The organism is Streptomyces sp. NPDC053079, from assembly GCF_044546695.1.
Classification (GTDB): Bacteria; Actinomycetota; Actinomycetes; order Streptomycetales; family Streptomycetaceae; genus Streptomyces.
Window position 1 is genome coordinate 221,494 of record NZ_JBITZJ010000002.1, and the last position, 56,240, is coordinate 277,733.

The following is a 56,240-nucleotide window of genomic DNA, read 5'->3' on the forward strand; positions in this document are numbered from 1 at the left end:
TACTCCGATGGTCTCTTCCACGTTCAACTCAACTCCCCTTGTCACCAGGGGTTACGGCTCTGGCGCAGGCTTGTGGCAACTGCCGGTCACAGCACGCGGGGCGCACGGATGCATGTACGGGGGCGCAGGCGAGGGTTCGCCGCCGCGAAGGGGTAGCCACCTGGGCGCGGCAGGCCGACCCAGGTCATTGCCGCGATTGATGCCAATACCGGCAAGTCCTGCATTCTCCGGATATCCAGGGGGCAAAGATCACGGGAGAAGGCGTTCACAGCTGTATCGGCACATCCGCGGTGCGCGCAGCTCATCGCGAACGCATAGCAGTCTCAGGGGGTAAAGCATGGCCGCACGGCCACTCGTGGCGCGGCAGCCGAACGAACGGCTGCAAGCGCTGATTCAGGAAGCAGGCTGTTCCAACGCCGGGCTGGCGCGCAGGGTCAACATGTGCGGCGCCGAGCACGGTCTCGACCTGCGGTACGACAAGACGTCCGTGGCCCGCTGGCTGCGCGGCCAGCAGCCCCGGGGCCGGGCCCCGGCCGTCATCGCCGAGGCCCTCGGCCGCAAGCTGGGCCGTTCGGTCACGATCGACGAGATCGGCATGGCCAACGGCAAGAACCTCGCCTCGGGCGTCGGTCTCCAGTTCTCCCCGACGGTCCTCGGCGCCATCGAGCAGGTCTGCGAGCTGTGGCGCAGCGACGTCGGCCGCCGGGACTTCCTCAGCGGTACGTCGGTGGCGTCCTCGGCGCTCGTCGAGCCCAGCCGCGACTGGCTGATCACCGCCGCCGACGCCCAGGTCGCGCGGAGCGCGGGCGCGCGTGTGGGGCCGTCCGACGTCGAGGCCGTGCGCGCCACGACCGAGGCGCTGGTCGAGCTCGACCACCGGTACGGCAGCGGCCATGTGCGGCCGGTCGTCGTCCACTACCTCAACAGCGTCGTCTCCGGGCTGCTGGCCGGCTCGTACAGGGAGGCGGTCGGGCGCGAGCTGTTCGCGGCGGTCGCCCGGCTGACCGAGCTGGCGGGCTACATGGCCGTCGACACCGGGCAGCCCGGCCTCGCCCAGCGCTACTACATCCAGGCCCTGCGGCTGGCGCAGGCCGCCGGGGACCGTGGTTACGGCGGCTACGTCCTGGCCGCCAGCATGAGCCACCTCGCCGCCTCCCTGGGCAACCCCAGGGAGATCGCCCAGCTCGCCAAGGCCGCGCAGGAGGGGGCGCGGGGGCATGTGACGCCCCGGGCGGAGGCGATGTTCTACGCCGCCGAGGCGCGCGGTCACGCGCTGCTGGGCGACGCGCGGTCCTGCCAGACGGTCGCGTCCCGGGCGATCTCCCGGCTCGAGGCCGCCGAGAACGGGCCGGACTCCGGTGACGACCCGCCGTGGATCCGCCACTTCGACCGGGCGTACCTCTCGGACGAACTGGCGCACTGTCACCGCGACCTCGGCCAGGCCGAGCCCGCACGCCGGCACGCGGAGGACGCGCTGACCACGCATCCGACGGGCCGGGTGCGCCGCCGCGCCATCGACCTGCTGCTGCTGGCCACGGCCCACGTCCAGCAGCGCGAGGTGGAGGAGGCCTGCGTCACGGGCACCCGGGCCCTGGAACTCCTGGGCACCCTGCGCTCGAACCGGGGTGCGGAGTACCTGGACGACTTCCGGCAGCGCCTGGAGCCGTACCGGGAGGAGCCGGTGGTGCGGGAATTCGGCGCCCGCCTGGAGCTGCAGGCGGCGTGACGGAGCGGTTCCGGGGCCCGGACCGGCGGCGGCGTGCCGCCGGTCCGGCGCCGGGCGGGCGGGGGACGAAGGGTACGGACGGGGCGAAGCAGCCGCGCATGGCCGACCGCCGGGGCGACCCGGTAGCGTGAGCCGCCGGTTACGTAAGTCCCGTTACAGCCTGAGGAGTCCCCGGTGACGCAGAGCGGACAAGGAAACGAGCCGCAGCCTCCTGCGGCGCCGCCCGCGCCGCCCGTACGGCCCGCTTCCGACGCGAGCGGGTCCTGGGGGCCGGGCGCCCATCGCGCGCCCCTGCCGCCGGAGAACCCGCCGGGCGACTCCGACGCCACCCAGTACCTCCCGCCGCTGCCCGCCGCCCCCATGCCGGGCGCCCCGCTGCCGCCCCCGCCGTACGCCGCGCCGTCCGGATTCGACGCGTCCACGCAGTACTTGCCGCCGGTGAGCGGGGACGGCCCCCCGCCCGGCAGGGACGCGACCGGAATGCGGGAGATACGCGAGATACATGAGATACGCGAGATAAGTGAGGTAAGCGACCAGCCCGGCCCGTACGGGCGCGGCGGCCCCGAATCCGCTGCAGAGGCCACGCAGTTGCTGCCCTCGCAGAGCGGCCCGCCCCGCCCGGGTGACGCCGAGGCGACGGCGTTCCTGCCGCCCCTCGCCGGTCCTGCTGTTTCCGGTGCTCCGGCCCGTACGCCCGACGCCGACGCGACCGCGCTGATCCCGCCGGTCACCGGTGGGGCCGGCGCCCCGCCCGCCTACCTTCCGCCCGCCGCGCCCGCCCGCTCGGCCGACGCCGAGGCGACGGCGTTCCTGCCGCCCCTCGCCGGCCCCGGTGCCGCTCCCGGCGGCCTGGCCCGTACGCCCGACGCCGACGCGACCGCGCTGATGCCCCCGGTCGCCGGGGGCGCGGGCGCTCCGCCCTCGTACCTTCCGTCGACCGCGCCCGCCGAGCCTGCCGCGCCCGCCCGTCCGGCCGACGCCGGGGCCGCCGCGTTCCCGCCGCCCGCCGCCGGTGGGCAGGCCGCCGGGCCCGCGACGCCCTTCTCGGTGATGGCGCCCGCCGGGGACCGGCCGCCGCCCGCCGAGTTCGACACGCTCTTCCGGGCCGCCGCGCCCACGCAGCACCTGCCGCCCGTACCCGCGGCCGACCCCGTCGGTCCGCCCACCGGGGCCCGGCGGCGTGCCAAGCCGCCGCAGGCCGGCCCGGTGCCCCCGCCCGCCTCCTCCGGGGCGCACGGCTTCAACGGGGGCACGGGACAGCCTCCGGTCGCGGGCGGCGGGGCGCAGGGCCCGCGCGGGCGCAAGAAGTCGCCCGCCGTGCTGATCGCGGCCGTCGTCGCGGGCTGTGCCGTCGCCGGGCTCGGCGCCGGTGCGCTGCTCAGCGGCGGGGGAGGCGAGAAGAGCGACCCGCAGAAGGCCGCCGTCGCGAGCCCGGCCCCCTCCGCCGAGCCCAAGGGCGAGGCCACCCCCAGCGCGGCCCCCTCGGCCCCGCCGAAGTCGGCCGACCCGGCGGAGGCGCAGGCCAAGGCGCTGGACGCGCTGCTGAAGGACAGCAACAACAGCCGGGACTCCGTCATCAAGGCGGTGGACTCCACCCGCCAGTGCAAGGACCTCGGCAAGTCCGCCTCCGACCTCACCGCCGCCGCGGGTCAGCGCAATTCCCTGGTGACCCGCCTCGGGCAGACGCCGACGGACAAGCTGCCCAACAGCTCCGAGCTGACGGCGCAGCTGACGAAGGCCTGGCAGTCGTCGGCGTCGGCGGACAGCCACTACGCGGCGTGGGCGCGCCAGGTGGACTCCAAGAAGGGCTGCGTGAAGGGGCACGCCCGCCCGTCGTCCGACAGCGTCGCCGGCGACCGCGCCAGCAACGAGGCGACGGCCGCCAAGAAGAAGGCGGCCGGGCTGTGGAACCCGATCGCGAAGAAGTACGGGCTGACGCAGCACGAGTGGACGCAGCTGTAGGGCGGCGCCCTAGCCCTTGCTCTGCTCCTCCAGGGTCCTGGCCACGTTGACGAAGCCGCCCTTCACGGCGACGAGCCGGCCGTCCCGTACGACCTGGTACGTCACATTGGCGTTGACGACGCGGGGGTAGTCGCGGACGGCCAGCAGGTCCTGGTGCTGCCACCGCAGGGGCGGCGTCAGGCCGCCGGTGTCGACGCGGTGCCCGCCGTCGAGGGCCTGCCGGACGGCGGCGGCAGTGATGTCGTCCGCGTCGAGGGACAGCAGCACCGACCGCAGCACGGTGTAGGCGAGCCAGGTGGTCTGGACGCCGGGGTCGGCGGGGTCGACGCGGTTGTCCCCGAAGGCGTGCTGCGCGATGACCTTGCGCATCGGCTCCCACCGGGCGTCGTCCGCCGCCGGGTACCAGCCGGTGGCGTACGCGCCCTCCAGCGGGCTGCCCGCGCCGCCCGTGCGGTCGACGAGCGACTGCTGGACGCTGCCGAGCACGGCCGCGATCCGCACCCGGGTGCCCGCGGCGTCCTCGCGCAGCCGCCGGAAGGAGTCGAAGAAGGTGCTCGTGCGCTCCCCGAGGGCGGCCGTCACACAGGCGCCGTCGTCCTTGCCGGCGCTCTCCAGGGCGGCGGTGCCGTGCCGCGTGTAGTCGGTCGCGTCCTCGGGCGCCCGGACGTCGGCGGCGGAGGGCCGGCCGCCCGCGGCGAGGCCCGCGTCGAGCAGCGCGGGCAGCTGATCGCCGGCGATGGTGTCCGGCCGCACGAGCGCCACCCGCTTGCACACGCCGGCCAGCTGGCGCCCGTTCCCGGCGAGGAGGGTGGCCTGGCCGCCGTTGACGGGGTACGACAGGGGGCTGCTGAACTCCTCGTTGGTGATGCCGTAGCCGCCGATGAACGGCGTTCCCGACGCCTCGAGCGGCGACAGCATCGAGCGGCTGTGCTGGCTGTAGGAGCCGACGACCGCGACGGCCCCCTCCCGCACCGCGCGCTGGGCGCAGCCCGCGGCCGCCACCGTGTCGTTGCGCTCGTTGCAGGTGAGGACCTTCAGCTCGCGGCCGTGGATGCCGCCGCCCGCGTTGACCCAGCGGGCGAAGGCGGTGGCCATGGCCGGCATGCCGGCCATGTTGGTGGCCCGGGTGCCCTCGGGGGCCCAGGTCATCACCGTGATGGGTCCCCGGGAGTCCCCCCGGGCCCCCGGTAACCCGTCACAGCCGGCGAAGGCCGCCGCTGCGATCGCTGTCGCGCACACCGCGGCCAGGGCGGTGGGCAGGGGCGGGCGGGAGGTCAGGCGGCGCCGTCCGGTCATGGCCCGCAGCCTGCCGCCCGGCAGGGAACAGCCGAGTGATCATGGCGCAACGGCCGGTGACGCGGGGGTGAACAGCGGCCCGTCCCGGGCCGGGCGACGGGGCGGCGGGAGGGGAACGTACGATCGATCCCTGTGCAGGGTTCAGAGAAGTCTTCCCGTCGCGGCCGCCGCTCGACCACCATGGACGGCATGCCGCTCAATGACATGCCGTGGTGGCGCTGGCGTACGAACGTACGCTCCGCGCTGCACATGCTCTCGGACCCGGTCTTCCAGCAGGAGTGCTGGCTGACGGGGCGCGAGGGGTACGGAGACGTGACCGACGCCGTCTACCGCCTGGTCGAGGACACCTGGCTGGACAACTGGTCGGCCGAGAAGTACGTCGGCACGGTCTTCCGGGACTCCGGTGAGGCCGCGCTCGTCGACGTCGCGGTCCTGCGCGTGCTGCGGATCATGCACCAGGTCGGTGCGGACGCCCCGGTCTCGGCCTACCTCGAGCACCACGGCTGGCCGGAGGCGGTCCGGGCCGCGCGCGAGGCGCATGTGCACATGGCGGCGGGCGACGGGGACGACCCGGACGCGCCGCCGCGCTCCCTGGCCGTGCTGGAGCTGGCCACCAGGGTCTGAGGCGGGCGCGGAGCAGGGCCGGTCCGGAGGGGGCCGCGGATATGCGACGCTATTGGGCTATGACCACCGAACAGGCTCAGCAGTACGTCCTCACCCTCTCCTGCCCGGACAAGCAGGGCATCGTGCACGCGGTGTCCAGCTATCTCTTCATGACCGGCTGCAACATCGAGGACAGCCAGCAGTTCGGTGACCGCGACACGGGTCTGTTCTTCATGCGCGTGCACTTCAGCGCCGAGGCGCCGGTGACGGTGGACAAGCTGCGGGCCAGCTTCGCGGCGATCGGCGACTCCTTCCACATGGACTGGCAGATCCACCGGTCCGACGAGAAGATGCGCATCGTCCTGATGGTGTCCAAGTTCGGGCACTGCCTCAACGACCTGCTCTTCCGCTCCCGCATCGGCGCCCTCCCGGTGGAGATCGCGGCGGTCGTCTCCAACCACACGGACTTCGCCGAGCTGGTCGGCTCCTACGGCGTGCCCTTCCACCACATCCCGGTGACGAAGGAGAACAAGCCGGAGGCCGAGGCGCGGCTGCTGGAGCTCGTCCAGGCCGAGAACGTCGAGCTGGTCGTGCTCGCCCGCTACATGCAGGTCCTCTCCGACGACCTGTGCAAGGCGCTCTCCGGGCGGATCATCAACATCCACCACTCCTTCCTGCCGAGCTTCAAGGGCGCGAAGCCCTACCACCAGGCGCACGCGCGCGGTGTGAAGCTGATCGGTGCCACCGCGCACTATGTGACGGCCGACCTCGACGAGGGCCCGATCATCGAGCAGGAGGTCGAGCGCGTCGGTCACGACGTCACGCCCGAGCAGCTCGTGGCCGTGGGCCGCGACGTGGAGTGCCAGGCGCTGGCGCGGGCGGTGAAGTGGCACAGCGAGCACCGCGTGCTGCTCAACGGCTCCCGCACGGTCGTCTTCGCCTAGCGGCCCGCTCCCGCCCGCGAGCCCGGCCCCGGCGGCCGCCCGCCGCCTCAGGGGGCCGGGCCTTCGCCCTGCCCGGGCGCGGGGCGGCTCAGGGGCGCCTCACAGCCGTGACAGCGACGCCGTCGCGTACAGCACGTCCCGCACGGCCTCCGCGTCGCCGAGCGACCCGGCGGCCGCCTCCTCCGGGGAGACGTGACCCGCGGCCAGCCGGCAGAACTCCACGCCATCCAGCGCCACATGCGCCACCTCGCCCTCCGGGGTGCCGAGCGCGCCGGGGGAGTCCAGGGCGATGTACCAGTGGCCGCCGCCCCTGCCCTCGATCTCCAGGTGCAGCGCGCGGCCGGGCGTGCCCGCCGCGACCAGGGTGCGGGCCGGCGGTGCCAGGCCCGCGCGGCGGCGCCCGGCGATGGAGGCCGGCAGCATCCGGGCGGCCAGGTCGATCATGCGGTTCAGGTGCGGCGAGGACGGCGGCTCGTACGGATAGTCGACCGCGTCGGCGATGTCCTCCGCGTGCACCCAGCACTCGAAGGCCCGGTCCAGGAAGGCGTCGCGCAGCGGCAGGCTGAACGGCCCGTACGGCACGGTCAGGTCGGCCACGTCGCCGTCGGCGAACGAGACGGTCCTTATCAGCGAGCGCCCCTGGTCGCGCCAGGCGGCCCGCACCTGCCCGGGGGCCCGGTCGGCGACTCCGGACGCCCAGCACGCCTCCGTGCGCTCGTCCGGCGAGCCGGGGCCGACCGGGTCGGGGAGGCCGAGGGCGCCCGCCACCAGGCCGTCCACGGCCGTGAGGTGGCCGATGACGCCGGCCACGGTCGCGTCGCGCCCGGCGGCGCGCCGCCCGTCGAACCAGGTGAGCCGTACCGGGGCGCGCCAGTCCGCCTCCCCGATGTCGCGCAGCAGCGCGTCCAGCCGGGCGGCCTCCGCCTCGTAGGGCGCGGCCCAGTCGGGGACGGGGATGCGGGCGGGCCGGCGGGTCAGCGCCCCGGCCAGGACGCGCGAGCGCAGCGTGGGGTCGAGGTCGAGGCTGTCCTCGGGGTGCAGCAGCGCGACCGCGTCGCGCAGCCGGACGGCCTCGTCCGCGCAGCCGGCGCAGTCGGTCAGGTGCTCCTCGACGGCGGCGGTCTCCTCGGCCGAGCAGGCGGCCAGCGCCCACGCGCCGAGCAGCGACTTGAGCACGGGGTGGGACCACGTACGGGGCGGGGCCGCGGCACCGGGGACGGGCGGCCGTGCGGGCTCCCCGGCGCCCGCCCGCTGCTGCGGTACGTGCGTCGGCGGGCCTGCGGCGCGGTCCGTGCCGGGCCTGGGTTCCGTGCTCATCGCAGCGCCGCCCCGCCGCCGGGAGGCGAGACGGCCCGGGGCCCCTCATGGGCCGTGGACAGCAGCTGTAAGCCCAGGCGCAGCCGTCGCCGGGCCTCGTCCTCGGTGACCCCCAGCCGGGCGGCCGCCTGGCGGTAGTCGAGCCGCCGGAAGTAGGCGAGGTCCAGGGCGGCGCGCAGGGGTGCGGGCATGGAGGTGACGATGTAGTCCGCGCGGGCGGCGGCGCTCGCCGCGCGCACCTTCGCGTCGATCTCGGCCGCGGGCCGCTCCCCGTCGTCCTCCGTGCGCCGCAGCCGGCTGACGGCGTGGCGGTGCGCGAGGGAGGCGATCCACGAGCGCAGGGAGCCGTCCTTGGGGTCGTAGGCCTCGGGGTGCTCCCAGACGTAGCCGAAGACGTCGCGCGTGACGCGGTCGGCGCCCCGCTCGTCGCCGAGGACCCGGTGGGCGAGGCCGTGGACGAGGGAGGCGAAGCGGTCGTAGAGCTCGCCGAGGGCGGCGGCCTCGCCGTGCGCGAGCCGCTGCTGCATCTTGCGGTCCCACCGGGGTGGTGCGTCGTTCGTCATCCCGCTGCCCCCTCCGTACCGTACTGCTGTACGCCCTGGTGCCGAATGTATCGGCCCGGTACGACAGCGCACGAGCGTTTGACCCCAAACCCGGAAAGGGTGACTTCCGGTTGCACTGCGCATGGTATGGGGACCGTGACTGTGGGTTGATGCCCCGTCAAAGGTAGCGACCGGTCCCGACCGTACCTGCCCGAATGTGCCGATGTGTTATGCGGGTGTGACCGGATCTATGGGGATTAGGGGTTCGGGCTGGGCATAGGCTCAACAGCGGTCGGCTTATGCCAGGCGGTGTTTCACACGGTGATTCATACGGTGTTTCACATGGCGTCCCACGGGGGAAGCGCCAGGCAGCCATACCGCGGAAGGGTCCATTCCAAAGGAAACGACAGACCGAGTGAAGGGGCTCGAGCGCGTGACGTTGAAGGTGTTGGAGCGCGAGCAGGGGGACTGGGCCGTGCTCCAGGTCTGCGGCGAACTTGATCTGGTGACCTCCCCATCGGTCCGGCAGCATGTGCACGACGCTGTGGCGGACGGGCGGCGGAGTCTGGTGCTCGACCTCGGGGAAGTGCGGTTCTGCGACTCCAGCGGGGTGGGGGTGCTGATCGCCGCCCGCCGGCTGATGCGCTCCTGTCAGGGCAGACTGAGGCTGATCCTCCCCGCCCAGGGCGCCGTGGAGGACTCACACGTCAACAGGGTGCTGGCGGCGCTGGGGGTCCGCCGGCTGTTCGAGGTCTACCCGGACCTGGACAGCGCGACCGCGGAGCCGACCACGAACCCGCTCTCGGCCTGAAAGCCCGGCCGGGTCCCGGGCCGCCGCTAGCGCTCCTCGCGGGGGAAGCGCGCCCGTACGACGAACCCGCCCTCCCCGGTGGCCGTCGCCTCCAGCGTTCCGCCGAGGCTCTGCGCCCGCTCGCGCAGCCCGACCAGACCGTGGCCCCCGCCGGGCAGTTCCGGCGCCGGCACGGCCGCGTCCGCCGGACCGTTGCGGATCTCCACCAGCAGCCCCGAGCGCTCGTCCTCGGCGACCCGCACCACCACCTTCGACCCCGGCGCGTGCTTGCGGACGTTGGTGAGCGCCTCCTGCACCGTGCGGAACGCGGCCCGCTCGACGGCCTCCGGGCGCTCGGCCCCGGGGTCGGAGCCGTCCTCGAAGGTGACGTCCAGGGCGCTCAGGTCGATCAGCCGGGGCAGGTCCGACAGCCGCGGCTGGGGGGTGAGTTCCTCGGTGTCGGCGCCGGCCGCCCGCAGGATGCCGACCATGTGCCGCAGCTCGTCCAGGGTCCGCACGGACAGCTCGCGGATCGTACGGGCCCCGTCGCGCGCCTGGACGTCGTCGGTGCTGATCTGCACGGCGCCCGCCTGCAGGCTGATGAGGCTGACCTGGTGGGCGACGACGTCGTGCATCTCGCGGGCGAGCCGGGCTCGTTCGGTGGCCAGGACGCGGTCGGCCAGCAGCCGGTCCTCGCGGGCCCGGGTGCGGGTCAGCTCGTCGAGGCGGGCGGCGAGCTCGCGGCGGGTGCGGGTCAGCAGGCCCAGCGCGATGGGAGTGGCCGCCACGACGAAGGCGTCGACCAGATTGACCGCCGTCTCGCGCCGGTCGGCGAGCATCAGGTCCGAGGCGGGGTACGGCACGAACTGCGCGGCGGCCATCAGCAGCCCGGTGACGGCGAGCAGCCGGCGGGCCGGGCGCCGGGCGGCCACCGTGTACAGGGCGATCATGGGCGCGAGCCAGATGTAGGTCAGATACATGCCCGGCAGGGTGAGCAGGAAGACCGTCGCGGGCAGCCGCTGCCGCCACAACAGCGCCACCGCCGCCAGCAGGGACCACCCGAGGTCGGCGCCGAGGTGGGCGCCGTTGATCAGCAGGGCGTCCCCGGCGGCGAGCAGCGCGGGCCCGGCGACCGGTGTCCAAGTGGGCAGCCAGGGGGGCAGGGAGGCACGCCACAGGCTCATCTGCCGGCGCCTTCCCGGCCCGAGGCCACCAGGCCCGCCCGGTCGGCGACGATCGCGGCCTGGACGCGGTTGACGCCGCCCAGCTTGCCCAGGACGGCGCGCACATGGTCCTTGACGGTGCTGGGCGCCAGCCCCATCCGCTCGGCGATCTGCGGGTTGGCCAGGCCCGCGCCCAGGTGGGCCAGCACCTCGCGCTCGCGCGGGGTGAGCGTCCGTACGGCCGCGGCGGCCGTCGACTCGGCCTCGGCGGCGAGATAGCCGCCGATCACGGCGCGGGTCACGCCAGGGTCGAGGACGGAGCCGCCGCCGGCGAGGGTGCGCACGGAGCGCACCAGCTGGTCGGGGTCGGTGTCCTTGAGGAGGAACCCCGCGGCCCCGGCGCGCAGGGCGGCGGCCAGGTACTCGTCGGCGTCGAAGGTGGTGAGCATGGCGACGGCGGGCGGCCGCGGGTGGGCGCGCAGGGTACGCAGCACGGTCAGGCCGTCGACGTCCGGCATCCGGATGTCCAGGAGCACGACGTCGGGGGCGTGCCGCAGCACGGTGGCCACGGCCTCGCCGCCCCCGCAGTCGGCGACCACGTCGATGTCCGGGGCCGTGCCCAGGATCATGCGCAGCCCGGACCGGACGAGCTGTTCATCGTCCACCACCGCAACACGGATCACCGCCCGCTACCTCTTCTTCCCTTGTCCATGGGGCTCCCGACGGATCCCACCGGCCGGTGCTCCGGCCCCCTCCAGCCTGCCGCACGGGAGGGGAAAAGCGGAGCCCGGCACTCCCCCCGGGGCCGGGGACACCCCCGCCGACCGGCGGGGGTGGGCCGGGACCCACGGCGGATTCCGTCCGGGCGCGCGGACGGGCAGAGTGCTGTCCATGCTGCACCATGCGGGGGCCGGCCCCCGGATTCCGGCCACCGTGTGGCGCGCCCGCGCGCTCGTCGTGGCCGGTGTCTGTACCGCCGCCCTCGCCACCGCGTGCGGACCACGGTCGCAGGCCGCCGCGCCCCCCACAGGCGGCGGCCTGTCCGTGTCCTACCAGGCGGGCGGAGCGGACGAGCGGGCCTTCCTGCGCGAGCGCCGGCTGCCGGAGAAGGTCGCCGAGGACCTGAACAAGTTCGTCCGGCTGCCGGAGCGGGTCGAGATCGTCGGCCGCGTCTGCAAGAAGGACGACACCTCCGAGTACGACCCGGAGACCAGTCGCATAGCGCTCTGCTACGGCTTCGTCCGCGAGGTCCGCTCGATGTTCGAGGCGGACCGGACGTCAGGTGCCGACCGCGATCCCGCGGAGCGGACGGCCGGCGTCATCACCGAGACGCTCTACCACGAGGCCGCCCACGCGCTCATCGACAAGCTGGACCTGCCGTTCACCGGCCACGAGGAGGACGTCGCCGACCAGTTCGCGGCGTACCGCCTGCTGGACCAGGGCAAGGCGGGCCGCGCCGCGCTGCTGGCCGCCGCCGACAACTACGCGCAGTACGCGAGCGGGGCCGACCCCTCCGACGTCGACCCCTCGGACGAACACCCTCCGGACGCGGCCCGCAGCGCCGGCTACCGCTGCTATCTGTACGGCTCGGCGCCGCAGCGCGAACGGGGGGCGGTGTACCGCGCCCTGGTCGACGGCAAGCGCCTGAGCATGCAGCGGGCCGCGCTGTGCGAAGGGGAGTACGACGACTTGCGGCGCGGCTGGAGGCGACTCCTCGCGCCGCACATGACCGACCGCTGACCGGCCCGGGTGAGGGGAGGGCCGGTCGGCGGCGCGGCACCCGGCGGCGTCAGGGGCGCGGCCAGTGGGGCGGGGAGGTGGGCGCCGGGCCCAGCGTCGTCGTGCCGGGCGCGGCCCGGTGCCCCAGACCGGTGCGGTAGGCGTCCAGGGCGGCCTCCGTACGGCCCGTGCGCCGCAGCAGATCGCCCAGCAGGCGGCACAGGTCGGCGAGGTCGCCGGCGGCGCCCGTGCGCTCCAGCAGGGACAGCGCGGCGCAGTAGTGCTCCTCGGCGGCCTCGGTGTCGGCGCGTTCCTCGGCGATGAGCCCCAGCAGCCGGTGCGCGCCGCCCGCGTGGACGGCGCCGCGCTCGGCCCCCAGCGCCGTGGGCGACAGCAGCGGGCGCAGCAGCTCCTCGGCCTCGGCGGCCTTGCCCCTGCGCCGCAGCACGTCCGCCAGCTCCACCTCGACCTGCACGGTGAACAGGGCGGCGCGCTTGGACGCCAGCATGTCGCGGGCGGTGCGCAGCTCGCTCTCGGCCTTGCGCAGATTGCCGTCCTGGGCGTGGACGTAGCCGCGCATCCAGTGGCAGTGGGCGAGCTCGGTGCGTATGTGCAGCTGCTGGTAGAGCTCCTGGGCCTTGGCGAGGGAGGCGTCGGCGTCGGCGATCCGGCCCTCGGCGATGAGGGTGCGGGCCACGCCCCGGTGCATGCCCGCCACCAGCGCGGGGTTGTCCACCTGGGGCGCGAGGGCCAGTGCGAGCTCCGCGGCGTGCGCGGCACGTGCGTGCGCCCCCATGTCCATGTAGGGCGCGATGGAGGCGGTGTACAGGAGCAGCAGGGCGTCGGGGTCGTGCATCCCGGAGGCGTTGAGCTCGTCGACGGCCGTCTCCAGCAGATAGCAGGAGTAGCGTAGTTCGCCCGCCAGCAGGTGGGCGGTGGCCCGCCCGCGCAGGGCGGGCACGCGGCGCGGCAGCGGCTGGCCGGCGAGCAGGGCCTCGGCCTCGGCGAAGTGGTCGCGGGCGTCGGTGAGATCGCCGGTCTCCAGCGCGCAGTCGCCGAGCCCGAGCAGGGCGGTGAAGTGCTCCTGCACGAGCTCCAGGCCCGCGGCCTCGTCGCGCAGGGCGCGGAAGAGCACGGCGGCGTCCTCGGCGTCGCCCGTGGCCAGTGCGCGCCGGGCGTCGGTCAGCCGCATGCGCAGCTCGGTCGCCAGGTGCGGGGGGCGCCCGGTGGCGAGCTCCTCGACGGTGGTGCCCAGCCGCCGCGCGAGGTGGCGCAGGGCGGTCTCGGAGGGGCGGACCTTGCCGGCCTCCAGGGTGGAGACGTACGCGGCGGTGTAGGCGGGTTCGGCCAGTTGCTTCTGGGTGAGTCCCTTTTCGGTGCGCATCCGCAGGACGCGCCGCCCGATGTCGGAGGGTTCGTCCGCCCGTATGCCGTGGGTGCTGTTCTCGGCCACTTCCGCCCCTCGGTACATTGCGCCGTGATTCAAGCCGTGCGTTAAATCTGCTTACGTGAGGATGTAACCGTGCCGAAGACCACCGGGACACGGGGTGCCGGAAATATCACCGTCCGGCAGCCCGGACTGGCCCTCACCGACCACTTCTTCGACGTGCCGCTCGACCATACGTCCCCCGGCGGAGAACACATCCGCCTCTACGCCCGCGAGGTCGTCGCCGCGGACCGCGCGCACGAGGACCTGCCGTGGCTGGTCTACCTGCAGGGCGGCCCCGGCTTTCCCGCGGGACGGCCCGTGGGCCGCGAGAACTGGCTCGACCGCGCGCTGGAGGACTACCGCGTCCTGCTGCTCGACCAGCGCGGCACCGGCCGCTCCACCCCGGCCGGCCGGCAGACCCTCCCGCTGCGCGGCACCCCGCAGCGGCAGGCCGACTACCTCGCCCACTTCCGGGCCGACGCGATCGTGCGCGACTGCGAGTACATCCGCCCGCGGCTGACCGGCGGCCGGCCGTGGACCGTGCTGGGGCAGAGCTTCGGCGGCTTCTGCGCCGTCACCTACCTCTCGCTCGCCCCGGAGGGGCTCGCGCAGGTGATCATCACCGGTGGCCTGCCGTCCCTCGACGCCGACGCGGACGCCGTCTACCGCGCCGCCTATCCGCGCATGGAGCGCAAGGTCCTCGCGCACTACGCCCGCTACCCGCGTGACGAGGAGGCGGCACTGCGCATAGCCGAGCACCTCGCCGGCACCGAGGAGGTGCTGCCGGACGGCACGCTGCTGACCGTCCAGGCGTTCCAGCAGCTCGGCATCATGCTCGGCACCGGCGACGGCTCGCACCGGCTGCACTACCTGCTGGAGGACGCGTTCGTGCCGACCGTCGACGGGCCGCGCCTGTCCGACGCGTTCACGGAACAGGTCGCGGCGGTGCTCTCGCGCGCCGGGAGCCCTCTGTACACGCTCCTCCATGAGGCCATTTATGCCCAGGACGAGCGCGCGACGCACTGGTCCGCCGAGCGGATACGCGGGGAATTCCCGCAGTTCGAACAGCACTTCGAGCCCGGTGGCCGTTTCCTCTTCACCGGCGAGACCGTCCACCCCTGGATGCTGCGCACCCACGCCGCCCTGCGCCCGCTGCGGCACACCGCCGAACTGCTCGCGGAGCGCAAGGGATGGACGCCGCTGTACGACGCCGGCAGGCTCGCGCGCAATACGGTCCCGGTCGCCGCCGCGATCTACCACGACGACCTCTACGTCGACACCGCCCACTCGCTGCGCACGGCCCGGGCCATCGCCGGGCTGCGCACCTGGGTCACCGACGAGTACGAGCACGACGGCCTGCGGGCGAGCGGGCGCGTGGTGCTGGACCGGCTGCTCAGGCTCGTAAGGGATGAGATCTGAGCGTCCGATCCATTGTCATGAACCTCCCGAACCCCTACGTTGAGCCGCACCTTAACGCGACTTAACTCGCCGCTTAATCGGCGGGTTTCGGTTCGGGAGGAACCCCCCATGCACAGACGAATATCCATCGCGGCCGCTGCCGCCGCCCTGGCCGTCCTCGCCGCCGGGACGAACGCGGCCGCAGTTGACGCGAATCCCCGCCCCAAACCCGCCCAACGAGTGGAGTACTTCACCGAACCGGGCGGCCACCCCCACCACACGACCGTCCCCGCGCCCCGTACCCCGCCGCGTCCGCTGCTCCCCTCCGCCAAAGGCGACGGCCACGTGACGCCGGTCGTCGAGAACGGCCCGGTCGGCAGCAAGCTCGACATCGTCTTCGTCGGCGACGGCTACACCGCCTCCGAGCAGGACGCCTTCCACGCGGCTGTGCGGGCCAAGTGGGAGCGGATGTCCGCCGTGGAGCCCTACGCCTCCTACCGCAAGCTCTTCAACGTCTGGGCGGTGGACGCCGTCTCGCGCGACTCGGGCGTCTCCGGTGACCCGGCGCAGGGCGTGGTGAAGAACACCGCCCTCGGCTCGGGCTTCTACTGCGACGGCATCGAGCGGCTGTTGTGCGTGGACACCGCCAAGGTCGAGTCGTACGCCGCCAAGGCGCCCGCCGCCGACCTGGTGGTGGTGCTCTCCCACTCCGCCAAGTACGGCGGCGCCGGCTACAACGACGTCGTCTCCCAGGTCGGCTACGACGGCATCGCCACCGCCTCGTCCGACAACGACCGCTCCGACCAGATCCTCGTCCACGAGAGCGGCCATTCCCTCGGCAAGCTCGCCGACGAGTACCAGTACGACGAGTACGGCACCTACACCGGTCCCGAGCCGGCGGACGTCAACACCTCCACGCTCACCGCGGAGCGCATGACCGCCCAGCGCGCGAAGTGGTACCGCTGGATCGGCCGCACCTCACCCGACGGCGGCACCGTGGGAGCGTACGAGGGCGGCGGCTACTACCCCAAGGGCCTCTTCCGCCCCACCGCGGACTCGCTCATGCGGTCGCTGGGCCGTGAGTTCAACCTCCCCGGCCGCGAGGCGATGATCGCGGGCTTCTACCGGCATGCCACCCCCCTGAGCGGGGTGCCCGGCCAGGGCACGAGCGTCGGGCGCGGGGAGCGGGTGAGCGTCCGGCCGGGATCGGCGACGACCGAGGTGCGCTGGTACGTCGACGGTCGCGAGGCCGTCGCGGCCCGGGGCAGGACGAGCGTCGTCCCGCGCTCGCTGGGCGTTCCCGCCGACGGCCGGCAGCACGTGCTGTCGGCGCGGGGGACCGACCGCACGGACGCGGTGCGCGATCCGGAGCTCGCCCGGCGGCTGACCGCCGAGGTGACGTGGCGGGTCGTGCGCTGACGCCCCCGCGCGGCGCTCAGGAGGGCTCGGCGTCCAGCGGGGCCGAGCCCTCGTAGGCCAGGGCGAGCCGGGCGAACCCCCGGTCGACGGCCTCGGCGGCGGCCGCCCGTACGTGCTCGGTCGGCTCGTCCGCCGCCATGGTGGTGTGCACCGCCGCATAGGCGGTCTCCCCGACGGCGATGGCCAGCGCGGCGAACAGCCGGACCTCGGCGTCCGCCAGCCGCGGGGCCCGCGCGGCGAGGAGCCCGGCGAGCAGCCGCTGCCGCTCCGCGACGATCGCGTGGTAGCTCTTCCTGAGCGCCGGGCTCTCCAGCAGGACACGGGAGAAGATCCGGCCGTGGGCGAAGTGCTCCTCGGAGAAGACCAGTTCGCACCGCCCGGTGTAGAAGGCGCGCAGACCGTCGAGGAGTTCCCCCCAGGTCCGGGACGACTCGACGGTCTGCGGCATGCCCGCCCAGAACTCCTCGCGCCGGCTGAAGAAGATGTCCTCCTTCGACGCGAAGTGCGTGAAGACCGTCGCCGGCGCCACGTCCGCCTCCGCGGCGATGCGGGCGAGCGTGACGGCGTCGAACCCCTGCTCGGCGAAGAGGCGGAAGGCCGCGTCGGAGATCGCCGCGCGGGTGCGCTCCCGCTTGCGTCCGCGCATGCCGGAGGCCGGGGCGGGCTCGGAGGACGGGGTGGCGGCCGGGAGCGGAGTCATGGGCTCAGGATAACGGCCTTGGGGCACAGAAATAGAGATGCTATATTTTTAGAGCTGGTCTAATTCGATCTTCATGCTCCACGGCCTTCGCACGTGAGGACGCCCGCATGTCCACCGCCACATCACCCCTGCGGCCCGCAGCCGAGGACGGCCCCGCCGCCTTACCCCGCAACGCCGCCGCGATCCTGGCCATCGCCTGCGCGGCACAGTTCATGGTCATCCTCGATGTGTCGATCGTGAACGTGGCGCTCCCGTCCGTGCGCGCCGAGCTCCACCTCAGCGCCGCCGGCCAGCAGTGGATCGTCAACGCCTACACCCTCGGCTTCGCCGGCCTGCTGCTGCTCGGCGGCCGCGCGGCCGACCTCGTCGGCACCAAGCGGGCCTTCCTCACCGGACTCGCGGCCTTCACCCTCGCCTCGCTCGTCGGCGGCTTCGCCACCGACGGCGCCCTGCTGATCGCCGCCCGCGCGGTACAGGGCGTGGGCGGCGCGGTCCTCGCGCCGGCCACCCTGACGCTGATCATGACGACGTTCACCGAGCCCGCCGCCCGCACCCGCGCCATGGGCGCCTGGAGTGCCGTCATGGCGGCCGGCGGTGCGGCGGGCGCGGTCGTCGGCGGCGTGCTCACCCAGTACGCGGGCTGGCGCTGGGTCTTCTTCGTCAACGTCCCCCTGGGCGCCGTCCTGCTGGCCGCCGCGCTGGTGTACGTACCGGCCGCCGCGGGCGCCCGGGGCGGGCTGCGCCGGCTGGACCTGCCGGGCGCGGCGACGGTGACCGCGGGCCTGACCGCGCTCGTCTACGGAATCATCTCCAGCGAGACCCACGGGTGGGACTCGGCCGCGGTATGGGGGCCGGTCGCGGCCGCCGTGGTGCTGCTGGCGGCGTTCGTGGTCATCGAGTCCCGGGTCGCCCACCCCCTCGTCCCCCTGGCGGTCCTGCGCCGCCGCACGCTGGCCACCGCGAACCTGGTCGTGATGTTGATCGGCGCGTCGATGTTCTCGATGTGGTTCCTTGTCTCCCTCCACCTGCAGCAGGTCCTCGGCTACGACGCGCTCCGGGCGGGCCTGTGCTTCGTGCCCGGCTCGCTCGCGATCATCACCGGCGCCCGCATCGCCACCCGCGTCGTGGACCGCACCGGCGCCCGCCCGCTGCTGGTGACCGGCATGGCGCTGAGCACCGTGGGCTTCGCCTGGCTCTCCCAGATCCGGGCCGGCGGCAGTTACCCGGCCGACGTCCTCGCGCCCTTCGTCCTCGTCACCCTCGGCATGGGCCTGGCCTCCATGCCCGTCACGATGGCCGCGACCGGCGACACCCCCCGTGAGCAGGCGGGGCTGGCCTCGGGACTGGTCAACACCTCGCGCCAGGTCGGCGGCGCCCTCGGCCTCGCCGTCCTGGGGACCGTCGCCTCCCACACCACGGCCGCCCACCTGGCCGGCCACGCCCATGACGTACCGGCCGCCCTGGCGGCCGGCTACGGCCGCGGCCTGCTGATCGCCGCGGTCTGCACCGCCTGTGCCGCGCTGGGCGGGCTGGCCCTGCCCGGCCGCGGCCGTACCGCCAAGCCCTGAGAGAACCGCAACGGACCGAAGGAGCACCATGGCAGCCGAACTGAACCACGTCATCGTCCACTGCAAGGACCGGCACGCCTCCGCCGCGTTCGTCGCCGAGCTGCTCGGCACGAAGCCGCCGGCCGACGTCGCGATCTTCACCCAGATCACCACGTCCAACGGCGTCGACATCGACTTCGCCGACTCCGTGGTCGCGCCGGACGACCTCAACAACTCCCACCTCGCCTTCCTCGTCACCGAGGAGGAGTTCGACACAACCTTCGCGAAGATCACCGAGCGGTCGCTGCCGCACTGGGCGGACCCGTACCGGACCACCGAGGGCATCAACCACAACGACGGCGGGCGCGGCGTCTACGTCCTGGACCCGGGCGGCACGATCGCCGTCGAGTTCCTCACCGTCCCCTACGGCGGCCGGCCCAAGTCCGCCTGAGCCGCTAGCGCACCAGTTCCCGCTCCAGCGGCGTACGGAACCGGGGCGTGACGCGGACCTCCCCGATCCAGGCGGACAGCCGTGCGGCCTCCGCCCCGATCGCGGCCACCGCGTCGCGCCCCGCGTCCGTCAGGAGCCGCCACACGATCTCGCCGTCGGCGCGCTGCGCCCACCCGCCGATGACGCGGCCGTTCCACCAGACGGTGGGCCCGATGTTGCCGGCCCGGTCGAAGAGGAAGGGGACGTGGTCGGGCGAGAGGTACCAGTCGCGCCCGCGCCAGCCCATGGCCGTCGGGTCAAGCCCGGGAAGCAGGGCCGCCCAGTCGCCCCACGGCCCGGCGTCCTCGAGGTCGTCCGGCAGGGCGAACCCGGGCCCCGCCTCCAGCCGCACCTCGAGGGCCCCGACGTCGGCCAGCGCCGCCCGTGTGTCCCGCAGCGTCCAGCCGGTCCACCACTTCAGGTCGGCCTCCGTCGACGGCCCGTACGAGCCGAGCCAGCGCCGCACCACCTCCGCCTTCGCCTCGCGCACCGGAACGTCCGGCAGCTGCGGCACCGGCGCCCACGCGTACAGGCTGCTCGTCCACGAGCCGCGCGGCCGGGCCCGGCGCACATGCCCGTCCGAGGCCAGCAGCCGCAGCACCCGGCTGCCCACGCTCTGCCGCCCCTCGTACGGCTTGCCGGGCGAGACGATCATCGTCTCCCGCAGCGCGGGCACGTCCCGGGCCAGCTCGGCCGTCGTCGCCTCGCCGCGCCCGGCGAGCGCGGCCAGCACCTCCCGCTCGGTGCGCACCAGACGCCGCTCGTCCCAGTCCGGCAGGCTCTGCCGGAGCTGCTTGAGCAGCCCCTCCCGCTCCTTGAGCGCGATCGCGCGGGCGGTGGAGCAGTTCACGTAGGGGGCCGCGTCGGTGCTGACGGCGAAGAGCGTGCGCCGCATGGACAGCAGCTTGACCAGCGTCACGTCCTCGTACAGCCCCCGCTCCACCTCGGCCGTGGACGGCTCGGCGAGCCGTGCGCACGCCGACAGGTACACGGTCGCCGGGTCGCTGGCGTGCAGTCCGACGAGGGCGTCGGCCACCTCCTCGACGGTCGCGGCACGGCGACCGGGCGCCAGGAGGTGACGGTGCGCGAGGCGGGCACGGCGCTGATCGTCAGTGATGCGGGGGGTGCGGGAGGGGGCCATGGGGCCGACGCTAGGCGGTCAGTAGGACGGATGCCGTCCTAGACGCGAGCCGGCGAAGGACGGCCTCCGAAGAACGGACAACGAAGAACGGACAACGAAGAACGGGAGCCGGACACTGTCCGGCTCCCGTCAGGAGTGTGCGCTCGGCAGGATTCGAACCTGCAACCTCTTGATCCGTAGTCAAGTGCTCTATCCGTTAAGCTACGAGCGCTTGGCGTCCCGGAGGCGGATTCCCGTCGTCCGGTCGGCGTTGCGGGAACAACTGTACATGAACTGTGCGGGTGCTTTGGACGCCCGCGCTTCCGCCCCGCCGCCCCTACGATCCGACGAACCGGAAGAATGTTGCCCGTCGTGGAGTGAAGCGACCGGTACGGACCCGGTCGGGCGGGGCGAGGTGGGGCAATATGAGCTCATGGGCACCTTCGCTGCACACGGCGGTCTCATCGCCGGGCGGTACCGGCTGGTCCGCAAGATCGGGCGCGGTGGCATGGGCACCGTATGGCGTGCCACGGACGAGCTGCTGGCCCGTGAGGTCGCGGTCAAAGAGCTGCACATCGACGATCAGCACTCCGCCGCGGATGCCCAGGCGCAGTACGACCGCATGCTGCGCGAGGCCCGTGCGGTCGCACTGATCAAGCACCCGAACGTGATCGTCATGCACGACATCGTCGAGCAGGACGGCCGGCCCTGGATCGTCATGGAGCTGATCGACGGCCGCTCGCTGTCCGGCCGGCTCTCCACCGAGGGCCCGGTCACCCCGCAGGAGGGGGCCCGCATCGGCGTCGCGCTGCTGGGCGCGCTGCGCGCGGCGCACGCGCGCGGCGTCCTGCACCGCGACATCAAGCCCCCGAACGTCCTGCTGGAGGCGGCGACCGGGCGGGTGGTACTCACGGACTTCGGCATCGCCCAGGTCTCCGGCGCCACGACGATCACCGAGACGGGCGCGTTCGTGGGCTCGCCCGAGTACACCGCGCCCGAGCGGATGGCCGGCGGGCGCGCGGGCCCGGAGTCGGACCTGTGGTCGCTGGGCGTGCTGCTATGCACGGCCATGAACGGGGAATCGCCCTTCCACCGCGATTCGTTGGGCGGCATCCTGCACGCCGTCGTCTACGCCGAGATCCGTCCGCCCGCCGCGGCCGGGCCGCTGCTGCCGGTCGTACGGGGCCTGTTGGAGCGGGACCCGGCGCAGCGGATGAGCGCGGACGAGGCGGAGCGGCTGCTGCGCGGCTTTCTGGACACCGGCCGGACGCCGGTCCCCGAGAGGTACACGCCGACGCAGACCGGTACGCGCGTCCCGGTGCCCGCCGCCCACGCCGAGACCGTCACGACGCCCGGCAGCAACCGTGCCCGTACCGCCCTGATGGCGGCGCTGACCGTGGTCACGCTGGCCGGGATGGGCGCCGGTGCGGCCGCGCTGCTGATGGACCGTGAGCCGGGCCGGGTGTCCTCGAACGACAAGGCGGCCCACTCCACCGGGCCGTCCAGGGGCGCGTCCGTCCTCGAGCCGCCGCCCACCAGCGCGTCGGTGTCCGCGCCCGCCGGCTACCACGCCGTGCAGGACCCGGCGGGCTTCGCGCTCGCCGTGCCCGACGGCTTCGTCCGCTCCTTCGAGCCGCCCCGCGTCTTCTACTACTCGCCCGGCAAGGAGTTCCGCATCGGCGTCCTCATCCAGGACGTGCAGGAGGGCGGCCCGATCGCCGTCATGCGCAGCTCCGCCGCCATGGCCCCGGACCGCTACCCCGGCTACCGCGACGGCAAGGTCGAGCGCACCACGCACAAGGGCCGGCGGGCCGCCTCCTGGGAGTTCGTCTGGGACGGCTTCGAGGTTCCGGAGAGCAAGGCGCCCGCCGGCTCCCGCCACACCTACGACCTCGCCTGGGACGAGGGGGACAAGATGTACGACGTGTGGGTGTCCTCCCCGGTCGGCAAGTCCGCCGAGGGTCGCCGTCACTTCCACACGGCGCTGTCCACCTTTGTCAGGACGAAGCCGGTCTCATCGCCCTGACCCTCCGTTCGCCGATGTGCGGCGGCCGCTCCGCGCTTGGTAATGATGGGGCCATGACGAACGACGGGGGATGGGCGAGCGGGCCCACCAGTTACGAACTCCAGCCACCTGCGCCGGCGGGCAACCCCTACGTACCCACCCAAGCCCACACCGCGACCGCCGACCCGGGCGTGGGCCGGGTCGTGGGAGGCCGCTACCGCCTCATATCCCGGCTCGGGCACGGCGGCATGGGCACCGTGTGGAAGGCCCGCGACGAGGTCGTCGACCGTGACGTCGCCGTCAAGGAGCCGCGCGTCCCGGACAACGTGCCGGAAGCGATGCGGCAGAACGTCCACCAGCGCATGCAGCGCGAGGCCCGGGCCGCGGCCCGCATCGACCACCCGTCCGTGGTGACCGTCCACGACGTGGTCGTCGAGGACGGCCGCCCGTGGATCGTCATGGAGCTGGTGCGCGGGCGCTCCCTGGCCGACCAGCTGGCCGAGGGCACCCTGGACCAGCGCGAGGCGGCCCGCGTCGGGCTGGCCGTGCTCGGCGCGCTGACGGCCGCGCACGAGGCGGGGGTGCTGCACCGCGACGTCAAGCCGGACAACGTGCTGCTCGGCCGCAACGACCGCGTCGTGCTCACCGACTTCGGCATCGCGACGATCGAGGGCGAGCAGGGCCTGACCGAGACCGGCGCGTTCGTGGGGTCACCGGAATACGTCGCTCCGGAACGGGTGCTGGGCCAGCGGCCCGGCCCGGAGTCCGACCTGTGGTCGCTGGGCGTGGTGCTCTACACGGCGGCGGAGGGCATGTCCCCGTTCCGCCGCTCCAACACGCAGGCGACGATGCAGGCCATCCTGTCGGCGGATCCCCAGGTTCCGGCGCGGGGCGCGGGGGCGTTCTCCTCGATCGTCATGCAGCTGCTGCGCAAGGAGCCCGCCGCCCGGCCGACGGCCGCCGAGGTCCGGCAGGCGCTGGAGGCGGTGGCCCGGCCGCAGGCACCGCAGCCGTCGGTGTTCACTTCGGCCGGCGCCCGGCCGGCGGGCAGCAAGTGGGTGCCGCCCGTGCTGCACGGCAACCGCAAGGCGCAGTGGGGGCTCGGAGTCGGTGTGGTGGCCGTGGCCACCGCGGCGGCACTGCTCATCGTGAACCCGTTCGCGGTGGGGCCGGCGATTCCGCTGCACTGGAAGGTCCGGGACGAGCCCGAGATCGTCAAGGCGTCGATCGCCGTGCCCGAGGACTACGTCAAGGAGACGAACGCCGACAAGGGCTGGGTCTCCTTCCGCGATCCCAGCGGCGTCTTCACGCTCTACCTCACCCGCGAGACGGACGAGAAGCGCAGCAAGAACACCTCGGACTCGCAGCCGAAGGAGGTCGCTTCGGCCTCGGCCGAGGCCGAGAGGATCGCCGAAGCGCAGAAGAGCCGCAAGGGCGACTGGACGTCGTTCAACGAACCGGAGGCGACCACGGCCGAGGTCTCCCGCTTCCAGGGCATGGAAGCGGCGGAGGTCGTCACCGTCTACCGCAAGTCCGGGGACGGCGAAAAAGACCCCAAGAGCGTCTGGCGCACCCGGGTCATCGTCGACGAGGCCGAGAACACCGCCTGGCTGCTCGAGCTCCGGATGCCCGCCGCAGGGCAGGCCCGCAAGGACGGCGACAAGCTCTTCGACGACGTCCTGAAGTACCTCAAGATCCAGGCGAAGTGACCCCTTTGAGGTTACCGGCAGGTACCCAATTCGTCCGGTCCGTCATACGCTCACCCGCATGACGGACACGCTGGACACTGGAACAGTCGCCGATGGCAACTCCCGCAATCCCGTAGCCCCGGCGGGCACCCGCACCGCCGACGACGTCGTCACCCCGGAGCTCGTCGCCCGCCTCACCCGCGCGGTGGTGAGCTCCGGCGGCAGCGCGGACAGCCACGCCCCCTTCACCGGGCGGAAGCTGGCCGGCCTGCCGATATCCACCCCCGAGGACGTCGCGACCGCCTTCGCCCGGGCACGGGAGGCGCAGCGCGCCTGGGCCGCGGAGCCTGTACGACGGCGGGCGGCCGTCCTGCTGCGCTTCCACGACCTCGTACTCGCCCGCCAGTCCGAGATCCTGGACCTCATCCAGCTGGAGACCGGCAAGGCCCGGCTGCACGCCCACGAGGAGATCCAGGCGGTCGCCGTGGTGGCGCGGCACTACGGACTGGCGGCCTCCGCCTATCTCCGGCCCAAGGGCCACACCGGCGTCCTGCCGGTCCTCACCAAAGTCACCGAACTGCGCAAGCCGCGCGGGGTGATCGGGCACATCGCCCCCTGGAACTATCCGCTCGAGCTGTCCGCCGGGGACGCCCTGCCCGCCTTCGTCGCGGGCAACGCGGTGGTCATGAAGCCCGACACACAGACGGCCCTCACGGTCCTGTGGGCTCGCGAACTCCTCGTCGAGGCCGGCCTTCCCGAGGCCCTGTGGCAGGTCGTGCTCGGCGAGGGCCCCGTCGTCGGCCCCGCCGTCGTCGGCCACGCCGACTACGTCTCCTTCACCGGTTCCACGCGCACCGGCCGCGAGGTCGCCCAGGGCGCCGCGGCGCGGCTGGTGGGCGCCACGCTCGAGCTCGGCGGCAAGAACGCCATGCTGGTGCTGCGTGACGCCGACCTCGACAAGGCGGCGGCGGGAGCGGTCCGGGGCTGCTTCTCGTCCGCCGGCCAGCTGTGCATGGCCATCGAGCGGCTGTACGTCCATTCCTCCATAGCCGACGCGTTCCTCCGGCGCTTCGCCGCCCGTACGAAGGCGCTGCGGCTGGGCACGGCCCTGGCGTACGGCACCGACATGGGCTCGCTCGTCTCGGCGAAGCAACTGGAGACCGTCACCCGGCACGTGGACGAGGCCGTCGCCAAGGGCGCCACCGTCGTAGCGGGCGGCAGGGCACGGCCGGACGTCGGGCCGCTGTTCTACGAACCGACCATTCTCGACGGCGTCGAGCCGCCCATGGCGCTGTGCGCGGAGGAGACCTTCGGCCCGGTCGTCTCCGTCTACCGCTTCGATGACGAGGACGAGGCGGTGCGGCTGGCCAACTCCTCGCCGTACGGCCTCAACGCGAGCGTGTGGACGAGGGACGGGCGGCGCGGCCGGGCGGTCGCCGCACGGGTCGACGCCGGGACCGTCAACGTCAACGAGGCGTACGGGGCCGGGTACGCCAGCGTGGGAGCGCCGATGGGCGGCATGGGCGACTCGGGCCTGGGCCGGCGGCACGGCGCCGAGGGCATCCTGAAGTACACGGAGGCCCAGACGGTCGCCCACCAGCGGATCATGCCCCTGGGGCCGGCGTTCGGGCTGGACGACGAGCAGTACGCGCGCGTGCTGACAGGCGGGCTGCGGCTGCTGAAGGCGATCCGTCTGCGCTGACCGGAGGCATGTGGTGACCACATTCGACTACGACGTCATCGTCATCGGCTCGGGCTTCGGCGGCTCCGTCTCCGCCCTGCGCCTGAGCGAGAAGGGCTACCGCGTGGGCGTGCTGGAGGCCGGCCGCCGCTTCACCCGCGACAGCCTCCCCCGCAACTCCTGGGACCTGCGCAATTACCTGTGGGCCCCGGCCCTGGGGCTTTACGGCATCCAGCGCATCCACCTCCTCGGCAACGTCATGGTCCTCGCGGGCGCCGGCGTCGGCGGCGGTTCGCTGAACTACGCCAACACGCTCTACGTACCGCCCAAGGCGTTCTTCGACGACCCGCAGTGGGCCTCCATCACCGACTGGGAGCAGGAGCTGCGCCCGTACTACGAGCAGGCGCGGCGCATGCTGGGCGTACGGCTCAACCCCACCGTGACCCCCTCCGACGTCCACCTGAAGGCGGCCGCCGAACGGATGGGCGTGGGGGAGAGCTTCCACCTCGCCCCGGTCGGCGTCTTCTTCGGCGACGGCGAGGACGGCGACGGGAGCGCCCGCGCCCGCCCAGGCGCCGAGGTCCCGGACCCGTACTTCGGGGGCGCGGGCCCCGCCCGCAAGGCCTGCGTGGAGTGCGGCGAGTGCATGACCGGCTGCCGGCACGGCGCCAAGAACACCCTGGGTGAGAACTACCTCCACCTCGCCGAGCGCGCCGGAGCCGTCATCCACCCGATGACGACGGTCGTGGCCCTCACCGAGCACGCGGACGGCGGCTACCGCGTCCTGACCGTCCCCACCGGCCGGCGCCGCACGGCCCGCCCCCGGGTGCTGCGCGCCGAACGGGTCGTGATCGCCGCCGGAACGTACGGCACCCAGACGCTCCTGCACACCATGCGGGACAAGGGCCTGCTGCCCCGCCTCTCCGAGCGGCTCGGCGAGCTGACCCGGACGAACTCCGAGGCCCTGGTCGGCGCCCAGACCACCGCCCGCCGCTACCGCGCCGCGCACGGCCGGAAGCCCGACTTCACCCGGGGCGTGGCGATCACCTCGTCCGTCCACCCCGACGCCCACACCCACATCGAACCCGTGCGGTACGGCAAGGGCTCGAACGCCATGGGCGGCCTGTCCATCCTCCAGGTGCCGGTGGGGACGCGCATGCCGCGGGCGGTGGCCTTCGCGGCGCGCTGCGCACGGCATCCGGTGCTGCTGCTGCGGTCGCTGTCCAACCGCCGCTGGTCCGAGCGCACGATCATCGGCCTCGTCATGCAGTCGCTGGACAACTCCCTGACGACGTACCGCAGGCCGGGCGGCGTGGGCAAGGGCCTGCTCACGGCCCGGCAGGGCCACGGCGCGCCCAACCCGAAGCAGATCCCCGTGGCGGCCGAGGCGGCGCGCCTCATCGCCCGGGAGATCAACGGTTTCGCCGGCAGCAACGTCGGCGAGCTCATGGGCACCCCGCTCACCGCCCACTTCATCGGCGGCTGCCCGATCGGCCCCGACCCGTCCCGGGGCGTCATCGATCCGTACCACCGGCTGTACGGGCACCCCGGCATCTCGGTGGTCGACGGCGCGGCCGTCTCCGCGAACCTCGGCGTCAACCCCTCCTTGACGATCACGGCGCAGGCGGAGCGCGCGATGGCCTTCTGGCCGAACAAGGGCGAGGCGGATCCCCGCCCGGAGCAGGGCGGCGCGTACGAGCGCGTGGCCGCCGTCGCGCCGCACGGCCCGGCGGTGCCCGAGGACGCCTTCGGGGCGCTGCGACTGCCGTTCCTGCCGGTGCCGGAGGTGCCGAAGAGGCAGGCGGGGGAGTGACGGAGCGGCCTGCCCATTCCGGCCATGTGACGTAACTCACTGACGCCGGGTGCGCCGGGTCGCCCGCGCCGGGCCGCGGCACGGCGAAGGGCCCCGGGCCGCACCGCGGGGGCGTGCGGGCGGCCTCGGGGCCCTTGACTGCCGGCACCGAGGTCAGGGCAGGGTCGGTGCCGCGGAGCGACGCCGGGGGGAGCGTCGCAGGCTGGAGATGGTTGAACCAATGGCGGTACGGGACAAGGGACTTGCCGTTCCCTTTTGCATCGTGCGGGATGAGCCGCCCCGGGCGCAACCGTTTCGACCGGATACGGTCGGTTCCAGGCGTCCCTGGAACCGACCGCCCCTTGAGTGGCGGCCGGGCTGCTGTCCCCTGCTGACCGGTCGCCTCGCCACCGGAGTGAGGTCCCACGACGCGCGTGCTCGCGCGTCACACACCCCGGTGGATCCCGCCCTGTCGTTGCCGGGCGCCCAGATGAACAGGGGCGGAAGCCACGCGTGGATCTCGGAGGGCCGCTCCTGGCTGGGGCGGACACCGGTATTAACGAAGATGATCAGCCGCCGGTCACGCGCCGTACGGGTGACGGGCCCCGAACTCGGGTGCGGCGGGTGACCGGACCACGGTCAGATACGGCCCCGGCAGAGCTCGAGCAGGGTCATGGCCAGGGCGGTGCCGGGCTTGCCGAGCTGCTCGCTGTAGTGGCCGAGGATCTCCATCTCGCGGGAGAGGTTCACCCGGCGCCCGCCGGAGGCGATCCGCTCGCGCTGGATCACGGCCGAGACGGCCATGCGCTCCTGGACGAGCCCGATGATGCGGCCGTCGAGGTCGTCGATCCGCTCCCGGGCACCGGTGATCACGCCGGCGGCGTGATCGGTGCGGGCGCCGGTGTCGGTGTGACGCGGGGTGCTGGTGGTGGTCGTGGTGCTCATGTGTGTTTCTCCAAAGAGGGCGCGGCCCCCGGAGCGGCATGACCCGGAAAAACGACAGGCGCCCCGGGCCTTGTCGGCCCGGGGCGCCTGGGAAGTCGCTTGTCAGTTGCTCAAGCAGCACGACCATGGCAGCCGGACGGGCCGGGTGCCATAGGTAAAGACGAAGGTCAGGTGCTTGCGCATGGCGGACAGTATGGCCCGCGCGGGGCCCTCGGGCCAATGCGCGTCGGGGCATCGTTCGGATGGTGAGACAAAAGCAAGCTCCCGCGCCCCGGTAGAATCGACAAATACAGCCCCCTCCTCGACCGCCGGAAGGCCGCTCCCGTGTCAGCAGCACCCCCCGCCGCCGCCCACGACAACACCGCGGAACCGGTGCTCGTTGTCGACTTCGGTGCGCAGTACGCCCAGCTCATCGCCCGCCGCGTCCGCGAGGCCCGCGTCTACAGCGAGATCGTGCCCAGCACGATGCCCGTCGCCGAGATGCTCGCCAAGAACCCCAAGGCGATCATCCTCTCCGGCGGCCCCTCGTCCGTGTACGAGGAGGGCGCCCCCCGCCTGGACGACGCCCTCGGCCTCTTCGAGTCCGGCGTCCCCGTCTTCGGCATGTGCTACGGCTTCCAGCTGATGGCCACCACCCTCGGCGGCACCGTCGACAACACCGGTGCGCGCGAGTACGGCCGTACCCCCCTGCACGTCTCCAAGACCGGCTCGACCCTCTTCGAGGGCACCCCGGCGGAGCAGTCGGTGTGGATGTCGCACGGCGACGCCTGCTCGGCCGCCCCCGAGGGCTTCACCGTCACCGCGTCCACGGACGTCGTGCCGGTCGCCGCCTTCGAGAACGACGCCAAGAAGCTCTACGGCGTGCAGTACCACCCCGAGGTGATGCACTCCACGCACGGCCAGCTGGTCATGGAGCACTTCCTCTACCGCGGCGCGGGCATCGAGCCGACCTGGACCACGGGCAACGTGATCGAGGAGCAGGTCGCCGCCATCCAGGAGATGGTCGGCACCAAGCGCGCGATCTGCGGTCTGTCGGGCGGCGTGGACTCCGCCGTCGCCGCCGCCCTCGTGCAGAAGGCCATCGGCTCCCAGCTGACCTGCGTGTACGTCGACCACGGCCTGATGCGCAAGGGCGAGACCGAGCAGGTCGAGAAGGACTTCGTCGCCGCGACCGGCGTCCAGCTGAAGGTCGTCGACGCCCAGGAGCGCTTCCTGAACGCGCTGGCCGGGGTCTCCGACCCGGAGACCAAGCGCAAGATCATCGGCCGTGAGTTCATCCGCGTCTTCGAGCAGGCGCAGGCCGAGATCGTCGCCGAGGGCGCGGCCGACGGCGAGGACGTCGCGTTCCTCGTCCAGGGCACGCTCTACCCCGACGTCGTCGAGTCCGGCGGCGGCACCGGCACCGCCAACATCAAGTCCCACCACAACGTGGGCGGCCTCCCCGAGGACCTGGAGTTCAAGCTCATCGAGCCGCTCCGCCAGCTCTTCAAGGACGAGGTCCGCATGGTCGGCCAGGAGCTCGGCCTGCCGGACGAGATCGTCCAGCGCCAGCCCTTCCCCGGCCCCGGCCTGGGCATCCGCATCGTCGGCGAGGTGACCAAGGAGCGTCTGGACCTCCTGCGCGAGGCCGACGCCATCGCCCGCGAGGAGCTCACCGCGGCCGGCCTGGACCGCGAGATCTGGCAGTGCCCGGTCGTGCTCCTGGCCGACGTCCGCTCGGTCGGCGTCCAGGGTGACGGCCGCACCTACGGCCACCCGATCGTGCTGCGCCCGGTCTCGTCCGAGGACGCGATGACGGCCGACTGGACGCGCATGCCGTACGAGGTGCTCGCCCGGATCTCGACCCGCATCACGAACGAGGTCGCCGATGTGAACCGCGTGGTGCTGGACGTCACCAGCAAGCCGCCGGGCACCATCGAGTGGGAGTAGTCCTCCCCTGATCGAACGCCGGTGCCGCCGCCCATTCGTCCGGGCGGCGGCACCGGCGTTTTGCCATGGGGCGCGTCGGCAGAACCGGGCCGGCAAAAGGGTGGCGGGATCACGAGACGAGACGTATCGTTTCACTCCTGAGGCCGTACCCGCACACGAACCCCAGGAAGGGACCCGTCATGACCCGAGCCGGAATCCGAACCCTTGCCGTCGACGTCGCCCCCGACGTGCAGCTGTGGACCGAAGCGCGCGGCGCCGCCGACGCGTCCCCCCTGCTGCTCATCATGGGCGCGCAGGCCTCCGGCCTGGCCTGGCCCGAGGAGTTCGTCGACGCCCTCGCCGCCCGCCACCGCGTGATCCGCTACGACCACCGCGACGTCGGCCGCTCCACCTGGTCCTACGACGAGCGGCCCTATCGCATCACCGACCTCGCGGAGGACGCCCTCGCCGTCCTGGACGCACACGGCGTAGAGCGTGCCCACATCGTCGGCATGTCGCTCGGCGGCATGCTGGCGCAGCTGCTGCTCGCCGATCACCCGGACCGCTTCCTCAGCGCCACCCTCATCGGCACCTGCGCGCTCAGCGCGCGGCCGCTCGTCGAGGCCGACGGTACGGAAACCGCTGTCGCCGAGCTGCCCGGCATCGATCCGCGCGTCCTGGAGATGTGGGCGCAGCCCGTGGAGGATCACGGCCTGGAGGCCGAGCTGGACCGGCGCGTGGCGCACTGGCGGCTCCTGAGCGGCGAGGAACTCCCCTTCCACGCCGACGAGATGCGCGAGCGCGAGCGGCGGATCATCGAGCACGCGGGGCGTTACGACGTCTCCACCGCCCACGGCCGCGCCGATCACTCCGGCATGGACCGTACGGAGGAGCTGGCGCGCAACACCGTTCCCACGCTGGTGACCGATGCCTCCGCCGAGCCCGTCTTCCCGCGGCCCCACGCCCGCCACATCGCCCAAGTGATCGGCAACGCCCGGACGGTGGCGATGCCGGGCATGGGGCACGCGCTGCCGCGCGAGTGCCTGCGGCCGCTGGCCGAGGCGGTCCTGGAGCACGCCGCGGCCGCGTCGGCGGCGCCCACCGGGTCGTAGGCCTGTTCCCGGCGGGTACCCGGCGGTAGCTTCCGGTTCGTAGCCACGGAGCAACCGGAGGAGCACCGCCATGTCGCAGGCAGCCGCACCGGAACCCATCCCCACCGATCAGCTCCACTTCGCCATGCCCCCCAAGCACGACACCGTCGAGGACGAGCGGCGGCACCGCAAGGAGCGGCTCGCGGCGGCGCTGCGGCTCTTCGGGCGGTTCGGGTTCGAGGAGGGGGTCGCGGGGCACATCACCGCGCGTGATCCGCAGTTCACCGATCACTTCTGGGTCAACCCGTTCGGGATGTCGTTCAAGCACATCACCGTCTCCGACCTGATCCTCGTCAATCACCAGGGGCAGGTCGTCGAGGGCCGCTACCACGTCAACCAGGCCGCCTTCGCGATCCACTCGCAGGTCCACCGGGCCCGGCCCGACGTCGTGGCCGCCGCGCACAGCCACTCCACGTACGGACGGGCGCTGTCCGCGCTGGGGGAGCTGCTGGAGCCGATCACGCAGGACGTCTGCGCCTTCTATCAGGACCACGCGCTCTTCGACGACTACACGGGCGTCGTCGTGGACGAGGAGGAGGGGCGGCGCATCGCCACGGCCCTGGGGCCGCACAAGGCGGTGATCCTGCGCAACCACGGGCTGCTGACGGTCGGGGACTCGGTCGACGCGGCGGCGTGGTGGTTCATCACGATGGAACGTTCCTGCCAGGTGCAGCTGGCGGCGAAGGCCGCCGGGAAGCCGGTGCTCATCGACGCGGCGAGCGCCGAGCACACCCGTGACCAGCTCGGCAACGACCTGGTGGCGTGGATCAACTACCAGCCGCTCCACCAGCAGATCACCCGCAGCGAGCCGGAGCTCCTGGGCTGACGGACCGGGCGTGCGACCCCCGCCCGTCGGCGGGGGTCGCTCGTTCTTCCGGGCGCCTTTGTGGGGCATTTGCCCTGCTTACGATGGTGAGGAGCCGGGGCGTAGCCGCCTCGGCTCCGTCATGTCCGGAAGAGCGTCACGTCCGGAAGCACTGGAAGAAACGAACCGGTAGGAGAACCATGCGCCTCTCCCGTTGCATCGGGCTGTCCGCGGCCCTGGCCCTGACCGGGCTGGCCGTCACGGGGTGCGGCGGCGGTGCCGAGGCCGAGGAGCGGCCCGCGAAGTCCTCCGCCCGGGGATCCGCCCCCGCGCCCTCGAGCGCCGCCCCCGTCTCCGAGAAGCCGGCCCCGCCCGCCGCGATGCTCACCGGCGCCGCCCGGACCGTACGGCCCGAGATAGCCCCCGCGAACGGCGAGAAGGTCGGCGTGGGACAGCCCATCGCGATCGTCTTCAAGCAGCAGAAGGTCTCCCAGGAGCTGCGCGCCGGAATCGAGGGGCGGCTGAAGGTCTCCACCTCGCCGAAGGTCCCCGGGGCCTGGCACTGGAACGAGTCCAAGGGCGACACCCGCGTCCACTTCCGCCCCGAGAAGTTCTGGCCCGCCGGCACCAAGGTGACCCTGGACGCCCGGCTCGCGGGCGTGAAGCTCGCCGGGGGCACGGCCGCCGCCGGCGACCGCAGCGTCTCCTTCACCATCGGCGACTCGATGGTCAATACCGTGGACCTCAAGACCCACAAGATGACCGTCGTCCGCAACGGCAGGACGCTGCGCACCATCGCGATCAGCGGCGGCGACGAGGGCAAGGGCTTCGGGACCCGCGAGGGCATCAAGACCATCCTCGGCAAGGAGGGGCGGGTCGTGATGGACTCGCTCTCCATCGGCATCCCGCGCAACCACCCGGACGGGTTCTACGGCTCGTACGACTACAGCATGCGCGAGACGATCAGCGGCGAGTACGTGCACGCGGCCCCCGACAACGCCGAGTCCTTCGGCAAGGAGAACGTCAGCCACGGCTGCATCGGCATGTCCACGGACGACGCCAAGTGGCTGTACGGGCTGAGCCTCAAGGGCGATGTCGTGCAGGTCGGCGGGGGTACGAAGCCCAAGCCGATGGACCTCTTCGGCAACGGCTACGGCGACTGGAACCTCAGCTGGGAGCAGTGGCTGCAGGGCAGCGCGCTGGGCGTGCGCACCGGCGGCTGAGCACACACCACCGCTGCCCACAAGCCCTGTGGACAACCCCCGCCGCCGGCCGCGCGGGGTTGTCCACAGGGCTGAATGCTTTCCGGCCCCCGCACGTATGGTCGGAGAGCGATGAGTGATGACGGATCGCGGCGGGCCGGCAGGGTCCGGTGCGGGTGAAGGCGAGGGAGGCGGCCATGGCGAGCGGCATGTCATTCACGGGGCGCGGGGACCTGGGGCGGTATGCCCTGCTGCCGCTGCGCCTCTTCCTCGGGGTGACGTTCCTTTACGCGGGGCTCGACAAGCTCACCGACTCCGCCTTCATGGCGAGCGAAGGGCCGGGGTCGGTCGGGGCGCTGATGGAGTCGGTGCGCGGGACGGCCGCGCTCCCGGGGCTGGTGGACCTGGCGCTGAAGAGTCCGGTGGGCTTCGGCTACGCCATCGCGCTGGGTGAGCTGGCGGTGGGCATAGGCACCCTGCTGGGGGCGTTCGCCCGGGTGGCGGCGGCCGGGGGCGCGCTGATCTCGCTCAGTCTGTGGCTCACCGTCAGCTGGGCGGCCACGCCGTACTACTACGGCAACGACCTGGTCTATCTGATGGCGTGGCTGCCGCTGGTCATAGCGGGCGCGCCCCTGCTGTCGGTGGACGCGGCGTGGTCCGGCCGCCGCCGTGGGCGGGGCCGGGGTCGCAGGGGCGCGCTGTTCGGCTGAGCCGGGCGGTGGGCCCGGCGGGCGGTCAGCGCGGTTCGCCGGGACGGTCGTTGCGGTCCGTGGCGCGGCCCCGGTGACGGCGGACGGCGAAGGCGAGGGAGGAGGCCACGCCGGCCACGCAGAAGCCGGCGACCATCACCGGCAGCAGGAGGTAGGAGGGGAAGTCCCACCGGCCGCCGGCGGCGGCGAGGTAGGCCAGGCAGCCGCCGAGCAGGACCAGCCCGACGACCAACTTGCCCGGCTCGAAGTCATGGCGTGGCACGGTCCACCTCCACCTGGCCGATGCCGGCCTTGAGCTTGATCTCCAGGATGCCGCGCGAGGGGCGCCCGGCGGCGGGTTCCAGCGTGAGGTGCTTGTGCTGCCCGGGCTCGACGTCGATGTCGTCGCGCCGCTCGCCGGGCAGCTGGATGTCGCCGATGCCGATCTCGATGTCCAGCCGTGCCGTGACGTCCGGGGGCAGCACGACCTTGAGCTGCCCGGCGCCGACCTCGGCGAACAGGTCGAGCGGCGTGGCGCCGCCCTGCGACCAGGCCGGCGCGGTCAGGTCCAGCACGGCCACGCCGCTGCCCAGTTCGAAGCGCTCGCGTACGTCCGCCGGGCCCGCCGGGCGCCAGGTCGTGCGCGTCCACTCGCTGGTCACCGACTTCGGCAGGGCGGCGGCGCCGGTGAGCAACGCGCCGGTCAGCACCGCCGCGACGACCGTGCCGCCGCCCGTGCGCCCGTACAGGGAGCTGACCGCGATGCCCAGGCCGAAGACGCCCAGGGCGCAGGCCAGGCCGATCTCGAGGGAGGTGCCCAGGGGCTGGTGGTGCCAGGTCAGGCCGGTGCCGAGGCCGCAGGCCGCCAGGGCCAGCAGGAAGGTCCAGCCGCCCAGTTGGCGTCCGGTGGGCGCCGGGCGGACGGGCGCGCGGGCGGCGGTGGTCGCCGTCTCGTAGGGGCCGTCGTCGGGTCCCCACAGATAGCCGGTGCCGGCGGACCCGGCCAGGGCGGCCGGCGCCGCGTCCTTGACCGGGTCGCGCCACCAGGACGGCGTGCCCGGCGCCGGGGGCGCCTGTGTCTCCGGCGGGGCGTCCACAGCCTTGTGCGGCTTATGGGGTTTGTACGCCTTGGCGGTCTTCTGTCCTGCGTGCAGCAACGTGCCCTCGGCCGCCGGTATGCCGCCGGCCCCCGCTTCGGCGCGCTCGTCCTCCGCCTCCACGAGGCCGCGGTGGCGCGACCAGTAGGCGGCGCCGCTGAGGGCGATCGTCAGCATCAGCGCGAAGGCCATCACGCCGCTGTTGTTGAGCATCGACAGGAACAGCCCGCAGCCCACCAGGGCGCACAGCACCGCCGTCAGCGCCGGCCCCTCGACGCGGCCCGAGAGCATCCGCCGGCCCTCGTTCTCCTCCTCGCCCTCCAGCGGGATGAGCAGCCAGGCGAAGCCGTAGACGATCAGGCCCAGCCCGCCCGAGACCCCCAGCACCCCCAGCGCCACGCGGAAGATGACCGGGTCCATGTCGAAGCAGCGGCCGAGCCCGCCGCAGACGCCGGCGACCATCTTGTGCTCACGGCTGCGCCGCAGCGGCGGTCGGGTCTCGTGTTCGGCGGTCGGTGCGTCGGTCATGGGGACATCGTGTCAACCGGAACGTGTGTATGACATCCGTGACGACCCTGGCCGTTCCCTGAGATCCTCCCTGAGGCCCGGCCGGTTAGGGTGTGGCGGATCGAACACACGCGGGGGAACCGGAGGGGCGCGCGATGCACAGTGCAGTGCCGGGAACGGGACGGCTCGTCGCCGGCCGGTACCGGCTCGTCGAGCGCATAGGCCGGGGCGGCATGGGCACCGTCTGGCGTGCCGAGGACCAGTTGCTGGGCCGCCAGGTCGCCGTCAAGCAGCTGCACGTCTCCCCGGGCCTGCAGGAGGACGAGCTCGCGACCCTCTACGAGCGCACCCGCCGTGAGGCGCGCAGCGCGGCCCGCATCACCCACCCCAACGTCGTGGTCGTCCACGACGTCGTCGAGGACGCCGGACTGCCGTGCATCGTGATGGAGTACGTCCCCTCGACGACACTCGGCGATCTGCTCCGCAGCGGCACCCTGAGCCCGGACGAGGCCGCCCGCATCGGGCGCGGCATGATCGCGGCGCTGCGCGCGGCCCACGCGGCCGGTGTGCTGCACCGTGACGTCAAGCCCGGCAACGTACTCCTCGGCGACGACGGGCGGGTCGTCCTCACCGACTTCGGCATCGCCCAGGCCAGTGGCACCTCCACCCTGACCAAGACCGGCGAGATGGTCGGCTCCATCGACTACATCGCCCCCGAGCGGGTCAAGGGCGCCAAGCCCGGCCCCGCCTCCGACCTGTGGGCGCTCGGCGCCACGCTCTACCAGGCCCTCGAGGGCCGGCCGCCGTTCCGCAAGGACACCGCGGTCGAGACGGCGTACTCCATCGCCGTGGACCCGCTGGTGCCGCCGCGCGGGGCGGGCCCGCTGACCAAGCTGATCGAGACCCTGCTGGCCAAGGACCCGGCGCTGCGTCCCCCCGCCGAGCTGGTGGAGCAGATCCTGCGCGAGCCGGCCGCCGAGCCCGTCACGGCCCCCCTGAGGACCGAGCGGACCGAGCGGACCGAGCGGGCCGAGCGGCCCCAGCGGCCCGAGCCGCGGCCCGAACCGACGACCGTCGCCGACCCGATCGCCACCGCCCCCACCGCCCCGCAGGCCGTGCCCGCGGCCCCCGCCGCGCCCAAGCGGCGCCGGACGGCCCTGTGGAGCACCGTCGCCGTCGCCGTCGTGGCGGCCCTGGCGGCCGGGGCGTACTTCCTGCCGCAGGACGGCGGCCAGGAGGACGACGAGGCCGCGCCCCCGGCGTCGGAGAAGCCCTCGGCGAGCGCGCCCGCAAGCCCCGGAGCGAGTCCGCTGCCGGCCGTGCCGAAGGGGTACCACCTCGTCGACGAGAAGGGGGTGGGCGTCTCCTTCCCCGTGCCGGACGGCTGGAAGCGCAAGAAGCTGCCGGACAGCGACGAGATCCTCTACGTCGACCCCACCGAACTGGTCGGGCTGCGCGTCTCCGTCCTCGACCTCGCCAGCAGCGACCCTCTCCAGCGGTGGAAGGACGACGAGGCCAAGTCCGTGGCGGAGGGCAAGCTCCCGGGCTACAAGCAGCTGCGCATGCAGAGCACGGAGTTCCGCGGCCAGCCGGCCGCGATCTGGGAGTTCAGCTGGCGGGGGCGGGCACGCGACTTCCGCGCCGCCGACCTGGGCTTCGGGCGTCCGGGCGGCAACGAGTACGCCATCTACCTCTCGGCGCCCGCGGCCGACTGGCACAAGCACAAGAAGGTGTTCGACGACGTCCGGGACGGATTCCGGCTGCCCAAGGACAGGTGACGGATAGGGGGCCCGTCAGGGACGACCCTGATGCCGCGGCGGGCCCGACCGTGTGACGATCTGGGCATGACCACCGCCGCACGTCCCGACAGCCCGCCCCTGCGCAAGCTCTACCGCAGCGCGGACGGGCGGCTGCTCGGCGGAGTGGCCCGTGGGCTCGCCGGGCACCTGGGGGTGCCGGTGTCCTGGGTGCGGCTGGTGTTCCTGGCGCTGTTCATGGCGCAGGGCATGGGCGCGCTGCTGTACGCGGTGTTCTGGTTCGTGGTGCCCCTCGGCGTCGGCGGCGTGGAGGCGCCGCGCCGGGCCGTCGCCCAGGTCTCCGCCGACGGGCGCCTGCGGCTGTTCGCCCGCAAGCCCGACCGCGGCCAGGTCTTCGCGCTCATCGCGCTCCTCATCAGCGCCGCGATCTTCCTCGACCGGCTCCACCTCGGCCGCGCCAACACCTACATCTGGCCCCTGATCTTCATAGGCGCGGGCGTCGCCCTCGTCTGGCGCCAGGCCGACAACGCCCGCCGGGCCCACTGGATGGAGGTCGGCCGCCGCAAGCGCGTCCTGCCCCTCGCGCGCGGCGCGGCGGGCGTGGTGCTGGTCGGCGTCGGCGCGACCGGCATCGTCGTCCTCCAGGGCTCGGCCGAGCACCTGGGCACCGTGCTGCAGGCCTCGCTGGCCGTGCTGGTCGGCATCGCGCTCCTGGCCGGACCCTCGGTCGTCCGGATGACCCAGGACCTCACCGCCGAGCGGACGATGCGCATCCGCGCCCAGGAGCGTGCCGAGGTCGCCGCCCACGTCCACGACTCCGTCCTGCACACCCTCACCCTGATCCAGCGCAACGCCGAGGACTCCCGCGAGGTCGCCCGCCTGGCCCGGGCCCAGGAGCGGGAGCTGCGGAACTGGCTCTACAACCCCGAGGGCCGCGGCAAGGAGGAGGCCGAGGAGCCCAGCACCCTGGCCGAGGCCGTCAAGGCCACCGCCGCGGAGGTCGAGGACTACCACGGCGTGCCCATCGAGGTCGTCGTGGTCGGCGACTGCCCGCTCGACGAGCGGCTCGGCGCCCAGCTGCAGGCGGCCCGTGAGGCCATGGTCAACGCGGCCAAGTACGGTGGCCAGGGCGGGGCCGTGCAGGTCTACGCCGAGGTCGAGGCGCGTACGGTCTTCATCTCCGTCCGCGACCGGGGTCCCGGCTTCGACCTGGACGCGGTGCCGGACGACCGGATGGGCGTCCGCGAGTCGATCATCGGCCGGATGCAGCGCAACGGCGGCACGGCGAGACTGCGTTCCGCGCCCGACGGGGGGACGGAAGTGGAGCTGGAGATGGAGAGGGCGGAGAAGGCGACATGACGAGCGAAGAGACCGGCGAGAGCGTCGCGCGGCACGTCAGGGTGGTGCTCGTCGACGACCACCGCATGTTCCGTACGGGCGTGCAGGCGGAGATCGGAGCCACCGACCGCACGGGCGTCGAGGTCGTCGGCGAGGCCGCCGACGTCGACCAGGCGGTCACCGTCATCACCGCGACCCGGCCCGAGGTCGTCCTGCTGGACGTCCACCTCCCGGGCGGCGGGGGAGTGGAAGTGCTGCGCCGCTGCGCCCCCTTGATGGCCGACCAGAACGCCCCGGTCCGCTTCCTTGCGCTGTCCGTCTCCGACGCCGCCGAGGACGTCATCGGCGTCATCCGCGGCGGCGCCCGCGGCTACGTCACCAAGACCATCACCGGCACCGACCTGATCGACGCGGTCTTCCGGGTCAGGGACGGCGACGCGGTCTTCTCGCCCCGGCTGGCCGGCTTCGTGCTCGACGCGTTCGCCTCGACCGACGCACCGCCGGTCGACGAGGACCTGGACCGCCTCACCCAGCGCGAGCGCGAGGTTTTGCGCCTGATCGCCCGCGGCTACGCCTACAAGGAGATCGCCAAGCAGCTGTTCATCTCGGTGAAGACGGTCGAGTCGCACGTCTCGGCGGTGCTGCGCAAGCTCCAGCTGTCCAACCGCCACGAACTGACGCGCTGGGCGACGGCCCGACGGCTGGTCTGACGGCCGGTCCGGCGGGCGGGGCGGCCCTCCGCGCCGCCCCGCGCGCACCGGTGGGAACCTCTTCGCCCTTCCCGTCATCTACTCACAGGCGAGAGGCACAGAACCGGAAACGAGAGCCCGATAACGCGATGAGCCTGACGGGGACCCCCTTCTTCCTGACCACGATCGTCCTGGTCGTGGTGGCCCTCGCGCTGCCCCTCGCCCTGTGGGGCAGGATCCGCGGCCCCCGGTTCGTACGCCACCTCACGCGCTTCTTCATGCTGCTGTTCGCGCAGGCCACCGCGATCGTCATGGTCTTCGTGATCGTCAACAACTCCAACGGCCTGTTCGACACCTGGGCCGATCTGCTCGGCACCGGCGACCACGTCAACGCCGCCGCCGACCTCGGCCCGGACGGCACCGGCGGCAAGTCCGTGGACGGCGAGCCGAAGGTGGTGCAGAAGTTCACGCCCGCGTCCGACAAGCGCATGGGCCCCGGCGTCCAGGAGACCAAGCTCAAGGGCCGCATATCGGGCGTGGAGGGCGAGGTGTATGTCTGGCTGCCCCCGCAGTACGACGACCCCGCCTACAAGGACAAGAAGTTCCCCGTCGTCGAGGTGCTGCCCGGCTTCCCCGGCTCGGCCAAGGCCTGGTTCGGCACCCTCGACGTCAACACCCAGCTCAAGCCCCTGATGGAGAAGGGCGAGGTGGCCCCCTTCGTCATCGTGGCGCCGCGCACCACCCTCCTCGGCGACGTCGACACCGGCTGCGCCAACACCCCCGGCAAGGTCAACGCCGACACCTGGCTGAGCGTCGACGTCCGCAAGATGGTCACGGACACCTTCCGCGTCACCGACAAGCCCGACGGCTGGGCCGTCGCCGGCTACTCGGCCGGCGCCCACTGCGCCGCCAAGCTGGCCGTCGCCCACCCCGACCGCTACCGGGCCGGAGTGAGCCTGTCCGGCTACAACGACCCCATCGGCGAGCCGGGCTCCCTCACCGCGAAGACGCCGGAGCTGCGGGACGCGAACAACCCCTGGAAGATGCTCCAGCACGCCAAGACCCCGCCCCGCGTGGCGCTGTTCTTCTCGGGCGCGGAGGGCGACGGCTACCAGGGCGGACTGGCGATCAAACAGTCCGCGAAGCCGCCGACGACCGTCCAGGTCAGCATGGTCCCGGCCGGTGCGGGCGGCCATGGCACGGCCGTCTGGAAGCGGCAGGTGCCGGACGTCTTCCGGTGGCTGACCAAGCAGGTCGCGTACTGAGCGCACGCACCGAGCGCACGCTCCGGGCGCACGTACCGAGCGGCTGGCGGACGTGCGGGCCGCGCCGTGATCAGGTGAGCGTGGTGTCGCCCTGAGCCTCAAGAATCTTGCGCAGGCCCGAGGCGATGTGCTCGTACTCCTCGGGGGTCAGGACGGACAGGATCTCGTCGTAGTCCCGCAGGTGGGCGACGATGGCCTCGTCGATCAGTGACTTGCCGCGCTCGGTGAGGCGGATCTGCACCGATCGCCGGTCGGCGCGGTCGCGGATCCGCTCGACCAGACCCTTGTCCTCCAGGCGGTCCATGCGGTTCGTGATGGCGCCCGGGGACACCATGGCCGCTTTCGCGAAGGCGCCGGCGGTGAGCGTGTAGGGCGGGCCCGAGCGGCACAGCGTGGACAGCACGTCGAACTCGCCCATGTTCACGCCGAATTCGTCGCTGATCCTCTTGAAGTGCTGGTCGTACACGCGCTGCATGCGCTGCATGCGCCCCATCACCTCCACGGGCTGCAGGCTGCCCGCCAGCTCGGGCCGTTCCCCGCGCCACTGCTCGATGATCAGGTCCACCGCATCGGTCACGTCATCACCCTCTCCATGATTCATTCAACCTTAAAAGGGTTGACGTTGAACAAGCAAGCGTGCTTTTCTTTCAACGTCAAAAGATCTTGCCTTGAAGGACCTCAGGAGCAGCAATGACGACCGCGGACCGCGGAAACCTCAAGCTCTCGTACTCCGACGGCCGACCGGCCACCACCGGCGTCGAGGCGGTCAACCGCGTCCTGCGCATGGTGGGCGTGCGGGTCAGTCAGGTCCCCGTTCCCACGGAAGCCCGCCCGATGCTGGAGGCGTCCAAGGGCCGGGCGCTCTCGGAAGAGGAAGGCGCGGAACTGCTCTCGCTGTTCCGCATGCACCGGGGGCAGCTGGTGGAGCAGATCGAGCTGGCCGGCCGCCGCCCGGAGGCGCGTCGGGGCGGATTCCTGAACACCTCCGAGGTCGGCGTTCCCCCGTACCCGAAGGTGTACGACATGCGGACGATGGGCGCCGACGTCCTGCACGCCGTGCAGGAGCGCTTCGGAAGGCTCCACGTGAACAGCTCCGACCACGGCGTCGGCGTCGACGAAGTGATGACGGTCGTCTCCGGTGGCCCGTGGACGTGGTTCTACCTGTTGCCCGACGGCGTGGTCGCGAAGCTGTCGGTAGGCGCGGTCGGGACCGGCGATCCGGCCTGGCGCGTGAGCTACCCCGGCCTGGGCCCCCACGGCGCCTTCCTCGACGCCGAGTACGGCCTGATCGTGGCCTACGTCCACGGCCCCGAGAAGTTCGTCATGCGCTACGAGGAGCCGAGCGTGGACGGCGCACAGGCGCTGGGCACGAATCCGTGGATCGACTTCAGCGGCGACGCCCCGCGGCTGCTCGACGAAGTGACCGCGTCCTGACCGGCGCCCACGGTGAACGCCTCATGGCCACCGTCTGATCCGCCCCTCACGCGAAACATCCCACCAGCAGGAAGAGACATGACCACCACCACCGGCCCGGCCGTCACGCGCACGCCCTTCCTCTCCGCCGCCGCCGAATCCGCGGGTCGCGTCCCCATCCTGTGGCTGGCGTTGCTCGCCACACCGGTCGCCGCCGCCAACAACGCGACCGTCCTGATCCTCGGCGACATGAGCCGCGCCCTCGGTATCAGCACCGCCGGCGCGTCATGGCTGGTCACCGTCTTCGCGCTGGCGCTGGCGGTCGCGACACCACTGATCGCGACGCTGGTACGCCGGCGCGGTACGCGCACCGCGCTGTGGCTGAGCGCCGGCTTCGTCGCCGTCGGGACCGCGGTGGTGGCCACCTCGCCGTGGCTGCCGCTCACCCTCGTCGGACGGGCCGGTCAGGCGGCGGGCGGAGCGGGGATGATGGCCATCGCCATGAATCTGGCCGGCACCGCCCGCCGCATGGGTGTGATCAGTGCCGGGACCGGGATCCTCGGCGCGATGGGTCCGCTGCTCGGCGAGCGCCTCACCGACGCCCTCTCCTGGCGGGCCGCCCTGTCCATCCTGCTGGTCACCCTCCTGGCCGTCCCGGCGGTCAGCCGCCACACCACCCGGGTCCCGGCCGCAGGGGGCCGCTTCGACGCCCGGGGCGCGGTGCTGCTGGCGGTCCTGTCCAGCAGCCTCGTCCTGCTGCCGACGAACCCGCTGCCCGCCCTCGCCGCGGCAGCCGTCACCGGCGTCCTGCTGTCCCTGCACATACGTCGCCGCCCGGACGGCTACGTCCCGGCAGCCGCCCTGCGCTCCCGGCTCTTCCGCAGTTCGGCCCTGATGGCCCTCGCCCTGTCCGCGTCGTACTTCACGCTGCTGTTCGCGATCCCGCGGCTGATCGCCGACCGGGCCGGCTGGTCGACCGGCTCGGTGGCCACGGGCCAGATGATCGCCATGATCATCGGATCTGCGCTCACCCTCGTCTTCGCGGCCGTCGCCGCGCGCCTGGGTCGGACCAGGGTGCGGGCGATCCTGCTCGTGGTGGGGGCACTCGCCGCGACGGCGGCGGTCTTCGCCCACAGCGCGATCATCCTGTTCGCGGCGATCGGCCTCGCCGTCTTCAGCGCCACCGGCGTCAACGCCACCCAGTCCATGACCGCGGCCTCCGCCGTCCCTGAAGCCCAGCGCCCCACCGGTATCGGCCTGTTCCAGCTCGCCTACCTCATGGGCGGAGCCCTCGGCCCCGCGCTCGCCACCCTGCTGGTCCTCGGCTAGGCGGGGCGCGACGCTCCCGCGAACGGCATCTCGTCGATCGGCGCGATCCGCACGGGCGCCCCGGGGTGCGGGGCGTGGATCATCCGGCCGCCGCCGACGTAGAGGCCGACATGGCTGATGCCGGAGTAGAAGAACACCAGGTCGCCGGGGGCGAGCCGGTTACGGGCGATCCGCCGCCCGGCGTTGATCTGGGTGTACGTGGTGCGCGGCAGCGACACCCCCGCCGCCTGCCACGCGGCCTGCGTCAGCCCCGAGCAGTCGAACGCGGACGGGCCGGTCGCCCCCCACACGTACGGCTTGCCGATCGCCGAGTAGGCGAAGGCCACGGCCTGTGCGGCGCGCCCCGACGCGGCCCGGTCCGCACCGGCCTGCGGGGCCACCGGCGCGAGCGCGGCGTGCGCCGCCTCCTTGACGTCCGCGCCCGCGGCGCCGCCGGTGGCAGCGACGCCCTCGCCCGCCTCGACCGCCGTGCGCTCGACGGCCGGGAGCTCCTTCAGCAGCTGCCTGGCCTTCTCGAGCTTGGCCTCGATCGTGTGCTTGTGCGCGGCGAGCGCGGCCTCCTCGCGCCTGAGCTCCGAGAGCCGGGCGCCCGCGGTGGTGCGGACCCGCTGGACGTCGCGCAGCTCGTGCCGCACCCGGGCGACCGTCGCGGCCTGCCGGGTGCCCGCGCGGTCGGCGAGGGAGGCGCTCTCCAGATAGCGGTCGGGGGAGGAGGAGAGCAGCAGCCGCACGCCGGCGGGCATGCCGCCGTCGCGGTACTGGGCGGTGGCGAAGGAGCCGAGGGCGTTGCGGGCGGAGTTGAGCCGCTCGGTCTTGCGGGCGGCCTCGTCCTGCAGCCTCTCGAGCGCGGACCGCGCCCGGTCGGTCCGCTCCTTGGCGCCGTTGTACTTCTCCGTGGCCACCTCGGCCTGCTGGTAGTACCCCGCCACCTGGGCCTTCGCCTGCGCGGGGGTCAGGGCGGGGGCGGCGTGGCCGGTGCCCTCCAGGGCGGTGGCGGTGGCGGCTCCCGCCAGGGCCAGGGTCGCCGCGGTCCGGGCGGTGCTGCCGGCGAGGGGGTGCTGCTTGGGCTTTCGGTGCGTCGCCACGTCGGACGTCACTTCCTTCGGGTCCGGCAAGAGGTGCCCGGCGGCGGCCCGCACGAGGGGGGGGAGGGCAGGCCACCGCCGTCTGCAGGAGGACGCTAAACCCCGGGGTCACAGGGAAACGGCCATGACCGGTATTGGCTCTATTCAGCCGTTTCGCGACTGTGCATGGCGGGCGCTTCCCGACCGTACGGACACAAGGAGCCCTGGACTGACCGAAGCTCCGATTACCCCCACCTGGCCGCCGATGGGTGGTATGGGCCCGGCTAGGGTCGGGCCCCATGGACGTACTCATTCACGCCGTCGTCGGCCTGCACATCATCGGTATCGCCGCGCTCCTCGGCGGCTTCATGACCCAGATGAAGGCCATGGGCAAGGGCGAGGCGCGCATGGTCCCGGCGATGCTCCACGGCGCGCTGACCATGCTGGTCACCGGCGTCGCGCTGGTCGGCCTCCACCAGGCCCAGGACCACACGCTCAACACCGTCAAGCTCGGCGTGAAGATGGCCCTGCTGGTCGTCATCCTGGGCCTGGTCTACGTCAAGCGCGACGACGAGAAGGTCGGGGCGGCCGCGTTCGGCACCGTGGGCGCGCTGACGGCCGCCAACGTCTTCATCGCCGTGCTGTGGGTCTGAGCGGGCACGAGCCGTCGTCCGCGCTGTGGGGCTGACCACTGTCCGCGGGATCCGGGACCGGCTGTCAGTGGGGCGGCCTAGACTCGGGAGGCGATGAGCAGCCTCTTTGACGACAGCTTCCTGGCGGACCTGGCCCCCTCCGACGAGGAGCACCCGCCGCCCCCGGAGGACACGGCCCCGGAGCCGCTGCCGGACGACCTGTTCGGCGGCGCCTTCGACGCGCCCGTGCCGCGCGAGGCGTACTACCGCGACGGCGCCGCCCGCCCCGTCGTGGACCCGGCGGCGCTGCTCGAGGGGATGAACGACCAGCAGCGCGCGGCCGTGGTGCACACGGGCTCGCCGCTGCTGATCGTCGCCGGCGCCGGCTCCGGCAAGACGCGCGTGCTCACCCACCGCATCGCCCACCTGCTGGGCGCGCGCCACGTCCACCCCGGCCAGATCCTCGCGATCACGTTCACCAACAAGGCCGCGGGCGAGATGAAGGAGCGCGTCGAGCAGCTCGTCGGCCCGCGCGCCCACGCGATGTGGGTCATGACCTTCCACAGCGCGTGCGTGCGGATCCTGCGCCGCGAGAGCAAGAAGCTGGGCTTCACGTCCTCCTTCTCGATCTACGACGCGGCCGACTCCAAGCGCCTCATGGCGCTCGTCTGCCGCGACCTCGATCTGGACCCGAAGAAGTTCCCGCCGAAGTCCTTCAGCGCGAAGATCTCCAACCTGAAGAACGAGCTCGTCGACGAGGAGGCCTTCGCCGCGCAGGCCGCGGACGGCTTCGAGAAGACGCTCGCCGAGGCGTACGTCATGTACCAGGCACGGCTGCGCGAGGCCAACGCCCTGGACTTCGACGACATCATCATGACCACCGTCCACCTGCTGCAGGCGTTCCCGGACGTGGCCGAGCACTACCGCCGCCGCTTCCGCCACGTCCTGGTCGACGAGTACCAGGACACCAACCACGCGCAGTACACCCTGGTGCGCGAGCTGGTGGGCACGCCCGAGACGGCCGGCGAGGAGGGCGTCGCCGAGCTGTGCGTCGTGGGCGACGCCGACCAGTCGATCTACGCCTTCCGCGGCGCCACCATCCGCAACATCCTCCAGTTCGAGGAGGACTATCCGGACGCCACGACGATCCTGCTGGAGCAGAACTACCGCTCCACGCAGACGATCCTCAGCGCCGCGAACGCCGTCATCGAGCGCAACCAGAACCGCCGGCCGAAGAACCTGTGGACCGATGCCGGCGCGGGCGCGTCCATCACCGGCTACGTGGCCGACACCGAGCACGACGAGGCGCAGTTCGTCGCCGACGAGATCGACCGGCTGACCGACTCCGGGGACGCCAAGGCCGGCGACGTCGCCGTCTTCTACCGGACCAACGCCCAGTCCCGTGTCTTCGAAGAGATCTTCATCCGCGTCGGGCTGCCCTACAAGGTCGTCGGCGGCGTGCGCTTCTACGAGCGCAAGGAGGTCCGTGACGTCCTGGCCTACCTGCGGGTCCTCGCCAACCCCGAGGACACCGTGCCCCTGCGGCGCATCCTCAACGTCCCCAAGCGCGGCATCGGCGAGCGCGCCGAGGCCATGATCGACGCGCTCTCGCTGCGCGAGAAGATCAGCTTCCCGCAGGCGCTGCGCCGCGTCGACGAGGCGTACGGCATGGCGGCCCGCTCGACGAACGCCGTCAAGCGCTTCAACGTGCTGATGGAGGAGCTGCGCACCATCGTCGAGTCGGGGGCCGGGCCCGCGACCGTGCTGGAGGCGGTGCTGGAGCGCACGGGCTATCTGGCCGAGCTGCAGGCGTCGACCGACCCGCAGGACGAGACCCGCGTGGAGAACCTCCAGGAGCTCGCGGCCGTCGCCCTGGAGTTCGAGCAGGAGCGCTCCGCCGAGGGCGCCGAGAGCCCCGGCACGCTGGCCGAGTTCCTGGAGAAGGTGGCGCTGGTCGCCGACTCCGACCAGATCCCCGACGAGGACACCGAGGGCACGGGCGTCATCACGCTGATGACCCTGCACACGGCGAAGGGCCTGGAGTTCCCCTGCGTCTTCCTCACCGGCCTGGAGGACGGCGTCTTCCCGCACATGCGGGCCCTGGGCCAGACGAAGGAGCTCGAGGAGGAGCGGCGCCTGGCCTACGTCGGCATCACGCGCGCCCGCGAGCGGCTGTACCTGACCCGGGCGAGCATGCGCAGCGCATGGGGCCAGCCCTCCTACAACCCGCCGTCGCGGTTCCTGGAGGAGATCCCCGAGCAGTACCTGACCTGGCGCCGTACGGGGCCCGCGACGCCGTCCGCGTCCTCGCTGGGCGCGGGGTCCGGCATCACGTCGGGCTTCTCGTCCGGGTTCTCGTCGTCTTCGTCGTCCTCGTCGTCCCGGAGCCGGGGCGGTGCCAAGGCCGGCCCCAGCGGTTTCGCGACGCGGCGTGCCAAGGACCGGCCCGTGGTGGCGCTGGCCACCGGCGACCGGGTCACGCACGACTCGTTCGGGCTCGGCACGGTCATCGCCGTCAAGGGCAGCGGTGACAACGCCGAGGCCACGGTCGACTTCGGCGGGGAGAAGCCGAAGCGGCTGCTGCTGCGGTACGCACCGGTCGAGAAGCTGTAACCGCCGGGCGCGGGCGGCCGGGCCCGGGCCCGGCCGCCCGGTCAGGTCACGTCGGGTCGAGGCTGTGGCTGCGCAGCCACGGCAGTGGGTCGACGGCCGAGCCGCCGGGCCGGACCTCGAAGTGCAGGTGCGGTCCGGTGGAGTTGCCGGAGTTGCCGGAGTAGGCGATGACGTCGCCGGCCTTGACGGGCCCGGACCGGATCTTGGTGCTGCTGAGGTGGCAGTACCAGGTCTCGGTGCCGTCGGGCGACGTCACTATGGCCATGTTGCCGTAGGCCACGTTGTACTGCGTACGGACGGTGCCGTCGGTGGCGGCCATGACCGGGGTGCCGTAGCTGACGGGGAAGTCGATGCCGGTGTGCACCGACATCCAGTTGATGCCCGCTTGGCCGTACATCGCGCTCAGCCCGTGCTGGGAGACGGGCAGGGAGAACTTGGGCCGCTCGCGCTCCTTGCGCGCGGCCTCCTCCGCCTTGCGCTTGCGCTCTTCCTCCTGGCGCGCCTTGAGGTCGATGCGCTCCTGGGTGCGATTGGCGCGGGAGGCGAAGTCGTCGGCGCCGCGGCTGAGGCTCGCGAGCTGGGTGTCCAGCTTGCTGTTGGCCGCCGAGAGCTTGACGGAGGTGTCGGGCGCGGAGGCGGCGGTGGTGTGCGTGTTCTCCTTCTCGCCGCCGCCCGCCACGACGGACGCCGCCGCGATGCCGGCCACGCCCATGACGGCGACCGAGGGCACGGCGACGGTCAGCAGCGCCTTGCGGCGCGGGCGGTAGCCCGCGCGGGCGGGTGCGCCCTTGCGCCTGCTGGCGCGGGAGCGGTCGGGGGCGTCGTCCTGCCGTGCGCGCGAGGGCGCGGGGGTGATGTCGTCCTGATCGTCCGGCTCCGGCGGCTCGACGACCGTCATGGTGCGCGTCTCGGCGTCGGCGACGGCCCGGGGGCCGGGCACGGCGGCCGCAGGCGCGGAGTCCTTGCCGCCGTCCTGGAGGTCGACGCCCGAGAGGTCGACCATGAGCGTGGGGGCGTGCGTGGCCTGGGGCTCCGGGGTCGTGTCGGCCCCGGCCCGGTGGTTCTCCATCGCCGCGTACGCGCCGGCGTCCCAGGTCTGCGTCTGCTGGGCGCTGAGGTCCCCCGCCCAGGACTCGTCCTGGCCCTGGCCCCCCTGGCCCTGGCCCCCCTGGCCCTGAGCCTGGGCCCAGCCGGAGGTGTCCCAGGACTGCGAGGGGTACTGCTGGCCGGAGGTGTCCCAGGACTGGGGGTGGGCGCCGGTGTCCCACTGGTTGGCCTGGTGGTGACCCGTGTCGTACGACCCCGCCGCGGACCCGGCCGCGCTCCAGGCGCCCGTGTCCCACTGGCCGGAGGTGTCCCACTGCCCGGAGTACTCACCGGTGTGGTGCGCTCCCATGGGGTGCTGACCGGTGCCGTGCGGGGCTGCCTGCCCGCCGAGGTCGTAGCCGTTGAAGTCCCAGGTCTGGGTCTGGCCGGTGACACCCCATTGGCTGGTCGTGTCCCAATGGCCGGAACCGCCTGAAGCGCTGGAAACGTCCCACTGTCCGGAGCTGTAGCCGTCGTACGGGGCGTAGCTCTGGGGACTGCTCTGCTGCTCGTACGAGGGGTAATACCCATAGGAGGCATCGGGAGCGGGAACGGACGGAGCCGGGCCCGCCGACGGGTGACGGTCGTTCACCACCACTTCCATTTCGCCTTGGCAGCAGGAGAATTAGCGGCGACTGTACCCGGCGGTATGCGGCGACGACAATCTTCATCCCGTTTCGGCCGGTCGGGCCCTGGGCATTTAGCCGCCTTTTGGTGGATGGAGCCGTGATGGGTCGACTCGACGTTCGATATTCGTTCGACTTGTTATCGGAAGCTTGGCGCGGCGGCGGGACCCTCGGTGGCCGGGCCGTATGCGGCTATCAGGCGACGGACGCGGCTCCCGCGGCGCCGGCTTGCGCGTCCTCCGTGGTCAGCGCCTGCCGGATGCCCGCGGCCACCTCCGGGTGAACGGGCAGGGCGAGATGGCCCACGCCGCTTACGCGCACATTGCGCGAAATCAGATCAGGGTGATCGATAGCGGCCGTCCCGACGGGCACCATGATCTGATCCAGGTCGCTCCAGAAGGCGATGAAATGCGTCGCGCAATGCGGGGCGGGCTCGGCCAGCTCCGCGATGACATCCGAATCGGGGCGCATCTGCCGAACCAGTGGATGCGCGGACATCAGGGGCGCCACGCGCGTACCGCCGTGCGGCGTACCGAGCGTGACCAGAGTGCGCACGCGGGCGTCGCCGCCGAGCCGCTGGATGTAGTAGCGGGCGATGAGGCCGCCCAGGCTGTGCCCGACCATGTCGACCCGCTCGTGGCCCGTGCGGGTGCAGACCTCTTCGACATGGCGGCCGAGCATGGCGGCCGCGGTGCGGAGGTCGCAGGTCAGGGGGGAGTAGTTGAGGGACCAGACCTGTGGCCAGCCGTGCCGGCGCAGCGAGCGGCGCAGCAGCACGAAGACCGAGCGGTTGTCGATGAAGCCGTGGAGGAGGAGCACGGGCGCGTGCGCCGAGGGCGTCCCGGCGCCCGGGTCCGCCGGCTCGGCCAGCGCCTGGGACGCGGCCGGTACGGGCGGGCCGGCCGGGGCGGCGGGCACGGGTGGCGGCCTGCGCTCCTGCGCCACGCCGATGGGGTACATCAGGACGTGCGCGGCGAAGATCGTCAGCTCCAGCACCGTGGAGCGTACGAGCGCCGCCGACGGACGCACAAGAGCACAAGGGCGCAGAAGGATATGGAGAAAGGGCAGAGCCCCCATGGCCGACCGACCTCCCGAACAGCACACAGAAGGCGACCCTCTCCCCCGTGCGCCCTCCTGGGCAGCTGTGCGCTGCCTGCCGGCACCGCTGCGCCGCGCGGCTGACGGCACAGGGCGCGGCGGCCTCGTCGCGGCTCCCCTCGCGACCGCTCCCGGCCCGGTGGCCCGGGGTCCGAGCGGGTGGGTGTGGCCCGTGAGACGCGGGGTGTGAAAGCGGTGCGTAGCGAACGTGTAGTCCCACGTGTGATTTCCCCCTCGCTCTCCACCGCGAAACGGCCGCTTGCGGGATGCTGGAGATAACGTTCGTTCACCTCCCTGGCCCTGTGGGCAGGGGAACCTCGCGGCCGGTTGACGGCACGTACTTGCACGTACATGGAGGCAGTGATGGGAGTGACCGGTCCGATCCGCGTGGTGGTGGCCAAGCCGGGGCTCGACGGCCATGATCGTGGCGCCAAGGTCATCGCACGTGCGCTGCGCGACGCCGGCATGGAGGTCATCTACACCGGCCTCCACCAGACGCCCGAGCAGATCGTCGACACCGCGATCCAGGAGGACGCCGACGCGATCGGCCTCTCCATCCTCTCGGGCGCGCACAACACTCTCTTCGCCAAGGTGATAGAGCTCCTGAAGGAGCGTGACGCGGCGGACATCAAGGTCTTCGGCGGCGGCATCATCCCCGAGGCGGACATCCCCCTGCTCAAGGAGCAGGGCGTCGCGGAGATCTTCACCCCGGGCGCGACGACGACGTCGATCGTGGCCTGGGTCAACGCCAACGTCCGCCAGCCGGCGGGAGCGTAGCCGTACGACGACCGGCGGCACCGGGGCACCGGTGCCGGGCCGGTGGGTCGCGGGGCGGCGGGGCACGCGGGCCTATGCGGTCCCCGCGAGCTCCGCTCGCATCGTGGCGCGCAGACGCAGCGTTCCTATGAGGCGTTGGAAGGCCTCCGTCCAGTAGTCGGCCGCGCCCGTGGACGGTGTCGGGGCGGTCGCCGCCTCCTCGGGGGCAGCCGTGAGGGCCGCCAGGTGGTCGGCCTGGTCCGGGTCCAGACAGCGCTCGGCCAGGCCCATCACGCCGCTGAAGCTCCATGGGTAGCCGCCCGCCTCCCGGGCGCTGTCCAGGGCGTCCACGACCGCCCTCCCCAGTGGCTCCGCCCAGGGCACCGCGCACACCCCGAGCAGCCGGAACGCCTCCGACAGCCCGTGGACGGCGATGAACTCCGCGACCCACTCGGCCCGTTCCACCGGCGGCAGCGCGGACAGCAGCTTCGCCGGGTCCAGCCAGGACGAGCCCACCGGCGCGGGCGGCGTGGCCGCCGGGCCCAGCAGGGCGCGTGACCACTCCGCGTCCCCCTGCCGCACGGCCGCACGGCTCCATGCGGCGTGCAGGTCGGGCTGCCAGCCGTCGGCGACCGGCAGCGCCACGGCCTCGGCCGCGCTGCCCACCCCGAACCGTTCGCACCAGATCGCCAGCGGTGCCGCTTCCACCAATTGGCTCAGCCACCACGACCGCTCGCCCCGCCCGGACGGCGGCTTGGCCACGACGCCGTCCCGCTCCATCCCGCTGTCGCACTCGGGCGGCGCCTCGACCACGATGCGCGGCCCGGCACCGGTGGTGCGGTCCAGGGCGACGCAGCCACGGGCGCGCTCGGCCATCCTCGCCGCGAGCGCGGAACCGGGCAGGGTGGACAGCAGCTCGGCCGCCGTGGCGCGGACGTTACGGCTCCGGTCCGACAGGGCCTGCTCGAGGAACGGCTCGTCGGCGTCGGAGAGCCCCTCACGCAAAGAGTCCAGGAACATCAGCCGGTCCTCCGCCCGCTCCTTCCCCCAGGTCGAGGCCAGCAACTCCCGTGCGGCCGCCGGATCACGGCGCCGCAACGCCGCCAGCAGCGCGACCCGCTCGGCGAACAACCCCTCCTGCCAGGCCCGCTCCCCGGCCCCGTCACCGCTCGCGGGGACGGCCGTCGCGGCCGGCGCCGCGTTCCCGCGCAGCGCGTACTTCCACTGCGGGTTGAGCCGGGCCAGCCACAGCGCTCTGGGCCCGCCCAGAGCCAGCGCCTCCGGGCGCAGGTCGCTGCGGGCCCGGGCCGCCTCCAGCAGCGCGGGCAGCAGCACCGCCGGGGCGCGGTAGCCGTGGCCGTTGGCGGCCGCCAGCCACTGGGGCAGCAGCTCGGTGAGGTCCGGGGCGCCGCTCCGGCGCCCCCCGCCGCCGGGGCCCGCGCGGTCGGCGAGCAGCAGCGCCAGCCGCCGCCGCGCCGCCTCCGGCAGCGCCGGCCGCCCGTCCTGCGGCGCCGCCCCGGGCCGCGCTCGCGCCGCGACCGGCAACAGCGCGGCCCGCCGCTGCACGGTCCGTACCGCGGCCGCGTCCAGCAGCGCGGCGGCGGCCTCCTGCCCGGGCTCCTGCCGCACGGGCACGGTGCGCCGCTCGGTGCCGAGCAGCGCGGTGGTGACGAGCTCGTCCCACGTACTGGTCATCTGCTTGCCCTTCCCTGAGTGCGGCCCGCCCCGCTGGGGGCGGATGAATCCCTGCCGGAACGGGCGGCCGTCACAGCGCCACCACGTCCGGATCCCATGTCGCCAGCGGAGTGAAGCCCCGGTGGCCGCACTCGCCGAAGACCCGTACCGGCGCACCGCCGGATATCGCCGCGAGCCGCCACAACCCCGTACTGTCGCCGTCGCACCGGGGATCGACCGGAAGCGCCGACTCGCCCTCCGCGTCCGCCACTTGCCATCCGCGCCCGTCCGCGCCCGGCACCGGGACCACGGCCGACAGCACCACCGGCCACGCCTCCAGCCAGGGATCGTCCCGCAGGGCCTCGCCGTAGGCGTGCAGAGCGGCGGTCGTGTCGCCGCCCTGCGGCGGCTCGGGGCAGGGCGCCGGAGCCGCGTGGCGGGTGCCCAGCACCGCGCGCAGGGGCCGCGCCGAAGGATGGAACACGAGATCGGTGTCCAGGGCGAGGCCCACGGGAAGAGAGAGCTCGGGCGCGCGGCCGGCAGCGCCATAAGAGAGGACAACGGCCATGCGGCCCGTACGGCGGCCGTGGAGCCAGATGCGGCGGGTGACCAGACGGCCGTCGTCGCTGTCCCGCTGGGCCAGGACCAGCCAGTGGTCCCGGACGGGTGTCGCCGAGGCCAGCAGCGTCGACGCGTCGGAGGTGATGCCGACGCGCGAGCGGACCGTGGCGGCCAGCGGCTCCGGCAGCTCCTCCACCCGCAGATACCCCTGATTGAGCGTGTGCAGCAGGGCGCACTCCTCCAGGAGCCGCGACGCCCACGCGGCCCCTGCCCCGGCGCCGGTCGCCGACGCCAACTCCCTTACCCGCGAGGCGAGGCCGGGCGCCTGGGCGTCGACCATGCGGGCCGCCGTCTCGTCCCACTGCCCGTACCCCGCGCCCTCGACCGACGCGAGACCGCCCCGCAGCAGATCGGCGAGCCGCTGCTCCAACTCCGCGGCGCCCGCGGCGATCCGCTGCGCCCGCCGCTCGGCGCGCCGCCGCGCCGCCTCCGCGCCCGCCGCCGACCGCGCCGGGCCGGCCTCGGTCCCCGGCTCCGCGGCCCGCTCGGCACGCTGCCGCCGCCGGGCCAGCCACTGCCCCGCCCAGTCGGGCGGCTCCGAGGCCGAGGACGGCACGGCCCCCTCGCCCTCGGTCCAGAGCAACAGCAGGCCCAGCGCGTGCTTGCACGGGAACTTGCGGCTCGGGCAGCTGCAGTGGAAGCCCGGCCCGCCCTGCCCCGACAGGTCCACCACCGTGCGGTACGGCTTGCTTCCGCTGCCCGCGCACTCCCCCCAGACCGCGCCCGCGCCCCCGCCCCCGGGCGTCCCCCCGTCCGTACCCGCGCCCGACCACGGGCCGGGCGCCGCGAGCTTGGCGCCCGCCTTGCGTGATGCGGCGTCAGGAGCCAGCGCGAGCACCTGTTCCGCCGTCCAGCGTTCCCCCTGCGGATTCATGCCACCGAAGGTAGGGCCCGCCACTGACAATCGCTCTGACCAGCGGTTTTGTCACGCCGAGGCCGATTGTCAGTGGCGTGGTGCAGGGTGGTCGACGTATCCCGGAAGCGCACGACGAGGGGGACTTGTGACCGTGCCCGGAATTGAGACCGAAGCCCTGCGACCGCACGCGGAGGACGCCTTCGCCGACGAGCTGAAGGCCCTCGCGGCGGCCGACGACCGCCCCAGGCCCGAGCGTTGGCGCCTGTCGCCGTGGGCCGTCGCCACCTACCTGCTCGGCGGCACGCTGCCCGACGGCACCGTGATCACGCCCAAGTACGTCGGCCCGCGCAGAGTCGTCGAGGTCGCCGTCACCACGCTCGCCACCGACCGCGCCCTGCTCCTGCTCGGCGTGCCCGGCACGGCCAAGACCTGGGTGTCCGAGCACCTGGCCGCCGCCGTCAGCGGCGACTCCACCCTGCTTGTCCAGGGCACGGCCGGCACCGCCGAGGAAGCCATCCGCTACGGCTGGAACTACGCCCGCCTCCTCGCCCACGGCCCCAGCCGCGAAGCACTCGTGCCGAGCCCCGTCATGCGGGCCATGGCCGAGGGCATGACCGCGCGCGTCGAGGAACTGACCCGTATCCCGGCCGACGTCCAGGACACCCTCATCACCGTCCTGTCCGAGAAGACCCTGCCCATCCCCGAGCTGGGGGAGGAAGTGCAGGCCGTCCGCGGGTTCAACCTGATCGCCACGGCCAACGACCGCGACCGCGGGGTCAACGAGCTCTCCAGCGCCCTGCGCCGCCGCTTCAACACGGTCGTCCTGCCCCTGCCCGCCACGGCCGACGCCGAGGTCGACATCGTCGCCCGCCGCGTCGACCAGCTCGGCCGCTCCCTCGACCTGCCCGCCGCGCCCGACGGCAGCGACGAGATCCGCCGCGTCGTCACCATCTTCCGTGAGCTCCGAGAGGGGGTCACCACCGACGGCCGTACGAAGCTGAAGTCGCCCTCGGGCACGCTCTCCACCGCCGAGGCGATCTCCGTCGTCACCGGCGGCCTGGCGCTGGCCGCCCACTTCGGCGACGGCGTGCTGCGCGCCGGGGACGTGGCCGCCGGCATCCTCGGCGCCGTGGTCCGCGACCCGGCGGCCGACCGGCTCGTCTGGCAGGAGTACCTCGAGACCGTCGTCCGTGAGCGCGACGGCTGGAAGGACTTCTACCGGGCATGCCGAGAGGTCTCGGCATGAGCACCGCCGCCGCCCCGGTGCTGCTGGGGGTGCGCCACCACGGCCCGGGCTCGGCGCGGGCCGTCCGGGCGGCGCTCGACCAGTGCCGGCCGAGCGCCGTACTGATCGAGGGCCCGCCCGAGGCGGACGCGCTCGTCCACCTCGCCGCCGAGGAGGACATGCGCCCGCCCGTCGCCCTCCTCGCCCACGCCGCCGACGACCCCGGGCGGGCCGCGTTCTGGCCGTTCGCAGAGTTCTCGCCGGAATGGGCGGCCATGCGCTGGGCCCTGGCCCACGACGTGCCGGTGCGCTTCATCGACCTGCCGGCGGCCCACTCGCTCGCCCTGAGCGGCCGCGGCCCGGCCGCCCCCGAGCCGTCGCCCGACACCGAGACTGACGCCAAGACTGACGCCAAGTCCGACACCAAGACCGACGCCGAATCCGGCACCCGCGCCGAAGCCGGGGCCGAGGCCACGACGGTGCCGTCGGTGTCGCGGCTGGATCCGCTGGCGGCGCTGGCCGGAGTCGCCGGGTACGACGATCCCGAGCTGTGGTGGGAGGAC

48 protein-coding genes and 1 tRNA gene (2 of these 49 only partly in view) are annotated in these 56,240 nt (G+C 73.1%); 30 read left to right on the forward strand and 19 right to left on the reverse strand.

The window, feature by feature from the left end:
* Positions 1-21 carry the 5' portion of a bifunctional DNA primase/polymerase gene (locus tag ACIGXW_RS08240; RefSeq protein ID WP_071962584.1) on the reverse strand. Its footprint begins 648 nt before the window's first position, so the window shows 21 of its 669 coding nt (coding positions 1-21); the start codon lies at positions 19-21; its stop codon lies off the left edge, out of view.
* A gap of 316 nt (positions 22-337) precedes the next feature.
* Between ACIGXW_RS08240 and ACIGXW_RS08245 the strand changes: the two genes are divergently transcribed.
* Both ACIGXW_RS08245 and ACIGXW_RS08250 read left to right on the forward strand, forming a co-directional pair.
* Positions 338-1,726, forward strand: a complete 1,389-nt coding sequence (locus ACIGXW_RS08245) for a transcriptional regulator (protein WP_071962585.1) — start codon at positions 338-340, stop codon at positions 1,724-1,726.
* Between the two features lie 174 nt (positions 1,727-1,900).
* On the forward strand, positions 1,901-3,688 hold the full coding sequence (locus ACIGXW_RS08250; RefSeq protein WP_399571218.1) for a hypothetical protein: 1,788 nt from the start codon (positions 1,901-1,903) through the stop codon (positions 3,686-3,688).
* Positions 3,689-3,697: 9 nt separating this feature from the next.
* Here the strand turns inward: ACIGXW_RS08250 and ACIGXW_RS08255 are convergent, their stop codons facing one another.
* Entirely contained in the window at positions 3,698-4,984 is a 1,287-nt protein-coding gene (locus tag ACIGXW_RS08255) for an ABC transporter substrate-binding protein (protein ID WP_399571221.1), read from the reverse strand.
* Between the two features lie 180 nt (positions 4,985-5,164).
* On the opposite strand from ACIGXW_RS08255, the gene ACIGXW_RS08260 reads away from it, so the two are divergent.
* Both ACIGXW_RS08260 and purU read left to right on the forward strand, forming a co-directional pair.
* Positions 5,165-5,608: a hypothetical protein gene (locus ACIGXW_RS08260; protein WP_399572471.1), complete on the forward strand. Its 444-nt coding sequence runs from the start codon at positions 5,165-5,167 to the stop codon at positions 5,606-5,608.
* A 59-nt stretch (positions 5,609-5,667) separates the two neighbouring features.
* Positions 5,668-6,531 (forward strand): formyltetrahydrofolate deformylase, encoded by an 864-nt coding sequence (purU, locus tag ACIGXW_RS08265; RefSeq protein ID WP_399571223.1) that lies wholly within the window; start codon positions 5,668-5,670, stop codon positions 6,529-6,531.
* A 99-nt stretch (positions 6,532-6,630) separates the two neighbouring features.
* Here the strand turns inward: purU and ACIGXW_RS08270 are convergent, their stop codons facing one another.
* Positions 6,631-7,848, reverse strand: a complete 1,218-nt coding sequence (locus ACIGXW_RS08270) for a maleylpyruvate isomerase family mycothiol-dependent enzyme (protein WP_399571225.1) — start codon at positions 7,846-7,848, stop codon at positions 6,631-6,633.
* Positions 7,845-8,411 (reverse strand): sigma-70 family RNA polymerase sigma factor, encoded by a 567-nt coding sequence (locus ACIGXW_RS08275; RefSeq protein ID WP_071962590.1) that lies wholly within the window; start codon positions 8,409-8,411, stop codon positions 7,845-7,847. The genes ACIGXW_RS08270 and ACIGXW_RS08275 overlap by 4 nt, the downstream gene beginning before the upstream one ends.
* A gap of 412 nt (positions 8,412-8,823) precedes the next feature.
* On the opposite strand from ACIGXW_RS08275, the gene ACIGXW_RS08280 reads away from it, so the two are divergent.
* The gene (locus ACIGXW_RS08280; protein ID WP_177337688.1) at positions 8,824-9,201 is read left to right on the forward strand and encodes an STAS domain-containing protein; all 378 of its coding nucleotides are present in this window, start codon (positions 8,824-8,826) and stop codon (positions 9,199-9,201) included.
* 26 nt (positions 9,202-9,227) lie between these two features.
* On the opposite strand, the gene ACIGXW_RS08285 is transcribed toward ACIGXW_RS08280, so the two are convergent.
* Positions 9,228-10,364, reverse strand: coding sequence for a sensor histidine kinase (locus tag ACIGXW_RS08285; protein ID WP_399571227.1), 1,137 nt, complete (start codon positions 10,362-10,364; stop codon positions 9,228-9,230).
* Positions 10,361-11,026 (reverse strand): response regulator, encoded by a 666-nt coding sequence (locus ACIGXW_RS08290; protein ID WP_399571229.1) that lies wholly within the window; start codon positions 11,024-11,026, stop codon positions 10,361-10,363. Before ACIGXW_RS08290 ends, ACIGXW_RS08285 begins: the two co-directional genes overlap by 4 nt.
* A gap of 208 nt (positions 11,027-11,234) precedes the next feature.
* Between ACIGXW_RS08290 and ACIGXW_RS08295 the strand changes: the two genes are divergently transcribed.
* Positions 11,235-12,083: a DUF4344 domain-containing metallopeptidase gene (locus ACIGXW_RS08295; RefSeq protein ID WP_399571231.1), complete on the forward strand. Its 849-nt coding sequence runs from the start codon at positions 11,235-11,237 to the stop codon at positions 12,081-12,083.
* A 49-nt stretch (positions 12,084-12,132) separates the two neighbouring features.
* On the opposite strand, the gene ACIGXW_RS08300 is transcribed toward ACIGXW_RS08295, so the two are convergent.
* Complete coding sequence (locus ACIGXW_RS08300; RefSeq protein ID WP_399571233.1) at positions 12,133-13,515, reverse strand: helix-turn-helix domain-containing protein; 1,383 nt, start codon at positions 13,513-13,515, stop codon at positions 12,133-12,135.
* Between the two features lie 69 nt (positions 13,516-13,584).
* Here ACIGXW_RS08300 and ACIGXW_RS08305 point away from each other — a divergent pair, with 69 nt between their 5' ends.
* Positions 13,585-14,910, forward strand: a complete 1,326-nt coding sequence (locus ACIGXW_RS08305) for an alpha/beta fold hydrolase (RefSeq protein WP_399571235.1) — start codon at positions 13,585-13,587, stop codon at positions 14,908-14,910.
* A gap of 108 nt (positions 14,911-15,018) precedes the next feature.
* Positions 15,019-16,308, forward strand: a complete 1,290-nt coding sequence (locus ACIGXW_RS08310; RefSeq protein WP_399571237.1) for a M64 family metallopeptidase — start codon at positions 15,019-15,021, stop codon at positions 16,306-16,308.
* 16 nt (positions 16,309-16,324) lie between these two features.
* Here the strand turns inward: ACIGXW_RS08310 and ACIGXW_RS08315 are convergent, their stop codons facing one another.
* On the reverse strand, positions 16,325-17,008 hold the full coding sequence (locus ACIGXW_RS08315; protein ID WP_071962596.1) for a TetR/AcrR family transcriptional regulator: 684 nt from the start codon (positions 17,006-17,008) through the stop codon (positions 16,325-16,327).
* A 107-nt stretch (positions 17,009-17,115) separates the two neighbouring features.
* Between ACIGXW_RS08315 and ACIGXW_RS08320 the strand changes: the two genes are divergently transcribed.
* Positions 17,116-18,576, forward strand: a complete 1,461-nt coding sequence (locus ACIGXW_RS08320) for an MFS transporter (RefSeq protein ID WP_399571239.1) — start codon at positions 17,116-17,118, stop codon at positions 18,574-18,576.
* A 28-nt stretch (positions 18,577-18,604) separates the two neighbouring features.
* Positions 18,605-19,006, forward strand: coding sequence for a VOC family protein (locus ACIGXW_RS08325; RefSeq protein ID WP_399571242.1), 402 nt, complete (start codon positions 18,605-18,607; stop codon positions 19,004-19,006).
* Positions 19,007-19,010: 4 nt separating this feature from the next.
* Here ACIGXW_RS08325 and ACIGXW_RS08330 read toward each other — a convergent pair whose 3' ends face one another.
* Together ACIGXW_RS08330 and ACIGXW_RS08335 are read right to left on the reverse strand one after the other, a co-directional pair.
* Complete coding sequence (locus ACIGXW_RS08330) at positions 19,011-20,186, reverse strand: winged helix DNA-binding domain-containing protein (RefSeq protein ID WP_399571244.1); 1,176 nt, start codon at positions 20,184-20,186, stop codon at positions 19,011-19,013.
* Positions 20,187-20,324: 138 nt separating this feature from the next.
* Positions 20,325-20,397, reverse strand: a tRNA-Arg gene (locus tag ACIGXW_RS08335).
* A gap of 201 nt (positions 20,398-20,598) precedes the next feature.
* On the opposite strand from ACIGXW_RS08335, the gene ACIGXW_RS08340 reads away from it, so the two are divergent.
* The 4 genes from ACIGXW_RS08340 to ACIGXW_RS08355 are packed head-to-tail and all read left to right on the forward strand — an operon-like array spanning position 20,599 to position 27,352.
* Complete coding sequence (locus ACIGXW_RS08340; RefSeq protein ID WP_399571246.1) at positions 20,599-22,191, forward strand: serine/threonine-protein kinase; 1,593 nt, start codon at positions 20,599-20,601, stop codon at positions 22,189-22,191.
* A 53-nt stretch (positions 22,192-22,244) separates the two neighbouring features.
* Complete coding sequence (locus ACIGXW_RS08345) at positions 22,245-23,879, forward strand: serine/threonine-protein kinase (RefSeq protein ID WP_399571248.1); 1,635 nt, start codon at positions 22,245-22,247, stop codon at positions 23,877-23,879.
* Between the two features lie 58 nt (positions 23,880-23,937).
* The gene (locus ACIGXW_RS08350; protein WP_399571250.1) at positions 23,938-25,560 is read left to right on the forward strand and encodes a succinic semialdehyde dehydrogenase; all 1,623 of its coding nucleotides are present in this window, start codon (positions 23,938-23,940) and stop codon (positions 25,558-25,560) included.
* A gap of 13 nt (positions 25,561-25,573) precedes the next feature.
* Positions 25,574-27,352 (forward strand): GMC oxidoreductase, encoded by a 1,779-nt coding sequence (locus ACIGXW_RS08355; RefSeq protein WP_399571253.1) that lies wholly within the window; start codon positions 25,574-25,576, stop codon positions 27,350-27,352.
* Positions 27,353-27,970: 618 nt separating this feature from the next.
* Here the strand turns inward: ACIGXW_RS08355 and ACIGXW_RS08360 are convergent.
* Positions 27,971-28,276 (reverse strand): chorismate mutase, encoded by a 306-nt coding sequence (locus tag ACIGXW_RS08360; RefSeq protein ID WP_071962607.1) that lies wholly within the window; start codon positions 28,274-28,276, stop codon positions 27,971-27,973.
* Between the two features lie 324 nt (positions 28,277-28,600).
* Between ACIGXW_RS08360 and guaA the strand changes: the two genes are divergently transcribed.
* The 5 genes from guaA to ACIGXW_RS08385 all read left to right on the forward strand — a co-directional run bounded on the left by guaA (position 28,601) and on the right by ACIGXW_RS08385 (position 34,052).
* Positions 28,601-30,205, forward strand: coding sequence for a glutamine-hydrolyzing GMP synthase (guaA, locus tag ACIGXW_RS08365; protein WP_071962608.1), 1,605 nt, complete (start codon positions 28,601-28,603; stop codon positions 30,203-30,205).
* A gap of 179 nt (positions 30,206-30,384) precedes the next feature.
* Positions 30,385-31,296: an alpha/beta fold hydrolase gene (locus ACIGXW_RS08370; RefSeq protein WP_399571255.1), complete on the forward strand. Its 912-nt coding sequence runs from the start codon at positions 30,385-30,387 to the stop codon at positions 31,294-31,296.
* A 70-nt stretch (positions 31,297-31,366) separates the two neighbouring features.
* Entirely contained in the window at positions 31,367-32,161 is a 795-nt protein-coding gene (locus ACIGXW_RS08375; RefSeq protein ID WP_399571257.1) for a class II aldolase/adducin family protein, read from the forward strand.
* Positions 32,162-32,340: 179 nt separating this feature from the next.
* Positions 32,341-33,363: an Ig-like domain-containing protein gene (locus tag ACIGXW_RS08380; RefSeq protein WP_399571259.1), complete on the forward strand. Its 1,023-nt coding sequence runs from the start codon at positions 32,341-32,343 to the stop codon at positions 33,361-33,363.
* A 176-nt stretch (positions 33,364-33,539) separates the two neighbouring features.
* On the forward strand, positions 33,540-34,052 hold the full coding sequence (locus tag ACIGXW_RS08385) for a DoxX family protein (RefSeq protein ID WP_399571261.1): 513 nt from the start codon (positions 33,540-33,542) through the stop codon (positions 34,050-34,052).
* Between the two features lie 25 nt (positions 34,053-34,077).
* Here the strand turns inward: ACIGXW_RS08385 and ACIGXW_RS08390 are convergent, their stop codons facing one another.
* A complete protein-coding gene (locus ACIGXW_RS08390; protein WP_399571264.1) occupies positions 34,078-34,314 on the reverse strand; it encodes a hypothetical protein in 237 nt (78 codons plus the stop codon).
* Positions 34,301-35,656, reverse strand: coding sequence for a PspC domain-containing protein (locus ACIGXW_RS08395; RefSeq protein ID WP_399571266.1), 1,356 nt, complete (start codon positions 35,654-35,656; stop codon positions 34,301-34,303). Before ACIGXW_RS08395 ends, ACIGXW_RS08390 begins: the two co-directional genes overlap by 14 nt.
* A 134-nt stretch (positions 35,657-35,790) precedes the next feature.
* On the opposite strand from ACIGXW_RS08395, the gene ACIGXW_RS08400 reads away from it, so the two are divergent.
* From ACIGXW_RS08400 to ACIGXW_RS08415, 4 genes are all read left to right on the forward strand, one after another.
* Entirely contained in the window at positions 35,791-37,413 is a 1,623-nt protein-coding gene (locus tag ACIGXW_RS08400) for a protein kinase (protein WP_399571268.1), read from the forward strand.
* A 66-nt stretch (positions 37,414-37,479) separates the two neighbouring features.
* Positions 37,480-38,751, forward strand: a complete 1,272-nt coding sequence (locus tag ACIGXW_RS08405; protein ID WP_104531572.1) for an ATP-binding protein — start codon at positions 37,480-37,482, stop codon at positions 38,749-38,751.
* Positions 38,748-39,440, forward strand: a complete 693-nt coding sequence (locus ACIGXW_RS08410; protein ID WP_071962617.1) for a response regulator transcription factor — start codon at positions 38,748-38,750, stop codon at positions 39,438-39,440. The genes ACIGXW_RS08405 and ACIGXW_RS08410 overlap by 4 nt, the downstream gene beginning before the upstream one ends.
* Positions 39,441-39,568: 128 nt before the next feature.
* Positions 39,569-40,684 carry an alpha/beta hydrolase gene (locus ACIGXW_RS08415; RefSeq protein ID WP_399571270.1) on the forward strand — a complete coding sequence of 372 codons (1,116 nt, stop codon included), beginning with the start codon at positions 39,569-39,571 and terminating at the stop codon, positions 40,682-40,684.
* A gap of 70 nt (positions 40,685-40,754) precedes the next feature.
* On the opposite strand, the gene ACIGXW_RS08420 is transcribed toward ACIGXW_RS08415, so the two are convergent.
* Entirely contained in the window at positions 40,755-41,261 is a 507-nt protein-coding gene (locus ACIGXW_RS08420) for a MarR family winged helix-turn-helix transcriptional regulator (protein ID WP_399571272.1), read from the reverse strand.
* Between the two features lie 113 nt (positions 41,262-41,374).
* On the opposite strand from ACIGXW_RS08420, the gene ACIGXW_RS08425 reads away from it, so the two are divergent.
* Together ACIGXW_RS08425 and ACIGXW_RS08430 are read left to right on the forward strand one after the other, a co-directional pair.
* Positions 41,375-42,118, forward strand: a complete 744-nt coding sequence (locus tag ACIGXW_RS08425; RefSeq protein ID WP_399571275.1) for a hypothetical protein — start codon at positions 41,375-41,377, stop codon at positions 42,116-42,118.
* A gap of 78 nt (positions 42,119-42,196) precedes the next feature.
* Positions 42,197-43,426, forward strand: coding sequence for an MFS transporter (locus ACIGXW_RS08430; protein WP_399571278.1), 1,230 nt, complete (start codon positions 42,197-42,199; stop codon positions 43,424-43,426).
* Here the strand turns inward: ACIGXW_RS08430 and ACIGXW_RS08435 are convergent.
* Complete coding sequence (locus tag ACIGXW_RS08435) at positions 43,423-44,511, reverse strand: NlpC/P60 family protein (protein WP_399571280.1); 1,089 nt, start codon at positions 44,509-44,511, stop codon at positions 43,423-43,425. The two genes, ACIGXW_RS08430 and ACIGXW_RS08435, sit on opposite strands and share 4 nt — an antisense overlap.
* Before the next feature lie 278 nt (positions 44,512-44,789).
* Here ACIGXW_RS08435 and ACIGXW_RS08440 point away from each other — a divergent pair, with 278 nt between their 5' ends.
* Both ACIGXW_RS08440 and pcrA read left to right on the forward strand, forming a co-directional pair.
* Complete coding sequence (locus tag ACIGXW_RS08440; RefSeq protein WP_399571282.1) at positions 44,790-45,143, forward strand: hypothetical protein; 354 nt, start codon at positions 44,790-44,792, stop codon at positions 45,141-45,143.
* Between the two features lie 93 nt (positions 45,144-45,236).
* Positions 45,237-47,735 (forward strand): DNA helicase PcrA, encoded by a 2,499-nt coding sequence (gene pcrA / locus ACIGXW_RS08445; RefSeq protein WP_071962623.1) that lies wholly within the window; start codon positions 45,237-45,239, stop codon positions 47,733-47,735.
* A 46-nt stretch (positions 47,736-47,781) separates the two neighbouring features.
* On the opposite strand, the gene ACIGXW_RS08450 is transcribed toward pcrA, so the two are convergent.
* Positions 47,782-49,413: a peptidoglycan DD-metalloendopeptidase family protein gene (locus tag ACIGXW_RS08450; protein ID WP_399571284.1), complete on the reverse strand. Its 1,632-nt coding sequence runs from the start codon at positions 49,411-49,413 to the stop codon at positions 47,782-47,784.
* A gap of 229 nt (positions 49,414-49,642) precedes the next feature.
* On the reverse strand, positions 49,643-50,524 hold the full coding sequence (locus tag ACIGXW_RS08455; protein WP_399571286.1) for an esterase/lipase family protein: 882 nt from the start codon (positions 50,522-50,524) through the stop codon (positions 49,643-49,645).
* Between the two features lie 384 nt (positions 50,525-50,908).
* Between ACIGXW_RS08455 and ACIGXW_RS08460 the strand changes: the two genes are divergently transcribed.
* Entirely contained in the window at positions 50,909-51,322 is a 414-nt protein-coding gene (locus tag ACIGXW_RS08460; RefSeq protein WP_071962626.1) for a cobalamin B12-binding domain-containing protein, read from the forward strand.
* 72 nt (positions 51,323-51,394) lie between these two features.
* Here the strand turns inward: ACIGXW_RS08460 and ACIGXW_RS08465 are convergent, their stop codons facing one another.
* Both ACIGXW_RS08465 and ACIGXW_RS08470 read right to left on the reverse strand, forming a co-directional pair.
* Positions 51,395-52,996 carry a DUF5691 domain-containing protein gene (locus tag ACIGXW_RS08465; RefSeq protein ID WP_399571288.1) on the reverse strand — a complete coding sequence of 534 codons (1,602 nt, stop codon included), beginning with the start codon at positions 52,994-52,996 and terminating at the stop codon, positions 51,395-51,397.
* Between the two features lie 70 nt (positions 52,997-53,066).
* Positions 53,067-54,470: an SWIM zinc finger family protein gene (locus ACIGXW_RS08470; RefSeq protein ID WP_399571290.1), complete on the reverse strand. Its 1,404-nt coding sequence runs from the start codon at positions 54,468-54,470 to the stop codon at positions 53,067-53,069.
* 127 nt (positions 54,471-54,597) lie between these two features.
* On the opposite strand from ACIGXW_RS08470, the gene ACIGXW_RS08475 reads away from it, so the two are divergent.
* Positions 54,598-55,698 (forward strand): AAA family ATPase, encoded by a 1,101-nt coding sequence (locus ACIGXW_RS08475; protein WP_399571293.1) that lies wholly within the window; start codon positions 54,598-54,600, stop codon positions 55,696-55,698.
* Positions 55,677-56,240, forward strand: partial view of a DUF5682 family protein gene (locus tag ACIGXW_RS08480; protein WP_399571295.1) — the beginning only. The gene runs 1,992 nt beyond the window's last position; only the first 564 of its 2,556 coding nucleotides appear in the window; it begins with the start codon at positions 55,677-55,679; the stop codon falls past the right edge of the window. The genes ACIGXW_RS08475 and ACIGXW_RS08480 overlap by 22 nt, the downstream gene beginning before the upstream one ends.

What these genes read in the sequence shown, in the direction of transcription:
- ACIGXW_RS08245 (WP_071962585.1), top strand. Translation starts at nt 338, where the DNA reads ATGGCCGCACGGCCACTCGTGGCGCGGCAGCCGAACGAACGGCTGCAA.
- ACIGXW_RS08255 (WP_399571221.1), bottom strand. Translation starts at nt 4,984, where the DNA reads ATGACCGGACGGCGCCGCCTGACCTCCCGCCCGCCCCTGCCCACCGCC.
- ACIGXW_RS08260 (WP_399572471.1), top strand. Translation starts at nt 5,165, where the DNA reads ATGGACGGCATGCCGCTCAATGACATGCCGTGGTGGCGCTGGCGTACG.
- purU (WP_399571223.1), top strand. Translation starts at nt 5,668, where the DNA reads ATGACCACCGAACAGGCTCAGCAGTACGTCCTCACCCTCTCCTGCCCG.
- ACIGXW_RS08270 (WP_399571225.1), bottom strand. Translation starts at nt 7,848, where the DNA reads ATGAGCACGGAACCCAGGCCCGGCACGGACCGCGCCGCAGGCCCGCCG.
- ACIGXW_RS08275 (WP_071962590.1), bottom strand. Translation starts at nt 8,411, where the DNA reads ATGACGAACGACGCACCACCCCGGTGGGACCGCAAGATGCAGCAGCGG.
- ACIGXW_RS08285 (WP_399571227.1), bottom strand. Translation starts at nt 10,364, where the DNA reads ATGAGCCTGTGGCGTGCCTCCCTGCCCCCCTGGCTGCCCACTTGGACA.
- ACIGXW_RS08295 (WP_399571231.1), top strand. Translation starts at nt 11,235, where the DNA reads ATGCTGCACCATGCGGGGGCCGGCCCCCGGATTCCGGCCACCGTGTGG.
- ACIGXW_RS08310 (WP_399571237.1), top strand. Translation starts at nt 15,019, where the DNA reads ATGCACAGACGAATATCCATCGCGGCCGCTGCCGCCGCCCTGGCCGTC.
- ACIGXW_RS08315 (WP_071962596.1), bottom strand. Translation starts at nt 17,008, where the DNA reads ATGACTCCGCTCCCGGCCGCCACCCCGTCCTCCGAGCCCGCCCCGGCC.
- ACIGXW_RS08320 (WP_399571239.1), top strand. Translation starts at nt 17,116, where the DNA reads ATGTCCACCGCCACATCACCCCTGCGGCCCGCAGCCGAGGACGGCCCC.
- ACIGXW_RS08325 (WP_399571242.1), top strand. Translation starts at nt 18,605, where the DNA reads ATGGCAGCCGAACTGAACCACGTCATCGTCCACTGCAAGGACCGGCAC.
- ACIGXW_RS08330 (WP_399571244.1), bottom strand. Translation starts at nt 20,186, where the DNA reads ATGGCCCCCTCCCGCACCCCCCGCATCACTGACGATCAGCGCCGTGCC.
- ACIGXW_RS08340 (WP_399571246.1), top strand. Translation starts at nt 20,599, where the DNA reads ATGGGCACCTTCGCTGCACACGGCGGTCTCATCGCCGGGCGGTACCGG.
- ACIGXW_RS08345 (WP_399571248.1), top strand. Translation starts at nt 22,245, where the DNA reads ATGACGAACGACGGGGGATGGGCGAGCGGGCCCACCAGTTACGAACTC.
- ACIGXW_RS08350 (WP_399571250.1), top strand. Translation starts at nt 23,938, where the DNA reads ATGACGGACACGCTGGACACTGGAACAGTCGCCGATGGCAACTCCCGC.
- ACIGXW_RS08360 (WP_071962607.1), bottom strand. Translation starts at nt 28,276, where the DNA reads ATGAGCACCACGACCACCACCAGCACCCCGCGTCACACCGACACCGGC.
- ACIGXW_RS08370 (WP_399571255.1), top strand. Translation starts at nt 30,385, where the DNA reads ATGACCCGAGCCGGAATCCGAACCCTTGCCGTCGACGTCGCCCCCGAC.
- ACIGXW_RS08375 (WP_399571257.1), top strand. Translation starts at nt 31,367, where the DNA reads ATGTCGCAGGCAGCCGCACCGGAACCCATCCCCACCGATCAGCTCCAC.
- ACIGXW_RS08380 (WP_399571259.1), top strand. Translation starts at nt 32,341, where the DNA reads ATGCGCCTCTCCCGTTGCATCGGGCTGTCCGCGGCCCTGGCCCTGACC.
- ACIGXW_RS08385 (WP_399571261.1), top strand. Translation starts at nt 33,540, where the DNA reads ATGGCGAGCGGCATGTCATTCACGGGGCGCGGGGACCTGGGGCGGTAT.
- ACIGXW_RS08395 (WP_399571266.1), bottom strand. Translation starts at nt 35,656, where the DNA reads ATGACCGACGCACCGACCGCCGAACACGAGACCCGACCGCCGCTGCGG.
- ACIGXW_RS08400 (WP_399571268.1), top strand. Translation starts at nt 35,791, where the DNA reads ATGCACAGTGCAGTGCCGGGAACGGGACGGCTCGTCGCCGGCCGGTAC.
- ACIGXW_RS08405 (WP_104531572.1), top strand. Translation starts at nt 37,480, where the DNA reads ATGACCACCGCCGCACGTCCCGACAGCCCGCCCCTGCGCAAGCTCTAC.
- ACIGXW_RS08410 (WP_071962617.1), top strand. Translation starts at nt 38,748, where the DNA reads ATGACGAGCGAAGAGACCGGCGAGAGCGTCGCGCGGCACGTCAGGGTG.
- ACIGXW_RS08415 (WP_399571270.1), top strand. Translation starts at nt 39,569, where the DNA reads ATGAGCCTGACGGGGACCCCCTTCTTCCTGACCACGATCGTCCTGGTC.
- ACIGXW_RS08425 (WP_399571275.1), top strand. Translation starts at nt 41,375, where the DNA reads ATGACGACCGCGGACCGCGGAAACCTCAAGCTCTCGTACTCCGACGGC.
- ACIGXW_RS08430 (WP_399571278.1), top strand. Translation starts at nt 42,197, where the DNA reads ATGACCACCACCACCGGCCCGGCCGTCACGCGCACGCCCTTCCTCTCC.
- ACIGXW_RS08440 (WP_399571282.1), top strand. Translation starts at nt 44,790, where the DNA reads ATGGACGTACTCATTCACGCCGTCGTCGGCCTGCACATCATCGGTATC.
- pcrA (WP_071962623.1), top strand. Translation starts at nt 45,237, where the DNA reads ATGAGCAGCCTCTTTGACGACAGCTTCCTGGCGGACCTGGCCCCCTCC.
- ACIGXW_RS08455 (WP_399571286.1), bottom strand. Translation starts at nt 50,524, where the DNA reads ATGGGGGCTCTGCCCTTTCTCCATATCCTTCTGCGCCCTTGTGCTCTT.
- ACIGXW_RS08460 (WP_071962626.1), top strand. Translation starts at nt 50,909, where the DNA reads ATGGGAGTGACCGGTCCGATCCGCGTGGTGGTGGCCAAGCCGGGGCTC.
- ACIGXW_RS08465 (WP_399571288.1), bottom strand. Translation starts at nt 52,996, where the DNA reads ATGACCAGTACGTGGGACGAGCTCGTCACCACCGCGCTGCTCGGCACC.
- ACIGXW_RS08470 (WP_399571290.1), bottom strand. Translation starts at nt 54,470, where the DNA reads ATGAATCCGCAGGGGGAACGCTGGACGGCGGAACAGGTGCTCGCGCTG.